We start from the raw sequence: 54810 nt of genomic DNA, 5'->3' as shown, positions 1-54810 counted from the left end.
TCGAGGTTGCCGTCGTAGGAGAAGACGGTGATGTTGACGCCGCCCGTCGCGTCGGTGATGACCGAGGCCGGGTAGTAGGCGAGGACGCGGGCGCCGCGGGCGTACAGCGGCTGCTGCGGGCCCGGGACGTTGGAGATGAGCAGGTTGACCGGGTTCAGCGCCGGGGCCGCCTGCATCACCAGTTTCGTGCCGAGGCCGAGGAGCGCGGGCGGCAGGAGGCTGCTGAACTCCTCGAACCAGGTGCCGGAGGAGACGGCGAACCGGCGCTTGACGCCGCGCATCGCGCCGCGCACCGCGTAGAAGCGGTCCTCGGCGTCGGCGATGTGGACGGGCAGCGGGGCGAACATCGCCGACAGCGCGTTGCCCTCGTCGCGGCCGTGCTTGCGGCGCAGCGAGACCGGGACGACGGAGATGAGCGGCTGGTCGGGCAGCGCGTCGTGGTCGAGCAGCCACTGGCGGAGCGCGCCGGTGCACATGGCCATGACGACGTCGTTCACCGAGCAGCCCAGCGCGCGGCGGACCTGCTTGACGTCCTCCAGCGGCAGCGACCCGAACGCGAACGTCCGGTGCTGGGAGATGGGCGCGTTGAACGGGGTGCGCGGGGCCGCGCCGAAGTCGGCGGGCTGCGGGTTCTCCTTGCCGAGCGCCTTGCGCAGCGCGCTGGAGACCTCCCGGACGCCCGGCAGGTGGCCGACGAGCGGGAACTGGTCGAGGTAGGGCACCGTGCGGGCGAGCGCCTCGGCGGTGCGGACGGGGTGCAGCGCGACGCGTCGGGCGCCCCTGGTGAGCATCGGGACGAGGCCGGGCGGCATCAGCGGCTCGCCGACGAACGGGGGCGGGTCGTTGCCCTCGGGCGACAGGTCGAGGAGCGCGGCGAGGGTCTCGGCGGCGAGGACGCCGTCGACGCAGGCGTGGTGCACCTTGCAGTAGATGGCGGCGCGCCCGCCTTCGAGGCCCTGGATGAGGTACAGCTCCCACAGCGGGCGGCGGCGGTCGAGGGGGCGCTCGTGGATGCGGGCGACCTCCATGCCGAGCTGGCGGTCGTCTCCCGGGTAGGGCAGGGCGACTTCGTGGACGTGGCGTTCGGGGTCGAATCCGGGGTCGTCCTCCCAGTACGGGTGGTCGAGGCCGAACGGGACCTGCACGAGCCTGCTGCGCAGCGGGCGGGCGAGGTGGGCCCGTTCCCGCACCAGCTCGACCATGTCCGCCCGGGTGAGCTTGCCCCCCGGGCACAGTGTGGTGTCGATGACCCCGAGGCCACCGATGTGCGCCCGGGTCCGGTCTCCTTCGATGTTGAGAAAACCGGCGTCCACCGCGGTCAGCTGGCTCATTCCGTCACGTCCCCGTCTTCGTCGCCTGAGCGCCTTTCCTTAGAGCTATGCCGTCCGGGCACGTCCGGTCAACCGAGGTCACAGATTAATAACCAGGTCTTAACTTGAGGACGCAATCACAAATTGGCAACAATCGGCCATGGCCGTGCGCAACGGGCGTTCCCCCTTCAGGGTGCCGACCTTCGAGGCGCCGGCCTCCAGGGTGCCCGCCCGCGCGCACGGTCACGGCCGGAGCCGTCCGTCAGCGCACGCAGGCGTCGAACCCTCGGCGGAACAACTCCAGCGATCGCCGGGTGGCCTCCTTGACCGCGGCGCGGTCGTCGTCGTCGCGGACGGTGAGCTTGATGAGCTCCAGCGCCTCACGGGGGTGGGCGTCGTCGTACTCGGCGTGTTCGGCGAGCCACATGAGGCCGTACCTGTCCTCGCCGAGCCGCTCCCGAAACGCGGGCATGACGACCCGGGTCCACTCGCCGGTCGTGCCCTCGATGGCGAAGTTGACGGCGCCGAACGCCTCGGCGATCGAGCCCCGGTAGGCCACCGACCAGAGGAACTCGTACAGCGAGGCCACCTCCGGCCCCGGCCTGTGCGCGATGATCTCCTCTTCGGTGAGGCCGAGCGACACGCCCCAGTCGATGAACCACTGCGCGTGCAGGGCCTCGGTGCGGATGTTGCCGATGAGCCAGTCCCGGGCGAGCAGGTCGCCGTCGCGCTTGCCGTACGTGGTGCGGCCGAGGTGGACCCCCATGTACTTGGGGAACGCCTCGACGACGCAGAAGAACTCCTTCACGATCGTCCGCCACGTCTCGTCGGAGACGCCGTGGGCCGCGGTCTCGGTGAAGACGGGCGAGGCGAGGACGCCGTCCCAGTCGGGCTTCAGTTCGGCGATCATCTCCGCGACCCACGCGGGGTGCGGCGTCTCGGAGAGTTCCTTCTTGACGGTGCGGTGGTGCTGGGTGCGCGAGGGCGGTCGGGTGCGGCCCTCGGCCTCCGTCGTGGCGGTCATGGTGACTCCCTCCATGCCGTGGATCATGGCTCCATCCCACTATTCCCTTGTGTACTGACAACTGTAAATACGAGACTTTTGTCACTTTATTTCTGGTTTGTCCTAAATGGCGAAACAAGACGGGCATTCCGGTGGCGGGAGCGGCACAGAGCGTCGAAAATCGCGACATGGAGTCACGAGAACACGCCATCGTCGTGGGCGGAAGCATGGCGGGCCTGCTCGCCGCCCGCGTCCTCACCGACCACTACGCACAGGTCACCCTTCTGGAACGCGACACCTACCCTGACGGCCCCGCGGACCGCCCGGGCGTCGCGCAGGGCCGCCACTTGCACGTCCTGTGGAACCACGGGCTCGGCCTCCTCGAGGGGCTGTTCCCCGGGCTGGAGCGCGAGTTCGTCGAGAAGGGCGTGCCCGACCTCCGGCTGCCGGCCGACCTCCTGTGGCTGACGTCCCAGGGCTGGCGCAAGCGGTTCCCCGACGTCAGCCGCCTGCTCACCTTCAGCCGCGGCATGCTCGACCACGTGGTGCGGACCCGGCTGTTCGAGCGGGCGAACCTCACCGTCCGGACCGGCGTCGAGGTCACCGAGCTGACCGCGTCGCGCGGAAACCGGGCCGTCACCGGGGTCCGGTGGCGCGAGCGCGGCGCCCACGCCATCGCCCAGCCCATGGACGCCGACCTGGTCGTCGACGCCACCGGACGCTCCTCCCGGGCGCCCGAGTGGCTGGCGAAACTCGGCAGGCCCTTCCCCGGCGAGACCCGCATCGACCCCCTGCTCGGTTACGCCTCGCGCCGCTTCGCGATCCCCGAAGGCTTCGACGCCGACTGGAAGGCCCTCTACATCCAGGCGGGCGCCCCCACGCACAAGCGCACGGGCGGCCTCTTCCCGCAGGAGGACGGGACCTGGATCTGCAGCCTCAGCGGCGCCGGCCGCGACTACCCCGCCACCACCGACGACGGGTTCCTCGGCTTCGCCCGCGGGCTGCGCCACCCCGTCCTGTACGACGCGATCAAGAACGCCGAGCCGCTGACCCCGATCGTCTCCTACCGGCACACCGCAGGACACCGCAGGCACTATGAGCGGATGAAGGACTGGCCCGCGGGCTTCGCCGCCATCGGCGACTCCGTGTGCGCCTTCAACCCCATCTACGGACAGGGCATGACCGTCGCCGCGCGCAGCGCCCTGCAACTCGGGCTGATGGTCGAGGAGGACCGCTCCACCCGCTGGTTCCAGCAGCGCGCCCACCGCGCCGGGTCCGGCGCGTGGCTGATCTCCACCGGAGAGGACCGCCGCTACACCGACACCCAGGGGCCGCCCGTCCGGATGCACACCCGCGCGCTCAACGCGGCGGTGGACCGCGCCGTGCGGGCCGCGAACGTCGATCCCGTCGTGTGCGGCCGACTCATCGACGCGCTCGGGCTGGGCGTCGAGCCCACGGCGCTGTTCCGGCCGGGGATGCTCCGCCGGATCCTCGCCTCCGGAAACGTCCCGCTGCCGGACGGCCCGCCCGCGATCGCCACCCGTCGCACGGTCGACGCGGAGGGCCGCTGACGCCGTCCCCCTTCGGCGGCAAAGGAGCCGCCGCAAGGCGGGAGCCCGCAAAAGTCCGGACAGGGTTTTGTGGCCTGCTCCATTTCGATGGTTACGGCGACGTAGGTTAGGTTTCTCCGTATGAGCGAGATCGTGTACCCGCCGGTCATCCGTGCCGCCAAGATCATGTTCAAGGTGCTCGGCCTGAAGATCAAGGTCGTGGGACACGAGAACATCCCGGCGACGGGCGGGGCTGTCCTGTGCAGCAACCACATCTCCTACCTCGACTTCATCTTCGCCGGACTGGGCGCGAACCCCGCGGGGCGCCTGGTCCGCTTCATGGCGAAGAAGGAGGTCTTCGACAACAAGATCGCCGGTCCGCTCATGCGCGGGATGCACCACATCCCCGTCGACCGGGAGAACGGCGCGTCCTCCTACATCGCGGCGCTGAAGGCCCTCAAGGAGGGCGAGGTCGTCGGCGTGTTCGCCGAGGCGACCATCAGCCAGTCGTTCACCGTCAAGGAGATCAAGAACGGCGCGGTGCGGATGGCCGTCGCGGGCAAGGTCCCGCTGGTCCCCGTGGCGCTGTGGGGCACCCAGATCCTGTGGACCAAGGGACGCAAGCGCAAGCTGTGGCAGCGCGGCACCCACATCACGATCCTCGTCGGCGAGCCCATGCACCCCAAGCGCGGCGACGACTACGACCAGGTCACCAAGGAGCTCCGCCAGCGGATGCAGGAGCTGGTCGACAAGGCGATGAGCACCTACCCCGTCGACGGCACCGGCCAGTGGTGGCAGCCCGCGCACCGCGGCGGCACCGCCCCCACCCCGGAGGAGGCCGCCGCCCGCGACGAGGCCGAGGCCGCCGAGCGCGCCGCCCGGCGGGCCGCCCGCGAAGCCGCCGAGGGCACCTCCGGCGCCTGACGGGCCGGGCCGCGGTGCCGCAGACGTCACAAGCGAAATAGGCCACTTCTTCGGGATTGGCGCTGTTTGCCCTGTTCAACCGGGGTCACACTTGAGGGCATGAGCGACCTTCGTCCGGAGACCCGTGCCGTCCACACCCCGATCATCCAGCCGCAGGGCAGCACCCCCCTCGGCATGCCGATCTACCAAGGACACCTCTTCTCCTTCGACAGCGCCGAAGGAATGGCCGCCGCCTTCGACGGCCCGGCGCAGCCGCCGTTCTACAGCCGGCTCGGCAACCCGACCGTCCGCTCCTTCGAAGCCGCGCTCGCCGACCTCGAAGGCGGCGCCGGAGCCGTCGCCACCGCCTCCGGCATGGCCGCCGTCAACGCCGTGCTGAAGGCCTTCCTGCGCTCCGGCGACCACGTCATCGCCCAGAGCTGCCTGTACGGCGGCACCTACGGCACCCTGGAGACCCTCAAAGACAAGTGGGGGGTAGAGGTCACGTACGTGTCCGGCGAGGACGCCGCCGAGGTGGCCGCGGCCGTCCGGCCCAACACCAAGGTCCTCTACCTGGAGACCATCGCCAACCCCACCACCCGGGTGCCCGACTTCCGGCCGCTCTTCGACGCGGTGCCGTCCGGCGTCAAGAAGATCGTCGACAACACCTTCGCGACTCCGCTGCTGTGCCGCCCCCTCGACTTCGGCGCCGACGCCGTCCTGCACTCGGCCACCAAGTACCTCTGCGGCCACGGCGACGCCATCGCGGGCGTCGTCGTCCTCGCCTCGGAGGCCGACGTGCGCGAGGTGTGGGAGGAGGTCGTCGAGACCGGCCCGACCCTCGACCCCTTCGCCGCCTACCTCCTGCTCCGCGGCCTGTCCACCCTCGGCCTGCGCGTCGCCCGCCACAGCTCCAACGCCCAGTACCTCGCCGAACGCCTCCTGTCCCACCCGAAGGTCGCCTCGGTCTCCTACCCGGGCCTGCCCACCCACCCCGACCACAAGATCGCCGCCCACCAGCTCACCGGTGGCGCCGGCGGCGTCCTCGCCTTCGACCTGAGGGGCGGCCGAGACGCGGGCCGCCGCTTCATCGAGTCGACGAAGCTCATCGCCCTCACGGCCTCCCTCGGCGAGGCGAAGACCCTCGCCATCCACCCGGCCAGCACCTCCCACCGCATGTACTCGGCCGAAGCCCTGGAGGCGGCGGGCTTCTCGGAGGGCACCATCCGCCTGGCCGTGGGCATCGAACACCCGGAAGACCTCTGGAACGACCTGTACACGACCCTCGAATCCCTCTGACGCCTTCCGCCCGGGGAGGAGACCTTCGACGCGCTGTGCGCGGCCGGGCGGCCGTGGAGGTTCGCCGCCCGGCGGGTCCCGATCGGCCGCCCCCGGACTTCCGGCTCGCCGAGTTCCCCGTGACCGCCGACCGCCCCTCCCACGAGGCACCGGCGCAGGAGGCTCCCCCGGTTCCCCACCCGTCCGGGCTGGCTCATCACGAATCTGCGCGTCCGCAACCGACGTCCCGACCGCGGCGACCTCGGTGCGGAACTCCAAGTCCGGCGCTCGGATGGAGGGGGCGAAGTGCCGGAAAGGCCGATCACGTAGGGGTTTTGGGCGGAGTCGGATGATCCGACCGCCGGTGACGATGCGTTGAAGTGATCTTGGGGAGAGGGAGGACAACGGGGTGATCTTGGGTGGGTAGATGAGGCCCCGAGGGGTCGCGGGGGCGGCCCGACGACGAGGGGAAACGCATGGATGCTCGGCTGAAGGCGATGCTCGCTGGTGGCGGTCTGGCCATGGCGGTGGCGGTGGGGGGCGTGGCGTCGGCCGGGGAGGCGGCGGCGGACGTCAGGGGCGTCAAGGTCGCGTGCGGGGGCGGTGGGGCCGAGCTGAACCTGCACCCGGGGGCACGGGACGGGAAGCTGCGCAAGACGCACATCAACGGCGACCTGGACCTCGGGTCGTGCATCACGCACCAGCGCCCGTCGGTGACGAGCGGGACGTTCCACCTGAAGGCGAGCGCGCTCACGTCGTGCGACTCGCGGACGACGTCCAGCGGGACGATCGGCCGCGGCCACGCGGGCGGCTACATCGAGTGGGACAACGGCGGCCACTCGAAGGTCAACCACGGCAAGCTGTTCGGGACGCTCGCGAACATGACCCTGCGGAAGGCCCGGATCATCAGCGGCCGCTTCAAGGGCGCCGAGGTCAACGCGACGCTGCTGTTCAGCGAGAACGTCATCATCCGCGCCGACGACTGCACCCACGGCCGCAAGCGGGAGATCGACGGCCGCGTGATGTCGTTCCGCATCGAGAAGAACTAGATCAAGACCGCGCGCGAGCGCGGAGACGGCCGGGGAAGTGCCCTCTCCGCGCGCGCCACGCGGAGTCGGGGATCACCTCGCGAAGCAGAGACGACGAAGCCGCCCTCACCGCGCCGGAGGGCGGCTTCGCCGCGTCGAGGGGGTGTTCAGGCGGCGCTGCCCCGCGCGTAGCCGAACATCTTGCGGTAGGCGCAGCGCAGCCCGCCCAGGTCGCGGACGGGTGCGGGGAAGTCGAAGCGCAGGTCGAAGGGGGCGGGGCCGCCGGACGACGGCGGGGAGCAGCGGACGCGCAGGCCGAACCTGTCGAGTCCGACGGCCCGGACGACGGGTTCGGGGACGACCCGCCCGTACCGGGCCCGGAACAGCCCGACGAGCTCCTCGCGGTGCTCGGCGTCGAGGTGGGCGACCATGCCGGCCTCGACGGCGACGAACGGGTCGGGCAGCGCCTCGGCGTAGTCCTCGGGCTCGATGTTCTCCTCGCCCCACAGGTCGTCGACCTCGGCTTCGGCGACGTCGAGGGTGAGCACGGTCCATTCCTGCTCGGCGGGGATGCGGGCGCCGATGTCGAGAAGGTCGGCGCGGGGGTGCAGCCGGGAGATGCGGATGGCGGCCTCGCGGCGCCCTTCGAGCGGCACCTCGCTGAGCCAGCCGTGCAGCCACGCGGTGCCGCGGACGCGGTCGGCGAGGGGGACGGGGGCGACGTCGTTCAGGCAAAGGGTCGCGGGAAGATCCGGCTCCTGCCTCAGCGTCCGCACCAGGGGTGTCGCCGTGGGCATGAGCAGCAGGGGTGCGCCGTCATCGCCGGTGGCGTGTGCCGCGACGGTGATCTCCTCGTCGAGGCCGAGGACCGCCAGCGTGGCGCCGGCCACGCCATAGGCAAGAGTGCGCGCCCGTTCTGCCGCGCTGGGACCCTTGGTCACTGTGACTCCATTAGGTTAGGCTAGCCTTAGTAAGGCTAACCTAATCACGAAGGAGGAAAGGTGAACAACCCCCGCCCCAAGGCGAAGCTCTCCCGGGCCCTCGGCGTCCCCCTGACGCCGAAGTGCGTCAAGTATTTCGAAGCCCGTCCCTACCCGCCTGGTGTGCACGGACGCAGCCGCAAGAAGGATTCGCCCTACAAGGACCAGCTGTTGGAGAAGCAGCGGCTGCGCGCGCAGTACAACATCCGCGAGGCGCAGCTGCGCCTGGCGTTCGAGCGGGCCCGGAAGGTCGAGGGCAAGACGGGCGAGGCCCTCGTCGTCGACCTCGAACGCCGGCTCGACGCGCTCGTGCTGCGCGCGGGCTTCGCCCGAACCATCTACCAGGCGCGCCAGTTCGTGGTGCACCGCCACATCCTGGTGAACGGCAAGCGGGTCGACCGCCCGTCCTACCGCCTGCGCCCGGGCGACTGGATCTCCGTCCACGAGCGCAGCAAGCCCATGCTCCCGTTCCAGACCGCGGCCCAGGGCGGCTACGCCCCCGCGGTCTCGGCCCCCTACTTGGACGTCCGCCAGGACGCCCTGGTCGCCAAACTGGAGCGCCTCCCCGAACGCCGCGAGATTCCCATCGTGTGCGACGAGCAGCAGGTGGTGGAGTTCTACAGCCGATAACCGACACACACGCGTCCCGGACGCGATACGCCACACACCGCCGGCCGGGGCCCCAAGGGACCCCGGCCGTCGCACGCCCAGCCCTCGCCGCAGACGATCAGACCGGCTCGGGGCTGCGGGCCGAACGGGCTGGGCCACCACGCCCGATAAGGGAAGGATGGAGCCCATGGCACGTGTGGAGTCTTTCGATGACCCGAACGCGCCAGCGCCTAACAGCCTCGTCGTGGCGGCTTCGGCGGCGGTCGTGGACGGGGAGGTGCGGCAGCAGTTCGATGTCCGCGTCACCGCTCGGGTCGTCGGCGGAGTGCTGCGCATCTCGGCCGAGTCCACCGATCTGCGGTTCGTTTCGCGGAGATCGACGGGCTGCCGACGTCCCGCAAAAAGTGCCTAGGTGGGGTCGTCTGTGAGGTCGGGGGGCGGACGGTGACGCGTTCGGTGATGCGGGTCTGCGCGTGGCCGAGGTCGGCGAGACGACTGAGCATGCCCCCGCGGCCCTGATCGGGTTCTTCGAGGATCGTGCCGGCCGCGATGTCGAGGGGCAGGTAGGACGGGGCGAGTTGCACCGGGGTCTCGTCGGCGAACATCAGGCGGTGGCGGACGACGACTTCTTCCCCCTCGGGGATACCGAGGATTTCGGCGATCTCAGGTGGGGGCGTCTCCCGGGTGATGGTGAGCTGGGAGCGCGGGGTCATGCCGAGGGATCGGATCTCGGTGTCGAAGGCGCCGAGGCCCTACTCCCGAACGGGCCTCTGGTAGCGCGCCATGGTGGTGCGGCGGATCTTCGGGGTCGCGGTCACATGGCCTCCTTGGGACGGCTGGAAACCCTTGAGTCCATGGTGGGCCGGGGGTGGGCCGGAAGGCAGTGGCCGCGGAGGCAGGCGGATGTCGCGGAGACTCGGAGGCCCCGGGCATCGGGGATGCGCGGGGCCGTTAAGGGTGTCGGTCAGGCGAGGTCGCCGGTGCGGATGCGGGAGACCAGGCGGCCGAGCTCGTGGCGGGTGACCTTCAGGGGGGCGGCGTCGGGGTGCTTGGAGTCGCGGATTCCGACGTGGGCGCGGAGGTCGGCGAGTTCGACGCAGTCGTCGCCTGACGGCGCGCTGTAGGACGACTTCCGCCACGAAGTGGTGATCATTGGCCTGGCTCCTTGATGAGATCGGCGATGAGCGCGGCCGAGTCGTCCTCCGAGAGGGCGGTGTCGGCCATCCGCCCGAACAGGAGCCTACAGCGCTGGACCTGGGTCACTTCCTCCAAATAGTGCCCGCCCGCAATGGTTTCCAGGTAGACGACGCCCAACTCGACGGGGCCGCCGAAGCCGAAGATCACGGAAGTGCCGCCGTGTCGGCCGGGGTGGATGCGGACGTGGCCGACCTGCTCGATGACGCGCAGCTCGATGTGCGGGCGCTTGGCGATGGCGAGGAGCGCTTCCAGTTGCTTCTCCATCGCTGCCCGGTCTCCGATGTCGAGCCGCAATGCGGTCTCCTCCAGCAGCACGCGCATGCGCGGCGGCTCTTCGCGGGCCAGGAGGACCTGCCGGGTCATGCGTGTCTGCACACGACGTTCGAGAAGCTCGCCGGAATACCCGTCCGCGCGCATGATCGCCCGCGCGTACTCGGGCGTCTGGAAGAGGCCCGGGACGTAGGCGGGCTGATAGCTGAGGATCTCCTCGGCGACGTTCTCGCATTCGGCGTACGAGCCGTTCAGGACGTCTCCGAACGGGGCCCACCACCCGCGCAGGCCGGCGCGGATTTCTTCGGCCAGTTTGAGGATGGCGAGGCGGAGGGCCTGGTCCGTGCCGCCGTAGGCGCTGAGGATCGCCTGGACGTCGACCACAGAGGGCCGCCTTTTGCCCCTTTCGTGTTGATTGAGCTTGGCCCTACTCCAGCCCAGTTTCACGGCTGCCTGATCTGGAGAGAGGCCGGACCTTTCGCGCATTTTGCGCAGTTCTGCACAAAGTCGAAGCTGCCGAACGGTCATGTCCTGATCATCCATAGTGGAATATTCCCAGCTCTCGGAGGGTCCGTGCGCAGCGTTGGCCGGATCGTGCCAATCAATTGTGGCGATTCACTGGCGCATGTGGCTTGTCACGTGAACGATGGGGGCCGGTCGGCTTCAATGCTGAGAGTAGCGACACGGGGACTGTCAGGAGCGTGAACGGGTGAGGAGATGCGGGCTCGGGGTTGTGGGGTTCGCTCGGCTGAAAGCCGAGCCGCAGATGCCGGCTCGGGCTCGGTCCTGGGTGGCACTGCTCGCCGGGTCGTATGTGGCCGACGAGGTCGTCGACACGATTCGGCTGCTCACCAGCGAGGTGGCCACGAATGCGCTGCAGCACGGGTGTGCGGCGGGTGTCGTGCGGGTCAGCCTGCTGGTGGGCGAGGGGAAGCGGGTGCGGGTCGAGGTCCGCGACGAAGGGGGCGGGGTGCCGGAGCGGCGGGTCGCCTCCGATGAGGACGAGGACGGGCGGGGGTTGTTCCTGCTCGATGCGCTTGCCTGCGCGTGGGGGCACGCACCCGGGGCCGACGGGCGGGGAACCGTCGTCTGGTTCGAGGTCGATGGGGGCACGTAGCGGGCGGGCCCGGGGCGCATGCCTCCCGTCCTTCGGCACGGAGACGGAACAGCCCCGGATCGCTGGGCCAACAGCTGATGATCCGGGGCTTCGGCCAGGAAATGGAGTCCTGACACTCATGCACGATCGTACTGACGGGGTGCCCGCTTCAGGGGACGGTTCTGGCGGAGGCTCGGGGCGATCCTGTGCGCCCAGCGCGTTCTGGGTGGACCGGGCGGTGGCGAGCGGGGCCGGGAACGCGGGCGTTCGGGGCGGGCGGGTCGGCGACGCCGGGCAGGCCCGCGGCAAGGGGGCCGGCGGTGAGCGTCGATGTTCTGCTCACCTCCTTTCCCGAAGTGCCGACGATCTTCTGGGGGAAGGCGACCGGGGTGTGGCGGGCGCTCGTTCACGTCGATGGGCGGGACGGGTGGGTGACGGGGAGAGACCTCGAAGGACTCGGGCACGCCCTGTGGAGGGTGCTGCGCGCGCGGCGGCCCGTGGCGGCGGGGCCCGCCGCGCCGCGGGGGCGCCCGGCGCCGCTCGTCGCCCGCGCCGCACCGGTTCCGACCGCCGCGGCCGTGGACCCCGACTTCCGGGCCCGGTATCGGGCCGCCCCGGAGGGGCCCCCGGACTCGGCGGTCCGGGGTGTTCGCGCGGGTCGGTGAGCGTTTGCGGGGGTGGAGGGCCGCGTGAGACCGGAGCCCGGGGAAATCGGGGGTGGGCAAGAAAATGTGTGCGCGGTACATTTAACCAAGCAAGTGCTTGTGTCTGATCGTTCAGGGAGAGGGCCCGCCATGGTCGAGTTTCGGAAGGTCACGAAGAACATCGGGGCCGAGGTTTCGGGGGTGGATCTGCGGGAGGCGCTGCAGCCCGAGGAGGTGCAGGCGATCCGGACGGGGCTGCTCGACCACGGGGTGCTGTTCTTCCGGGACCAGCACATCACCGACGAGCAGCACGTCGCCTTCGCCAAGCAGTTCGGGACGGCGAACCTGCCGCCGATGGACACCAGCGGGTCGGCCGTGCACGTGCTGGACCAGACCGACCCGAAGGGGGAGGGCGGCGACCAGTGGCACAGCGACAACACGTTCATGCGGACGCCGCCGATGGGGTCGATGCTGCGGGCGGTGATCCTGCCCGAGGTCGGCGGCGACACGCTGTGGGCCAACATGTACCTCGTCTACGAGTCGCTCGCGCCGTGGCTGCGCCGCCTCGTCGACGAGCTGTACGCCGAGCACGACCTGACGATGTCGGTCTCCAAGGCGATCGACAAGGGCCACCGCATGGACCTGCGGGACCTCCAGGACAAGAACCCGCCGGTGATCCACCCGGTCGTGCGGGTGCACCCGGAGACGGGGCGCAAGGCGCTGTACGTGAACCGCAGCTCCGTCACCCGGCTCATCGGCCTGTCGCGGCGCGAGAACGAGGCGATCCTGCCGCTGCTGTTCGACGCGGTCCGCGACCCTCAGTTCCAGGTCAGGCTCAACTGGCGGGTCGGCACGATGGCGTTCTGGGACAACCGCCCCACCCAGCACTACGCCGTCGCCGACTACACCCAGCGCCGCAAGATGCACCGCGTCACCATCAACGCCCCCGAGGCGATCGACGACGGCGTGCCCAAGGGCCCGAACGGCGTCACCGGCGACGACTCCCCCGCCGAGGCGAACGCCGCGCGTTACCTGTGAAATGGCGCCGCCTCCGGCGGCGCGGTGATCGGGCGCTGAGAATCCCGGCACTGCCCCTCCGGCCCTAGGGGCCTACGGGGCAGCGCAGGGGCGCCCGATCACAGGATTCAGTGGCTCCCAGTACGGGACCTCAACCGAGGGACGGGAGTTCCGCCCGTCCCTTGGCCTCCAGGCGTTCCAGGGCCGCACGCAGGACGGCGCGCTCGGCGTCGGCGAGGGGGCCCGCATAGAACTCGCGCAGGGTCTGGGTGTGGACGGCGCGGGCGCGGGCCAGCGTCTCGCGGCCCTTCGGGGTGAGGGACGCCTTCTGGACGCGCCGGTCGGTCTCGGACGTGTGCCGGGTGAGCAGCCCCGCGCGTTCCATCCGGTCGATCAGCCGGGTCATGCCGCCGCTGGTGAGGATCATCTCCTGGGCCATGTGGCTCATCGACACGCAGCCCTGCTCCAGCCGGAGCAGCACCTCCAGCATGACGTGGGAGATCCCCGCCCGCCTCTCCAGCGCCCGGCCCGCGATCCGCTCCAAACGCGAACTCACGCTCAAGAGCAGCCCGAACTCGCCGATCAGCGCGTTTTCCTCGGTCTCCACGCGGCCATTGTCATCCACGGCAAGCCCCGTTGACAGCCGCCGGACAGCCGATATCCCGGGCCTGCCCTGACCCAAAACCGCGTCCGCCCTAGTCACCGGCCTTCGGTGACGGAGACGTCCGGTCCGTCGGTGTCGCGCCAGGGGTCGCGCCAGGGGTCGCGCCAGTGGACGCGTCTGGGGTCGCGGATCCCTCGACGCCCGGGACCGCGGTGGTGGTGTCGCTCTCGCTGCCGGCCGGGACCATCGAGCTGATCATCCAGGTGCCGCCGACCTTGATGAGGCCGAGGGTGAGGTGGCTGCGCGAGATCGTCTGGGACTGGCTCAGCGCGGGCGCCTCGATGGACAGGTCGAACACGAGGACGGCGGTGGCCATCATCCCGTCGACGCTGCCGACGTAGACGGCGTAGGTCTGCGACTTCAGGTCGGCCTGCTGCGCGGTGAGGCGGTCGCCGAACTCCTTGAGGTCGAGCTTCTCGCGCTCGGCCTTGGCGTCCCCGGTGAGGTAGGTGAGCGTCTTCGTGTTCGCGGTCGCGACGTCCTGGTAGGAGAATGTCGCCATGGTGTCGCCGAACGCGGCGATCCGCTTGACGAGTTCGGCCCGCTCGGCGTCCTCGGCGGCGGCGGAGCGCCACTGGTAGATCCCGACGGCCGCGAGCACCGCGAGGACGGCGACGGCGGCGGCGAGGAGCGGCACGAGCTTCCCGGACGCCTTGGCGAGCCCGGAGCCCTCGACGGAGACCTTCTTCCCAGCAGTGTTCTTCTCGGCGGCCTTCTCGGTGGCGGCCTTCTCAGTGGAAAGAGCCTCCTCGTCCGCATCCGCCGCGGCGTCCTCGGCGGCGGCCCCGTCCGCCCCGTCCTCGCCCGCGTCATCGGCCTGCGCGGCCTCTGCGGCGGCCTCTGCGGCGGCCTCCTCCGCCTCTTCGGCGTCCGCCGCCGCGAGGACCGCCCGCACCGTCGCCTCGTCGAGTTCGGCTCCGGTGTCGTCCTCCTCGACGATCTCGATGACGCGGACCCGCCGCACGGGCTTCTTTCCGTTGGTCGTGCTCATGGGTCCTCCTCGGGGGTTCACCGGCTCCGGCGCCGGATCAGGGCGGGCAGGGACTTGGCCGCGACCCGCGTCAGCACGGCGAGGGCCAGGACCGGCGGGAGCCACACGAGCCAGCCGGGAGGACCGCCGGCCGACGTGTCGGCGACGGGCCTGGCGACGGCCGTGCTCGTGGTGGCGGGGATGGTGGGGGTGGGCGCCGCCGCCACAGTCTGCCCCTTTTCCCCGGATTTCTCACTAGTGGCCGGGGCCTTGAACGGGTCCGCGCCGCCCGCGCAGGTCGGCACCTCCGGCACTTCGGGCTGGGCCAGCGGCTCCCGGTACTCCAGCGGCGCCTCGCCCTTGGTCGAGAGGACGGCGGCGAGGTTGATGGCGCTGCCGGAGGAGGTCGGCCGGATGATGTCGTTGAGCGCGCTGATGAGCTGCCCGGCCATGCCGAGGGTGTCGCGCACGTCCTTCATCTTCGCCGGGGTGGCGACGGTGCCGAGCGCGTCGCCCAGGGCGTCGACGGTGCAGCCGAAGTAGGGGTCGGTCGCGGTGGTGAGGTCGGCGAGGCGGGTGGTCAGGGCGGGCGAGCGCTCCAGCACCTCGCGCAGTTCGCCGCGCAGGTCCGAGAGCGGGCCGAGGAGTTCCGCCGAGTTGTCGATGCTCGTGCCGAGCGCGTCGGAGTGGCCGGCGAGCGAGCGGGTGAGCTCGGACAGGTCGCCGGTGAGGCCTTCGATCAGCTCGGTGCGCCCGGCGAACGCCTCGGTGAGGGCGGCGCTGCCGTCGATGATCTGGCGCAGCGAGTCCTCGCGGCCCTCCCAGCCTGCGGCGAGCTCCCGGAAGAGGATCTCGGTGGATTCCGGGTCGATCGCCTTGAGCCCGTCGATGACCTGCGCGAACAGGTCGCCGTAGGCGACGGGCACTGAGGTGTGCTCCTTGCCGATGCGCCCGCCCGGCTCCATCCTGTCGTCGAGGTCGGCGCCCGGCAGCGGCGCGAGGTCGACGTACGGCTCGCCGACGGCGGACTTGCGCCCGGCGGCGGCGCTGAGCGCCGCGGGGATCTCCACGCCCCGGTCGATCGCGAGTTCGGCGACGACCATGTGGCCGCCCGCGTCGAGGGTCAGCGACCGGATCTTGCCGACCCGCACGCCCAGGTAGGCGACCTCGAAGTCCTCGTGCAGCCCCGGCGAGGAGGCGAACTCGGCGCTGATGACGTACGGCCGCTCGACGAAGTCGAACTTGACGACGCTGGACAGCGCCCAGCCCGTCAGCACGACGGACAGCAGCGCGAAGACCGCGACGTTGAGCAGGATGCGCCGCCCGTTCACCGGCCGCCTCCCTGGATGATCTGGTCGAGCAGCGGCAGCACGTCGTTCGCGCTCTCCGCCGCGTTGTTGTAGAGGCCGAGCTTGAGCGCCCCGTAGACCATGAGCTGGCCGTCCCAGACGACCTCGGGCAGCACGTCCTGGAAGCCGACGAGGCTCTTGACCAGGGCGGAGATCTCCTTCTGGCTGCCGCCCAGGGTGGCCAGGGTCGGATCGAGCCTCTTGATGAGCAGCCGCATCTTCTCGGCCCGTCCGGCGAAGACCTTGTCGCCCAGGCGGCGCGCGGTCGTGGTGAGGTCCTCGACGGTGCCGAGGATCTCGGTCTTGTTCTTCTCGATGAGCCCGATGGTCTCGTCGATGCGGGTGGTCTCCAGGGTGCCGTTGTGGGCTTCGAGGGTCTCGCCGAGGTCGGCGAGGCGCTCGATCGCGGTGCCGAGGTCGTCGCGCTGCTCGGCGAACGCGGTGACGAGGTCGGCGGACTGGGAGACCATCTTGTTCAGGGCGGGGCCCTGCCCGTCGAGCGCGGTGGCCGTCTCGCCCACGAGCGTCGCGAGGTCGTCGCCGCTGATGGCCTCCAGGATGCGCCCGGCGTCCCCGGCGACCTGCTCGAACTGCGGCGCGACGCTCGTGGCGGTGATCCGGGCCCCGTCGCGCAGGAACGGTCCCGTGGTCATGTCCGCGCCGTCGGGGAGGGTCAGCTCGACGTAGTTCTCGCCCAGCAGGGACGTCTGGGCGATCTCCGCCGCGGTCCCTTCGGGGATCTTGTACTCGTCCTCGATGGAGAACCGCACCTCGGCCTGGTAGCCGACCCGCTTGACGCCGACGACGCTCCCGATGGGGATGTCGCTCATCTGCACGCTGTGCCCGGCGACGAGGTTCTGCACGTCGGGGAAGGTCGCGACGAGCGTGACGTCGCCGGTGGGGGCGCCGAGGGTCGAGGGCGAGCACCCCGCGAGGGGCAGGGCCACAGCGAGGGGAAGGGACACGGTGAGAGCCGCGGCCTTCAGCAGCGGGGAGAGCCGGCTCACTGGTCCTCCCAGGGGCAGTTCGAGTAGGTCGGCGAAGGCAGCAGGCACTCTTCGGGCATGCCGAGCTGTTTCATCAGCGCGCGCAGGGTCGGATCCACGGCGAACTGCAACTCGGCGACGTGGCTCTTCTTGTTCCAGGACTTCAGGAACGCCTTCGCGACGCCGGGCAGCGCCTCGATGAGCTGTGCGAGCTGCTCGCTGTTGCCCTTGACGACCAGGGACACCTGGGTGAGGACCCGGATGTCGTCGGCGAGGGTGCCTTCGTACTTCTCCAGCAGCACGTCGCCGCTGCGCACGAGCCGCACCAGGCCCTCGACGAGCTGCTTGATCGCGTCGCGCTCCGCGGCGAAGACCGAGGTGGCCGAGGAGACCTGCTCGATCATCGTGCCGAGCGCGTCCTCCTTGCCCTCGACGACGTCGGCGACCTGCGCGAGGTTGTCGGCGAGATCGGCGAGCGCGTCGGCCTGGCCGCCGAGCGTCTCGGTGAGCTGGCCGGTCTGCTGGAGCGCGGAGTTGAACGCCTGCCCGTTGCCCTCGAACGCGTCCGCCGCGTTCCGGGTGGCGCGCCGGGCCTGGAGCGGGTCGATCGCTTCGAGGACCTCGGTGAAAGCGGCGAGCGCCTCGTCGGTCTCGATCGGCAGGGTGGTGTCCTTCTGCTCGATGACGTGCCCGTCCGACGCCTTCGGCTTGCCTGGCGTGTACGCGGGGTACAGGACGAGGTTGCGTTCGCCGACGAGGTTGAGCGGCATGATCGAGGCCTTGACGTCGGCGGGGATCGGCACGCCGTCCTCGACCGTCGCGCTGACCCTGATCCGGTCGCCCTGGATCTCCACCTCGTCGACGGTCCCGACGTCGACGCCCATGACCAGGACGTGCGAGCCCTCGTAGAAGCTCGTCGCGCGGTCGAAGTACACGGTGATCGAGGTGCCGCCGCCGGGGAGCGCGGAGCAGCCTCCGGACAGGAGCAGCGGGAGGGCGGCGGCGAGCGCCGCGAGGCGGGTCTTCACGGCCGGGCCTCCGGGGGCAGGATCGTCTCGGGGCCCTGGAGGACGCCGAGACCGGTGATCATCGCCGCGAGCCCCTCGCCGGTGCTGCCCGCGTTCGCCAGGCCCTCGAAGGTCGGGCCGAGCAGGGCCAGGTCGGTGTTCAGGTCGGCCATGCGGGGCTCCAGCCGCTGGGTCAGGGTGTGCAGGTTCGCCAGGAGGTCGTCGAGTTCCTTGCCGCGCTTGCCGACGACGTCCGCGAGGGTGTCGACGACGCGGGCGTTGCCGCCGAGCGAGGCGGCGAGCTCGGTCCGGTGCTCGGTGAGCGTCTCCAGGAGGGTCTGGGAGGCGTCGAGGAGGCGGGCGAGGTCCTCGTTCTTGGTGGCGAGGACTCCGGTCAGCCTGTTGGCGTCCGCGACGAGCTGCTGGAACTGCGGGCTCTTGGCGTTGAGCGCGGCGTTCAGCGTGCTCACGTTGGTGAGCAGCTTGTTCAGGTTCGCCTGGGTCGGCAGGTCGATCTTCTCGGTCTCCTCAAGGATCTTGGTGATCGACTTCATGTCGAGCTTCCCGAGGTCGCCCGTCGTCTTGTTGAGGGCGGCGACGACCGTGTAGGGGGTGCCGGTCCTGTCCTCGGGGATCCGCCGGTCGTCCTCGTCGAGGTCGGCCAGGTAGGGCTCCTGGACGGGTCCGGTGAGCTTCAGGTACCGGCCGCCGAGCAGGTTGGCGAGCTGGACGTCGGCGCGGGTCTGCGGGCCGAGGTCGACGCCGGAGTCGACGCGGAACGTGATCCGCACCTTGCCGTGGTCGAAGTCGGGGTCGATCGCGGTGACCTTGCCGACCTTCACCCCGGCCAGCCGCACGTCGTCGCCCTCCTTGAGGCCGCCGGTCTCGGTGAAGACGCCGGTGACGTGGTAGCCGTCCTGGAACAGGCCGACCTGCCCGTACAGGAAGGCGAACCCGATGCAGGAGGTGAGCAGGGCCAGGGAGACGAGCGCGACGATCCGCTTGTTCAGGTCGCGCAGCGAGGGGAGCGCCATCAGCCGTTCCCCTTCTTCGCGTCCTTCTGGTCCTTCGAGCCCTTCGAGTCCTTCGCATCCTTCGGGGGGGCCGAGCCGGTGAGCCGGGCGACGAGGTCGGCGAGCTCCTCCTGGCCGTCGAGCATCTGCTGCCGGCTGGTCCGGTTTCCGGGGCCGGACAGCTTCATCTCGGTCGGGCACTCGCCCAGGACGATGTTCAGGCACATGGCGTTGATCCGGACGTAGTGGCCGCCGTTGGTGACGGCGAACAGGGAGCGCAGCGCGGGCGGCAGGCCGGTCACGATCTGCGCCAGCTCGTCGATGTCCCCGGCGGCCGTCTTCACGACGGTGTCCAGGTTGGCGACGGTCCTGTCGAGTTCGCGCTGGTTGCCGCTGATGACCTGGTCGAGGACCTCGCTGACCTGGGCGAGTTCCCCGCTGGCCGAGGCGAGCACGTCGGTGTTCCCGGCGAACGCCTCGCTGATCGCCACGAGGTCGTCGATGACGCCGGAGATCTGCTCGTCGCGGCGGACCGCGGTCTCGGTCAGCGTCGAGTAGCTGTCGAGAATCGAGGCGAGGTCGTCCTTGCGGGTGGCGAGGGAGCCGACGATGTTCTGCAGGCCGGTGGTCATGAGGCCGATGTCGTCGCCGTTGCCGTCGAGCATCGCCGCGGTGGCCTGGAGGATCTTGTTGAGCTGGTCGGGGTCGAGGCTGCCGGTGAGGGGCCCGAGCGAGTTGACGATCTCGCCGAGGTCCACGACGGCCTTGGTCGCCGCGAGGGCGTCCCCTTCCTTCAGGTACCTGCCGTTCTGGGCGCCGGGCACGAGGTAGACGAGCCGCTGGCCGATGAGGTTGCGCCAGCGGATCTCGGCGGTGCTGTCGGCGGGCAGCCGCAGCTCCTTCTCGACCTCCAGGGTGACGACGGCGCGGCCCGCGGCGACCTCGACGGAGGTCACCTTGCCGACGGGCGCGCCCGCGACCTTCACCAGGTCGCCCTCGATGAGTCCGCCGACGTCCTCGAACGACGCCTTCAGCTCGTAGGTGTCGCCGTAGCCCGCGCCGGTGATCTGCGCCCCGATGACGTAGGTGAGCAGCGACGTCACCACGGCGAAGACGGTGAACTTGACCAGGACGCCCAGGGCCGGGCCCCCGCCGCCTCCGCGCGGCTTGCGGGCCCTCACTTCTTGTCCTTGCCGGCCGAGGGGCTGCCGCCGTACATGGAGTCGGCCGGGCACTCCTCGGTGAAGATGTCGCACAGGTTGAGCGAGACGTAGAGGTTGACCGCGCCCATCTTGGTGCCCTCCGGGCCGGGGACCTGGAGGATCCCGGCGAGGCCGCCGAAGAACCCGTTGAGCCCTCCGATGAGTTCGCCGAGTTCGTCCTGGCGGGGGTACAGGGTGTTGTTGACGAGGCTCCCCCGGTCGATGAGGGCGCCGAGCGCGTCGCCGTCACGTTCCAGAGTGCGCGAGAGCGTGCCGGCGAGGGTGCGCGCGTTGGCGAGGGTGGCCTCGAAGTCCTCGGGGTGCTCGGCGAGGGTGTCGCTGAGCGCGTCGGCGTCCTCGACGAGCTGCCCGATCTTGCCGGACCGGCTGCCGAGCACGTCGCCGATGACGGAGAGGTCCTTGAGGGTGCGGCGGGTCCGGTCGAGGTCGCCGTGCGCGGCGTCGAGGAGCTTCGCGGCGTCGGTGGTGGTCTGGTGCAGGGTCGCGCCGTTGCCCCGGAGGGCTGCGGCGAGGGTGTGCAGGACCGTGGCGACGTCGTCCGGGTTGATCGCGTCGGCGAGCGCGGCGAGCGGCTCGCCGGTCTCGGCGAGTTCGGCGGGGTCGGTCGTCCTGGTGATCGCGGCACCGTCGGGGAGGTAGGGGCCGGCGCCTTCGCCGGAGCCGAGGTCGAGGGAGATGTCCTTCGGCCCGAACACCGACAGCGGCTCCACCTTGGCGGTGACGGTGTCGGGCACCCGGATGCCGTTCTCGACCCGGATCCGCACGACGGCGCGGCCCTGGGCGTCGAGGGCGACCGAGGAGACCGAGCCGACGGTCATGCCGCGGACCTTGACCCGCGACTTGGCGTCGAGGCCCTGGCCGGCCCGGTGGAACACCGCGGTGTACTCGCGCGACGGCGGCTCCGACGGCATCGCCCCGGCGACCGCGGCGCAGGCCGCGGCGGCGAGGACCGCGGTCCCGCCGAGCGCGAAGCGGACGCGCGAGGCGCGTGACAGGTTGAGGTCTGATCCGCTCATCCGGTCAGGCTCACCGTCCCTCCGTCGCCCCAGAAGATGTAGGACAGCAGCAGGTTCACCAGGACGATCGAGACGCTGGACTCGCGGATCGCCCGCCCCGCCGCGACGCCGACGCCGACCGGCCCGCCCGAGGCGTAGTAGCCGCGGTAGCAGTGGATGAACATGATGATGAAGGCGAAGACGACGACCTTGCAGACGCTGTAGAGCACGTCCTGCGGCGGCAGGTAGAGGTCGAAGTAGTAGTCGTAGACGCCGGCGGACATGCCGAAGAACTGCACGGTGATGAAGCGGGTGGCGAAGAAGCTCGCGAACAGCGCCAGCAGGTACAGCGGCACGAGCGCGACGACGGTCGCGGCGATCCGGGTGCACACGAGGTAGGCGATGGAGTTGATGCCCATCACCTCCAGCGCGTCGATCTCCTCGGAGATGCGCATGGCGCCGATCTCGGCGGTGCAGGCGCTGCCGACCTGGGAGATGAGCGCGATGCCGGTGATGACGGGGCCGAGTTCGCGGATGTTGGAGAAGCTGGAGACGAGCCCGGTGAAGGACTCGACGCCGAGGCGTTCCAGGGAGGGGTAGCCCTGGACGCCGACGATCGCGCCGGTGAAGAACGACATCGCGAAGATGACGAACACCATGCCGCCGCCGACGAACAGCGCGTTCACGCCGATCGTCATGTCGCTCATGTGGCGCACGACGGTCTTGCCGTACTTGCGGCGGAGGACGAGGTCGGCGAAGAGGTGGTAGAAGACGCGGCCGAGGAAGATCGGCAGGCTGGCGAGCTCGGGCAACCGGCTCACCCGATCCTGGACGACCGCGCCCAGTTTGCGCCCGGGGAGGATGGCGGCCAAGGGGGTTCCTCGCTAGATCTTGGGTGGGACGAGGACGAGGTAGAGCGTTTCGAGTACGTAGTTGAGGAAGAACACGAGCAGTGACGTCGCGACCGTCGCGCGGGTGACGGCTCGGCCGACCCCGGCGGGCCCGTAGTCGCAGGTCATGCCCATGTGGCAGGCGACGGCGGCCGCCACGAGCCCGAAGACGAAGGCCTTGAACAGGGTGATGCCGAGGTCGGAGAGCTGGAGCAGGGAGGCCGCGCCGTCGAAGTAGGCGCCGGGGGTGACCCCCTGCTGGATGACGTTGAAGTAGAAGCCGCCCGCGGTGCCCGACAGGATGACCAGGGAGCACAGCAGGACGCTGACGACGGCGGCCGCCCACAGCCGCGGGGTGACGAGGCGGTGGGTGGGGTTGATGCCCATGACCTCCAGCGCCGACAGCTCGTCGCGGATGCGCCGCGCGCCCATGTCGGAGGTGATGGCGCTGCCTCCCGCGCCCGAGATGAGCAGCGCGGAGGCGAGCGGCGCGATCTGCCGGACCATCCCGGCGACGACGAGCGCGCCGGTGCTGGACTGCGCGCCGATCTGGCGGGCGACGTCGCCCACCTGCAGTGAGATGGTCGCGCCGAGCGGGATCGCGATGAGCAGCAGCGGGATGCTGGTGACCCGGATGATGAACCAGGCCTGCTCGATGAACTCGCCCCACCAGGTCTTGAGATCCCAGGTGCGGCGCAGTCCTTCGAGGAGGGTGACGAACAGTTCTCCGGCCTCGTCCAGGAGGGCGAGGCCGCGTTTGGCGAGGAGCGCGGGCCCCTGCCGCACCAGCACGGCCATAGGTCGAGACCCCTTTCCACCTGGTGTGCGTCGCGCCCCGCAGGGCGACTTGCGTCACATCAGGCGGGGCCGCCGCGACTCTACTGGCAGGTAGTCCAAATGGGGAATAGGTGTTTCCAGATTGGTGCCATCGCCCGATCGGGACGGCAGTACCTCGTGTTCTCCCACCAGAGAAAGTGAATGATCCTCACATCTACTGGAGCGTTGCCTACCGCGCCGAGGCAGGGTTGGATCGGTCTGTGACAGTGACGCTCACCGCCGCGGCGGCCCTCCAAGACGACCTCGTGGACCTGCGGCGGGCGATCCACGCCGAACCCGAGACCGGCCTCGACCTGCCCGCGACCCAGGACAAGGTCCTCGACGCCCTCGGCGACCTCCCCCTGGAGATCACCAAGGGCCGGGCGCTCAGCTCGGTCACCGCGGTCCTGCACGGCTCCCGTCCCGGCCCGACCGTCCTGCTGCGGGCCGACATGGACGCGCTGCCGCTCGACGAGCACACCGACGTGGGCTACCGCTCGCGCACCCCCGGCGCCATGCACGCCTGCGGCCACGACCTGCACACCGCGATGCTCGCCGGCGCGGCCCGGCTGCTGTCCGCCGAGGACTTCGCCGGCAGCGTCATCCTCATGTTCCAGCCCGGCGAGGAGGGATACGCCGGAGCCAAACTCATGATCGACGAAGGAGTGCTGGAGGCGACCTGGCAGAAACCCGTCGCCGCCTACGCGCTGCACGTGTCCTCCTCGATGCTCCCGGCCGGGTTCGTCATCGGCAAGGGCGGCCCGATCATGGCCGCGGCCGACACCGTCACCGTCACCGTCCGGGGCACGGGCGGGCACGCGTCGATGCCGCACCACGCGCGCGACCCGATCCCGGCCGCCTGCGAGATGGTGCTCGCCGCCCAGACCTTCGTCACCCGCGCCTTCGACGTGATGGACCCGGTCGTGGTGACCGTCGGCAGCATCCACGCGGGCGCTGCCGCCAACGTCATCCCCGACGACGCCGTCTTCTCCGCGACCGTCCGCTCCTTCTCCGCCGCGTCCCAGGGCCGCGTCCGCGAAGGGCTGCACCGGGTGTTCCAGGGCATCGCCGCCGCCCACGGCCTGGACGTCGAGATCGACTACCGGATCGATTACCCCGTCACCGTCAACGACTTCGCCGAGGCCGCCCACCTGGCCGCCTCGACCCGCGCGCTGCTGGGCGAAGGCGCCTACTTCGACGTCCCCCAGCCGCTTCCGGCGTCCGAGGACTTCTCCTTCATCCTCGCCGACGTCCCCGGCGCCCTCGCCATGCTCGGCGCCACCCCGCCCGACCGGGACCCCGCGACGGCCCCCGGCAACCACTCCGCCGAAGCCGAGTTCGACGATTCGGTCCTCGCCCAGGGCAGCGCCCTGTACGCCGCGCTGGCCCTTGATCGACTGTCCCGGGCCTGAGGGAAATCTCTGGTTCGTGGTTACGGCATCCGTCAAGAGCGGGCATTCTCTTTGTCCATGAGCCAGTCCATTGTGCGCCGGGTCCTCACGAGCAACATCACCATCGGGGCGCTCGTGATGGGGCTGCTCGCGTGGGCCATGTTCGAGGTGGAGTTCGGCGAGGCCGAACCGCCCAAGATCGCGGCCGACGGGGAGCTGTCGGCCAACGAGGCGCTGCTCCTCGTGCGGTCCAACGACATGAACCCCCTCGTCGCCGACGCCGTCGCCGCGGCCAAGAAGCGGGCCTACATCAAGGAGCAGAAGGCCAAGGAGGCGGCGCGCAAGAAGAAGGAGTGGTACCGCAAGCACAAGGCGGAGATCGACGCGAAGCTCGCCAAGGAGAAGCTCGCGCAGATGCCGAACCCGAGCTCCGAGCAGAACATGGCCGCGGGCGAGAAGCTCAACGCCGCCAAGGGATGGGCGGCGTGCTGGCCCGCGCTGAAGATCATGTGGACCAAGGAGAGCAACTGGAACGAGCGGGCCGACAACCCGTGGAGCGACGCCTACGGCATCCCGCAGGCGCTGCCCGGTTCCAAGATGTCCACCGCGGGCCCGAACTGGGAGTCCAACGCGGCGACGCAGATCGTCTGGGGCCTGTCCTACATCCAGGCCCGCTACAAGGACCCGTGCGGCGCCTGGACCTTCTGGCAGAACAACCACTGGTACTGAGCCGGGCCGCTCAGTCCGCGGGCTGTGCCGCCTTCTCCTCGGCCGCCTTCTCCTCGGCCGCCTTCTCTTCAGCCGCCTGTGCTCCGGCCGCCAGTGCTTCCGCCTCGGCCTTGGCGACCGCCTCGGGGAAGACGTTGCGGGCGATCGACTTGTCGGCGAACAGCACCCAGTCGGGCGCGAGGTTCTTCGAGTAGCGCTCGAAGTAGAGCAGCTGCTTGCTGATGAGGACGAGCTCGCGCGGCGACTCCGCGTCGTACTGCTTGGCCATGTCCAGGAGCATCGTGATCGTCTTGCCGATGCTGATCCCCGCCATGCCCGACTTCAGCAGCGGCCCGAACACGAGCTGGAGCCGCATCGCGATCTCCGCGTCGGTGCCGATGCCCTCCGGGATGATCCCGAGGCTGCGGTAGTGCGGGACCATCCTGCCGAAGTCGGCGTCGAACATGCCCGTGTAGAACATGTCCCTCATCAGCTCCTGCCACGGGCCGTGCAGCTCGCCCATGATCCCGAAGTCGAGGTAGCAGATGCGGCCGTCGTCCAGGAGCCACAGGTTCCCGGCGTGGACGTCGCCGTGGAAGACGCCGTGCGCGAGCGCGGCCTCCACCCAGGCCTTGACCCCCCGGGCCAGCAGTTCGGGGCCGTCGATGTCGCCGGAGCCGTCGATCGCGTCGAACGGGGTGCCGTACATGCGCTCCATGCAGATGACGCGCGGACCGCAGTAGTCCCAGTAGACCTCCGGCGCGGTGACTCCCTCGTTGTCGCCGAAGGCGTGCAGCCGCTCGCGGAAGTCGTGCTGGCGCTGCGCCTCAAGCGCGCTGTTCAGCTCCTGGAAGGTGACCGAGTGCAGATCCTCGATCATCGCCGACGGCCTGGCCGCCCGCATCACCTTGGACAGGCGCTCCAGCCTGCGGGCGAAGAAGTAGGCGACGCGCAGGTCGGTCGCCATCAGCGCGGCGATCCCGGGCCGCTGGACCTTGACGACCGCGTCCCGCCCGTCGGGCAGCCGGCAGGCGTGGACCTGGCCGATCGACGCGGCCGACAGCGGGGCGTCGTCGAAGGCGGCGAAGAGGTCTTCGGGGCGGGCGCCGAGGTCCTCGGCGATGATCCGGCGCACCGCTCGCCCCGGGATCGGCGGCACCTCGTCGAGGCAGCGCAGCGCGGCGTCGGCGAGCGCCTGCGGGAACAGGCCGGGCGAGGAGGCGATCACCTGGCCGAGCTTCACGTAGGTCGGGCCGAGCGCCTCGAACGCGTCGACGACGCCGTGCGCGGCGCCGTCCCGCCAGTCCTTCTCCCCCCGGCGGGCCGCCCAGCGCGCGAGCCGCCGCGTGACGTGCCCGAACAGGGAGAAGAAGACGACGAGGAGGCGGGCGGGGTCCGTCCAGACGAGCGCGTCCAGTCGTGGCGAGACGATCTCCAGATCGGCCGGACTCGGGCCGTCGGCGTAAGGGCCACGAAAGGTCATGCGTCGCCTCCTGGGGGTGGGAAGTACCGCCCAAGCTAGCTCACTGCGACAAAAGCGTCGATATGTTGCATCTCACTCGGACCCTGGTCTAGGGTCCGCCCATGGACGCCGAAATCCCGTCCGACGGACGGCTCCGGGACGCCGACCTCGAAGCACGCGCCCGGATCTGGGCCTCCCCGGGCGCCCCCTCCCTCGGCAGACTCGCCCGCCACGCCGTCGCGCTCCCCGCCGGCCAGATCCGCTGGGCGCTCGGCAGGCTCCCGGCCACCGCGCTCGACGGCCTGTCCGGCGAAGGCGCGCTCGACCCCGCCGACGCCCTCGACGCCGTCAAGAGCACCGTCCGCGAGGCCTCCGCCGGATGGGCGCGCGACCAGCTCGCCGCCCTCGGCCCCGCCGGAGCCGAACTCGCCGCGCTGCTGCGCGACGCCGCGGGCCTCACCCCGCGCGGCCTCGCCGACCTCCTCGACGCCGAACCCGTCGTGCCCGACCCCGTCCCGCCCCACGCCGTCCGGCGCGCGTTGGAGCGGCACCTGCCCGGGGCCGTCACCGAATTCGACCCCGCACCCCTCGCGGTGTCGGCGCTACACCAGGCCCACCGCGGCGTCCTGCGCGACGGGCGGGCCGTCTACCTGCGCGTGGTGCGGCCCGGCGCCCGGTCCGGTCTGCGCGACGACCTGCGGCTCGCCGCCAACCTCGTCGCGCCGCTCACGCTGCTCCCGCAGGCCCGGACCGTCCAGCCGACGGCGCTGCTGCGCTCGGCGGCCCGCCGCGCCGCCGAACAGACCGACCTGCGGCACGACGCCCGCAACACCGCCGAACTCGCCGAACTCCTCACCGGGCCCGCGCTGCGGCTCGCCGAACCCGTCCTGGAATCGCGCGGCGCCGTCGCCTACGCGCTCCCCGACGGCGCGGTGCCGCTCGCCGAAGCCGACGCGAACGTCCGCGCCGCCCTCCCCTCGTTCCTCGCCCTCGTCGTCGAGTCCGCGCTCGCCGACGGCGTCTTCCACGGCGACCTGCGCCCCGACCACCTGTTCGCGCTGCCCGACGGCACCCTCCTGCTCGCCGGATGCACCACCGCGGGCCGGCTCGCCCCGCCCGTCCGGCGGGCCTTCCTCGACTACGTGACCGCCCTGTTCGGCGGCGACCACGCGGGCCAGGTCGACGCGCTCGCCAGGCTCGGCGCCGTCCCGGACACGACCGACAGGGCCGCCCTCGAAGCCGACCTGAGGGCCGCGCCCGAGCTGTCCCCGCTGCGGCTGCTGCGCGGCGGAGGCGATGCGGCCAAGGTGCTCGGCGACCTCGCGGGCAAGCACGGCCTGCGCGTTCCCAGTCCGCTGATCGGCTGGGCGCGCGCCCTCTTGACCTACCGCGCGCTGACTCGGCATCTTGTCCCCGAGATGCCCTTCGTCCAGGCGCTGCTGCCACTGGTGCCCCGCCTGGGCGAGATCAACCGACGCCTCACCGCAGCCGAATCCGGCTGAGCCCGATCCCCCGGAGGAGATCCCCCCATGGCCAAGCACGCCTTCCTTTCCGAAGCATGGCTGGACGCCGTCGAGGCCCTGCGGCCCGAATGGCCCGAGCCGCCGGCCGAACTCGCCGGGCTGCTCATCAACCTCATCGTCAAGGGCGGCCCGGACGGCGACGTCCAGGTCCACACCAACTCCGGAGTGGTCGCCCGCGGCCTCGACGCCTCCGCCGCGACCACCGTCACCGTGCCGTTCGAGGTGGCCGAGCGGCTGTACGTGAAGAACGACCCGTCGCTGGTGATGACCGCGATCATGTCGGGCGAACTGACCATCGAGGGCGACTCCGCCCAGGTGATGGCGCTGATCGGCGTCCAGGGCGAGCCGACCGCCGAGCAGGTGGCCTTCCAGCAGAAGATCCAGGACCTGACGGCCTGACCCCACCCTGCTAGGCGGGGCGCAGCGCGGGCACGAGCAGTTCGGCGAGGAACCGGCGCAGCGGCCCGCGCGGCTCGGCCACCACGACGGTGACCGCGATCCGGGTCAGCCACTCGGCGACGACCACCGGATCGCGGTCGGCGATCGCCCCGCGGCCGACGAGCAGCCCCACGAGCGGGGCCATCCGATCGGTGATCTCGGTGAACAGCCGCGGGATCTCCCCCGCCAGCAGCGCGCCGACCATGTCCCGCTCGTCGGTGAGCATCTTGCGCAGCACCGGATGGGCGAGGCTGTCCTCGATGACGGTGGCGAGCAGCTCCACCACGGCCTCGGGGCCGGTCAGTCCGGCGATCCGGGAGGGCAGCGCGGCGAGGATCCGGTCGATCTCCCGGGAGACCAGCAGCAGCGCCGTCGCCCTGACGTTGCCGACCTGCCGGTAGACGGTCGTGCGGTTGACGCCCAGCTCGCGGGCGATGTCCTGGACGGAGGTGCGGGCCACCCCGAACCGGGTGAAGCAGCGCGCCGCCGCGTCCAGATAGGGATCGAGAGCGGGCCCCGGCGCAGGGGGCAGGGCACCCGCTCGCTGCTCTGTCTCGGCCTGCACGCAACAATGCTACTGGTTTGTCGCAGAATCGAGCGTAGTACGGTGTAAGGGTCGGAAGGGGACGCTCCGTGAACGCCGTCGCCAGACTCGCCGCGTCACCGCACTGGACGCACGCCGATCCGCCCAAGATCGAACCGGGCGGCCTCTTGGCGCTCGGACCGCGGACCTGGCTGTACGTCAAAGCCGTCGCCCCCCTCTTCGGGACCCGCGGCATCCGCTTCGCCGACCTCACCGGACGCGACCGTGCCGTCTTCCGCGCCTACCTGCCGTACTCGGCCGCCGTCGTCACCTCAGGGCTCGGCAGGGCCACCACCGAACTCCTCACCCTGCGGACCGCGTGGAACTGCGGCGCCTGGTACGAGTTCTCCCACCACCTGCACCTCGCGCGCCTCGGCGGGCTGTCCATCGACACCGTCGAACGGATCGCGGCCGGACCCGACGCGCCAGGGCTGCACCCGCACCAGCGCGCCCTCCTGCGCGCGGCCGACGAACTGCACGCCTCCCGGGCCGTCTCCGCCGCCACCCTCGCCGACCTGCGCGGATTCCTCGACGAGTCCCGCGTCGCGGAACTGTGCCTGCTCGTCGGGCACTACGAGATGCTCGCGATGTTCCTCAAGAGCGCCGGAGCCGTCCCGGAGGAGGGCGCGTTCGAGCGGGGCCCGCTGCGCTGGCTGCGCCGCGCCGACGACTCCGACAGGCTCACCCCCGCCTCGCTGCCCGCTCTGAACCGGCGCCTGTTCAACCGCGTCCAGATCAACTACGCGCCTTTCATCCCGCCTTACGCCGTCATCGTGCACAAGGGCCGTAAGTCGGGAAAGGTGTACCGCACTCCCGTCATGGCGCTCCGGAACGGCCGCCACCTGGTCGTCGCCCTCCCGTACGGCGACCGCTCCGACTGGGTCCGCAACCTCCTGCACACCGGCCGCGGCGGCGTGGAGCGCCTGGGCCGCCTCCACCGCATCACGGCCGTCCGCGTCACCGACGTCCCGAGCGCCGGCGACCTCGTCCCCGCCGCGGCCCGCCCCCTGCTGAAGCTGACGAAGATCCTGGTCGCCGAGATCGAAGAGCCCCGATGACCGTTCCGCGCCGCCTCCTCCGCCGCTGGCACCACTTCGACGCCGCCCTCCGCCGCGCCCTCCCCTCCGCGGACCTCGACCTCGCCCTCCGCCGCACCGCCTCGAACATCGAGGCCACCCCCTGGCCGCACCCCGCCCCTTCAGACCCCCGAACCCGCCTCCTCCTGGAGGCCGTCGACCAACTCTGCGCCGACCGCATGATCCACCCGGCCACCTGGGACGCCCTCCTCCCCCACTACTCCCCCAAGGAACTGACGACCCTCTGCCTAGCCGTAGGCGACCGCGCCACCACGGCCATGCTCACCCGAACCACCGACTTCCCCACCTGAACGCCATTCCCGAAAACACAGAGATTTCCACTCTTGGGGCTTTAGCATTGGCCTGTCCTCTGGATCACCGTGCTCAGCCCGCCCAAGACAGGAACCTCACGCCCTCCATCTCGGTGACGGTCCTCGGCGCCTCGGGCTCCGGCAAGACCGTTTACCTGTCGAGTCTCCACAAGCGGCTCAGCATCGAACGTCCGGACACCGGATTCTTCGTGGAGCTGCCGCCCCAGCAACAGACGAGGCTCAGCAAGATCTACCGGGAAGTGTCCACCGGTAGGGACTGGCCGCGCGGCACCGGCAAGGGCGACGGGCAGACCTGGAACTTCACCTGCGCGGTGAAGACCACCTCCGCGAAGACCTTCCACCCTTTCTCCATCGACTACCTCGACTACGCGGGCGAACTGATCACCGAACCCCAGGAAGACGGGGAGACGACGGACGCCGCGGTCGAACTCTTCGAGAAGATCAGAACGTCGGACTTCCTTCTCGTCCTGCTCGACGGCGAGAAGGTCATCGACTTCCTGGACGGCGGAGGGGAACTGCGCGCCGACCTGGCGGAGATCCTCCCGCTGGCCGGGAGAAGCAACGCGGTCGTCCACTTCGTGCTCACCAAGTGGGACCTGTTCGATGGCCTCCCCTTCACCCTCGGCGACGTCGTCTCCCGGCTGCGCGCCGAGGACGACGTCGCCGATTTTCTGGCGACCCGTCAGGAGAACCCGAAACTGAGCGGCACCGTCCGGTTGATCCCGGTCTCCGCCGTCGGCAGCGGCTTCACCCGCCCAGGAGAGCTCGGGTTCCCGGTCAAGACCGGGCAGCAACCCAGGCCCCTGAACGTCGAGATCCCGTTCATGGCCGTCGTCGGCGACCTCATCGAACAGGCCCTGGCCGACGCGGCGGACGCCGTCGAGACCGATCCGGCCGACAGGCCGACCCAGCGGCGCGAGCGCCTGCGCGGCGTGGTCAAGCTGATCCGGACGGGCCTGCCTCTCATCGAGGTGGCGATCAAAGTGGCGTCCCGCTACGCGAAGGTCCCCGAATCCGTCACGAAGGTCTGCGTCACCCTGGCGGGGGAAGCGCTCAAGCACGGGGAAGAGTGGCTGAACCGGAGCGTCGCCGACCTGCGCAAGGACGCCAAGAACTCCCTGACCGAGCAGGAGGCGCTGGAGAGACTCTTCGACCTGTTCGGGGCCACCCTGCGCGACTTCGAGAAGAACCACCCGGAGTCCCGGCTCACCGAGAGCTTCCTGCCGTGAGCGGCGCCGCCTGGCCGTTCGCGGTGACGCGCAGCCGCAGGCACGGCTACCGGACGGTGATGGCGCCGCCCGGGATCGCGGCGTCGGTGCTCTCCGAGGGGACCGTGGACGACATCGGCCCGCGCCCCCACGTCCGCGAGGTCACCGACGCGGACGGCGGCAGACTGTGGCTCGTCTACCGGGTCTCGGCGCTGTCGGAGGACGAGGTCGGCGCTGAGGGGACCCCGGTCCTCGACCGCTACGGGCGGCCGGTCCGCTTGACCGAAGGCGTGGTCGTCCACGCCGAGCCCGCCGCGCGCCTCGGCGGTGCCCTGTTCGACGAGCTCCGGAAGCAGACCGTCCCCGCGCTCAGCGCGTTCTGGCAGGCCGACGACCCGAACCACCCGGTGCAGCGCTCCGAGGCCCTCCCCGCTGCCGTCTTCCCTGGGGAACTCGATCCGATCACCGACCCGCCCTATGTCACGAGGAGGTCAGCGGCCGCTCCTCCGAGCGGCCCGTTTCCAGCAGGACCCCGGCCGCCCGCCGATCCGCTGACTCCCGCCGGACGTCCCGCACGCGCCGCCCTGACGACTCCCGCCGCCGTCGTCGCCGGCCTGCTCCTGGCCGTCCTGCTGCTGACCCTGCTGATCCTCTAGGAGCCACCGAATCCTGCACCCGCGGCCTTGGCCCGGATCTCCCGGTCGTCCCGGCCGACGGCTTGTGCGGTGGGTGGTCAGGGGTGTCTTGCCTCGAAGATGGGGGCGAGGGTGGCGACGAAGGATCTGATGATGGGGTACTGGGTCTCGGGGGTCTTGCCGCGCAGGCCCAGGACGGGGTCGAGGCCGTCGTAGTAGGGGGCGAGGGCGAGGTGGGGGAGGACCAGCATGAGGAGGGCGAGGGCCGCCTCGTCGTCGAGGTCGGCGCGGATCTCGCCGCGCTCGCGCCAGCGGGCGAGCAGCGGGTGGATCGCCTCGCGGTAGTACTGGTTGGACGGCTCGCGCACCAGGGTCCGGACGGTGTTGTCGATCTCCAGGTTCATCGCGGCGGTCACCGCGCGCTCCAGCGGGTGGGCGGCGAAGTAGTCGGCCCACAGGCAGCACATGTCGCCGAGCCAGGCGGTGAACGGCTGGTCGAAGTCGCTCTCCGCGATGCCCTTGACGATCTCGTCGCGGATCCGCCGCGCGGTCTCCTCGGCGACATAGGTGAAGAATTCGAGTTTGTCGTCGAAGTACTGGAAGAGGGAGCCCTTGGCGATGTCGGCTTCGCGGGCGATCGTGTTGAGGCTCCCGGTGGAGTAGCCGTGCTCGCCGAACTCCCGCTGCGCGGCCTGGAGCACCCGCTCCCGCTTGGCAGGATTCAACCGGAACCACGTCGAAGTAGGCATCGCGGTAATCCTAGTGGCCGCGTACGCGTACGGCCGGTAACCGTTTAGAGTCGGCCCATGAGCGAGAACCGGGTGCGGACCGGCACCCAGTGGGCGCGCGCCGACGCCACCCGCCGGGCGCTGCTGGACGCCGCCCGCGAGGTGTTCGCCGACCGCGGCTACGAGGCGGCCGGGATCGCCGAGATCGTGGAAAGGTCCGGCATCTCCGTCGGCAGCCTCTACCACCACTACGGCGGCAAGTCCGGCCTGTTCCTCGCCCTCTGGGAGGAGCACACCGCCGAGCAGGAGAACAAGGCGACGAACGCCGTGAAGTCGGCCCGCGCGGCGGGCGAACGCGACTCGATCGCCCTGTTCATCAAGGGCACCGAGGCCTTCCTTGAGGTCTGCTGGACCGACCGCCGCACCAGCCGCCTCTTCGTCGCCGGCGAGGGCCCCTCCGGCTTCGGCCTCATGCGCCGCTCCCGCCTCCGCCAGTGGCTCGCCCAGAACACCCGCCTTCTGGCCGACCAGAACAAGATGCTCGCCCTCATCCTGACGACCGCCATCGGCGAGGCCGGCCGCGAGGTCTCGATCGCCGACTCCCCCGAAGAGGCCCGAGCCCTCATCCACCAGACGACGGAGATCCTCACCCGCCTGGCCCGCTGACGCGGCGCGACCCGGCCTCCTCAATGGACCCGCCGCACGAACCGGGCCTCGAAGTACAGCGCCCGGACTCCGGCCGCCAGCACCGGCAGAACGGTCGCGAGCCCGACCACCGCGGCGCTCACGCGTCCTCCCCGAGCGCCGCCCGCACCGCCTTGAACCCGGTGTGCAGACACATCGCCCCCGAATCGACGGCACAGGCCCGAATGATCCCGAGCCCCCCCTCCCGCACTCGGAGTCCTCGGCCACCTCCCCAAGCCCCGGCGCCCCCTCGATCCCCGCGAGGCAGTCCCCCGCGCACAGGGGCGTAGGACACGGATCTACGACGTAGACGACGGGCGCGGCCACCGAAGACCGCACCGCACCACGCTGAATGCGATCTGATGCGTCCCCTCCCCGCCGATCTCCGCCGAACGGCCCATTTCCGCGCTTCCCGCACGCTCACCGACTCCAGGGCGAATCCGCGCGCGATCTGCGAAATGTGCCGGATGCCGATCCCGACCATGAGCATCACTCCTCCTCGCATTCTCCTTGCCTGACCTGCTTGGACGTTCTGGGATGCAGTCTGACAATTTCGAGTCAGCCTTGAGGACTTCCATGGAAATCCTGGAAATCGAACGCCTCGGAGAGTGGACCCATGCACATCAAGAAGAGCCCGGACCCGCGCCACAACCTCTGGCACTCCATGGCCTTATACCTGCGGTTCTACCGAGACAAGGCGGGCGAGTCCGGGGACACTTTCGCGCGGATCCTTAAATGCTCGCGCCCATCGATTTCGAGACTGGAGATGGCCGAGCAAGCCCTCAAGGATCACGAGGCAGAACTCCTGGACAAACGCTGGCAAACTGGTGGGTTGCTGGGCAACCTGCTCTGGTATGCCCGCATGGGCCACGACCCCGACTGGTCGAAGCACTACACCGAGTGGGAGCTGAAATCCGAGGTGATCCGCACCTTCGACGGCAGCCTCACACCTCTCCACCTCCAGACCCCCGGCTACGCCCGCTCTCTACTTCTCGCAGGGGGAGTTCACAACCCGGACCAAGCTGTCGAAAAGCGCATGAGACGCACTGCCATTCTCGACCGAGCACCCACCCCTCCCGAACTCTGGGCACTGGTGGCCGAGACCGCGCTCCTTCCCGTCGTCGGGGGCAGCGACGTCATGCGAGAACAACTTGCACACCTCATCGCGATGTCCACCCGCCGGAACGTCATCCTGCGCGTGGTCCCCAATCGGACGGGCGCACATGTGGGCCTGGACGGGGCGTTCAAGATCATCAGCATCAGGGAAGGGACCATCGGGTTCTTGGAGGCCGCCGTCAGCGGACGGCTAGAACTCGACGTGGACAAAGGTAGGAGAACTCCTCCGCCGATTTGAGCGGATAGGGGCTCGGGCCCTCCCCGCAGACTCGTCACGAGACCTCATCAGGACCGTCATGGAGAGCATGTGACCCAGGAAGTCATCTGGCGCAAGTCGAGCAAGTCCCTCGGCGGAACCTCTGAGGAATGCGTCGAACTCGCCGCGATGGCGGAAGGCGTGGGCCTTCGGGACTCGAAGAACGTGCGGCGGGGTTATCCGGTCGTCGGGCGTGGCCCGTTCGCCCGCCTCGTCGGCCGCCTCAAGACTTGAGTCCGTCACGCGGCCAGAGCGCTCAGGAGGGCAGTTCCGGAACCTACCTGACCGCCAGGCGGGTGTCGGCCGGGCTCTCCGGCGCGGAGTCGGCGCCCGCGTCTCTCAGCGCCTGCGCGGCGTCCGCGCCGGACGCCACCGCGGACCTTCGCGCCGCCCTCTGCACCGGCCCTGACGTCGTTGGGGCTCCGCGCCTGGCGAGTTCATCCCGCGACCTGGGCGCCTTGCATGCCGTCGCCGCTCAGGTTCCGAGTTTCGGCTCCGCCGGCGCAGGACTGGTCGTGGCCGCCTTGGGCGGCGTCTGTCTGGACGAACCGCCCCGGCTGCGTCGGCGTCGCGTGGGCCCCGGCGACGTCGTGGACGCCTGGGGCCGCTGCCTCAGGGAAGGGTGCGCTCCCGTGGGTGCGGGGCCGGGGGGAGGGTCACAGGGTGCGGCACTGGCCGGTTTTGTCGCCTTCGACGGTGTTGTTGCCACCCTTGGGCTTGTGGCGGTTGTTACCGCATTCGAGGTCGCCGTCGATCGAGTTGGACTGGAGGGTGACGCGGGACCTGTTGCCGTAGGCCTCCAGGTCTCCGTCGATGAGGGCGCGGTGGACGCGGGCGGTGGCGCCGCGGACGAGCTCGACGTCGCCGTCGATGGCGGGCCGCTCGCCGCTGCGGGTGGTGACGTCGACCTTCGTGAAGCCGTAGGCCTCGATGTTCCCGTCGATCCGGACGCCCTTGGCGAGGAGGGTCGCGTTCTTGCGGACCTTCACGTCGCCGTCGACGCGGGTGCCGTTGAGCCGGCAGGTCGCGCCCTTGGGGACGACGACGTCGGCGTCGAGGGAGCGGGCGCCGATGGTGCCGCGGCAGAAGACTGTGTCGTCGTCATCGTCGTCGGCGAACGCCGGGGGCGCGACGAACAGGGTGGCGGCGAAGGCGAGCGGGATCATGGCGAGAAGCTTCTTGTTCATGCCGTTGATCCTGGCCAGAGGGGGTGAGCCGGAAATGAGCCGATCATGAGGGACCTCTCATGCGCCCGGACGCCTCAGGGCGTCGGGGCGAGATGGGTCTCCAAGAAGGTGAAGATGCGGGTCCAGGCGTCGGAGGCGGCTTCGGGGGCGTGGTGCATGCCGCCGACTCGGATCATCGCCTTGTAGGGCTGGCCGTGGGACTGGATGAAGCCGTGGGGGGCGTCTTCGTAGACCTTGATGTCGTGCGGGACGGACGCCGCGGTGAGGGTCGCCTTGAGGCGCTCCACGTCGGCGACGGGGACGATGGTGTCCTTCGCGCCGAAGCTGCCCACGACCGGGCAGGGGTCGGAGAGAAGAGGGGCGAGGTCCTTGGGGACGAGGCCGTAGTTGACGGCGGCGGCGTCGAAGAGGCCGCGGCCGCCGGCGATGAGGGCGAACTGGCCGCCCAGGCAGAAGCCCGCGACGGCGACGCGGCCGGTGCAGTCGGAGCGGCCCGCGAGGATGTCGCGGGCCTCGGCGATCCGGTCGAAGACGGGGCCGGTGCCTTTCAGCGCGCCCTGGAAGACCTGTTTGACGCAGCGCGGGTTGCCGCCCTCGTAGAGCGCGGGCGCATAGGCGAGGTAGCCGTTCGCGGCGAGGTGCGCGCACTGCCGGGCGACGTCGCCCGTCATCCCGAACGCGTCGTGCAGCACGACCACCCCGGGGAACGGGCCCGTGCCGGACGGTACGGACAGATGGCCCTTGCCCATCGTTCCTCCTCAGGGGGAGCGGGGGCGCCGCGGCCGGCGGGCCGCGGCGCGGAAGCGATCACCGCAGAATGTAGTCCTCGCGGCGGGCCTTGCGGGAGGCCGCCCAGAACTCGAAGGTGAAGCCCGGCCAGATCGTCCGGTTGACGCCGTCCTTGTCGAGGTACCAGGAGTCGCAGCCGCCCTCGTTCCAGACGGCCCGGCGCAGCCGCTTGTGGAGCTTGTCGTTGTAGGCGCGCAGGGCCTCCGGCTTGGGTTCGACGGAGGTCGCGCCGGTCTCGGCGAGCAGTTCCAGCAGGCTGAGGATGTGCGCGACCTGCGTCTCGATCATGAAGACGACGGAGTTGTGGCCGAGGCCGGTGTTGGGGCCGAGCAGCATGAAGAAGTTGGGGAAGCCGGGGAGGGTCGTACCGTGGTGGGCCTCGACGCCGTTCTCCCACGCCTGCTGGATCTTCTGCCCGTTGCGTCCGGTGATGACCCAGCTGTCCATGGCGTCGACGACCTTGAAGCCGGTGCCGAAGACGATCGCGTCGACCTCGATCTCGCGGCCGTCCTTGGTGACGACGGAGTTCGCCCTCACCTCGGCGATGCCCTCAGTGACGAGGTCGACGTCGTCGCGCGCCATCGCCGGGTAGTAGTCGTTGGACAGCAGCACCCGCTTGCAGCCGATGGTGTAGTCCGGCGTGAGCTTGCGGCGCAGCTCGGGGTCCTTGACCTGGCGCTTGAGGTGGCTGGTGGCCATCCACTTCATCGGCCCGGACAGCCGCGGGTCGAGCGCGAAGCCGACGGCGCGCGCCTCCAGCACCCAGTAGACGATGTTCCGGACGGCCCGCGGCACGCCCGGCAGCTTGAAGGCGGCGGGGAGCTTGATGTTCGGCTTGGACTGGATCCACGCGGGCGTCCGCTGGAAGACCGTCGTGCGGGCGGCCTTCTCGGCGACCTGCGGGACGAACTGGATCGCCGACGCCCCCGTGCCGATGACGGCGACCCGCTTGCCTTCGAAGTCGTAGGAGTGGTCCCACTGCGCGGAGTGGAAGGCCTTGCCCTGGAAGGTCTCCAGGCCGGGAACCTCGGGGAAGCTGGGCACGTGCAGGGCGCCGACGCCGGAGACGACGGCGCGCGGCCGGAGCACCTCGCCGTCGCCGAGGGAGACGTTCCACCGGGCCGCCGCGTCGTCGTACTCGACGGCGTCGACGTGGGAGCCGAAGCGGATGTGCCTGCGCACGTCGTACTTCTCGGCGCAGTGGGCGAGGTAGCGCTGGATCTCCGGCTGGGGCGCGAAGAACTCGCTCCAGTTCCGGTTCAGCTCGAAGGAGAACGAGTACATCGGGGACGGGACGTCGCAGGCGCATCCCGGGTAGGTGTTCTCCCACCAGGTGCCGCCGAGGTCCGAGGCCTTCTCGAGGATGACGAAGTCGTGGTACCCGGCCTCTTTCAGCTTGACGCCCATGCCGATGCCGGCGAAGCCCGCGCCGATGATCACGATCTGGCTCATCGAACCTGCCTTATTAGTCGAACCGTCTACTACTGCCGGTAAGTTAACCGAAGTAACTTACCGATGGTAGAGTACATCGACGTGACACAGACCACAGACCCGCAGGCTCCCCGGCGCAAGCGGATGCCGCGCGCCGACCGGGAGCGGCAGATGCTCGCGGTCGCCGAGGAGGTCTTCGCCGAGCGCGGGTTCCGCGAGGCGACGATGGAGGAGATCGCCGAGCGCTGCGGTGTCTCCAAGCCGATGCTGTACGAGTACTTCGGCTCCAAGGACGGCCTCCTGCTCGCCTGCCTTACCCGTGCCCGCACCGAACTGCACGAGGTCACCGCCGCCGCGATGGCCGACGGCACCGATCCGCTCGACACCCTGCACCGCGGCCTCGTCGCCTACTACGGCTTCACCGAGAGCCACCGGGATTCGTTCGCGATCCTGAAGAACGAGGCGGTCGGCCTGCCGCACGCCGCGGCCGAGGCCGTCGAGGCGACCCGCCGCCAGCAGCACACCCTCATCGCGCCGATCATGGCCCAGTGGGCGCCGGATCTGCCGGAGACCGCGATCGAGGCCTACACCGAGATCATCATCGGCGCCTGCGAGCGGATCTCGCTGTGGTGCACGACCCGCCCGGACGTCACGCCGGAGCAGGCCGCGCGGCACACGCTCGACTTCTGCTGGTTCGGCCTCCAGGGCCTGTACGAGAGGTCGGCCCCGGAGCCACCGGCGGACCCGGCGGACCCGGCTAAGGGCGGATGAAGGCCAGCGCGCCCGCGTAGCCCGGCGCCGGGTCGAGATCCACCAAAACGGTGCGGTCCGGGAGATCCGGTCTTCCGCGCCACTTCAGCAGCGCGGGCGGCTCGGACGCGCCGGAGACCACCAGATCGGTCATCGGCACCTTGAGGCCGTCTCCCGTGGCCTTCAGCAGGGCCTCCTTGCGCGTCCAGTAGACGTGCAGATCCCCCGGCGGCTCCGCCTCGATGACGGCCTCGGCGATGTCGTCCAGCGATCTGCCGCGCTCCTCCACGTCGAGCCCGACGGGCACCTCCGCGACCGCGAGCCCGACGAGCCCGCCCGAATGGCTCACCGAAAGATGCCATCCCGGGTAGGTCGGCCGCCCGTGCGACGCGCCGCATCCCGGGCACGTCCGGTCGAGAACGATGCCGGAAGGGTCCAGCCCGGTGCGCGTCGCGAGTTCCCGTTTCGCCATGACGACGCCGAGGGTGAACCTCCGCTTGTCGTCCTCCCGCAGGTAGCGGGCGCGCCGCTCGCGTTCGACGGCGTCCAGGAGCGCCAGGTCTTCGGCTTCGGGATCGGCGGTGCGGCGCCACAGGACACGGCCGGCGAACTCTGGGTGGGGCACGGCCATCAAATTACGTCATCCACCGGTTATTCGGCATGCCGTCGGCCGGTTATCCGGCGTTACTAGGTTGGAGCCCGTGGCCATGGATCAGCCTTTGCCCGGCGGCGCGAAGCCGCTGGGACCACACGACCCCCGCACGCTGGGGGCGCACACGGTGCTCGGCAAGCTCGGCCAGGGCGGCATGGGCGCCGTCTACCTGGGCCGGGGACCGCGCGGCACCGTCGCCATCAAGGTCATCCGCGACGAACTGGGCGCCGACCCGGGGTTCCGGCAGCGGTTCGCGCAAGAGGTCGCCGCAGGGAGGCGGGTCGCCTCGTTCTGCACCGCGGCGATGCTCGACCACGGCGAGGACGCGGCGGGCCACCCCTATCTGGTGACCGAGTTCATCGAGGGCCCGACGCTGCACGAGCACGTGTTCCGGCACGGCGCGCTCACCGAGGGCACCCTCCAGGGCTTCGCCGTCGGGGTCGCCGCCGCGCTGACCGCCATCCACGGCGCGGGCCTGGTGCACCGCGACCTCAAGCCGTCCAACGTCATCCTGTCGGTGTCCGGTCCGCGCGTGATCGACTTCGGCATCGCCCGCGCGCTGGACGCGACGAGCGACGTCACCCGGACGGGCCAGCTCATCGGCACGCCGGGCTGGATCGCGCCCGAGCAGCTCCTGGCCGACCGGGCGACGACGGCCGTGGACATCTACACCTGGGGCTGCCTCGTCGCGTTCGCGGCCCAGGCCAGGCATCCGTTCGGGGGCGGGGCGCCGATCGCGATGGCCTCGCGCGTCCTGCACGGCGAACCCGATCTCGCGGGCGTCCCGGAGCCGCTGCTCGGGCACGTCAGGGCGGCGATGGCCAAGGACCCGGCACTGCGGCCGACCGCCCAGCAGCTCCTGCTCGCCCTCGTCGGCGGCGGCGCGCCGCAGCAGCTCGACGCGAAGGCGACGGCGCTGGTCGAGGAGAGCGTCCACGGCGGCTGGGTCCCGGCCGGGATGCGCACGCCGCCGCCCGGCGTGCCCGCGACGCCGCCGCCGTTCCCCGGCGCGCCGACCGCGCCGGGCGAGCGGGCGGCCCCCGTCGTCGGGCCGCCCGGCCCGCACGGCCTCTTCCCACCGCCGGGCCCGCCGCCGGTGACCGCCGCACCGCGCACCCGGCGCCTGGGACGGCACCGGGCCTGGACCGCGACGGGCGGCAGCGTGCTCGCCGCGGCGGTCGCCGGCGCCGCGCTGCTCTACGTGTTCAGCCACGGCGACGACAACAGCAGCTCCGGCGCACCGGCCGCCGCCAACGTGATGGAGAAGGACGGCTACCGGCTCCTGCAGCTCACCCGCGACACCGGCATCGGACAGACGTACGTGGACGCGGGCGTCGAACTGACCGTAGGCAAGCCGCGCTGCGGCGGGACCACCTATGCGGGGCAGACCGCGCAGGGAGAGTACTTCTGCCTGGTGCCGCTCATCGTCCGCAACCCGCAGGGCGACGACTCCGACCGGGTGCCGCGCGACGAGCAGGCGGCCCTCGACCAGAGCGGCCAGGAGATCCCCGCCACGGAGTACGCCGGCGGCTTCCTCAACGACAACCCCACCCTCGCGCCGGGCGACCGGATCTCCGGGTGGCTCGTCTTCGACATGCCGAAGGGGACGTCCCTGAAGTCCTTGCGGGTGCACGGCTCGAACGGCTCCCAGGGTGTGGAGGTGACGGTATGAAGCGCGTCCTCGGCGCGGCGGCCGGCGGAGTGATCGCGGCCGCCGCCCTCGTCCTGGTGAACCTCCCCGGCGGCCAGGCGGCGATGGCCGCGGGCTGCTCCACCTCGGCGCTCACCGACTTCAACGGCGACGGCGAGGCCGACTTCGCGATCGGTGACCCCGGCGCGGGCGTCGGCTACGCGGTGGGCGCGGGCCAGGTCACCGTCGTCTACGGCGACGGCGACCTCGGCGAGGGCGAGCGCCGTTACCTGACGGCGCGCAAGCCGCAGGACGGCGCGGGCTTCGGCCACGCCCTCGCGACGGGGGACATCGACGGGGACGGGTGCGACGACCTCGTCGTCGGCGCCCCGTGGACCGATGACGGCCAAGGGTGCGCCCAGATCTTCTACGGCTCCCCCGAGGGCCTGGAAGCGGGCGGGCTGCTGGAGCCGGAAGGCACGTCCCGGACCTTCGGCACCTCGGTCGCGGTCCGCGCCGCCGAGGGGGACGGCCCCGCCGTCGTCGCCGTCGGGGCGCCCTACGAGGAGGTCAACGGCCTCGCGTCGGCGGGCGCGGTCCACGTGTACTCGCTCGAAGGCCGGGACACCTCCCCGAAGGTCAGGCTCGTCACGCAGGACGACGAGCAGGCCGAAGGCGTGGCGGAGGCGGGCGACCTGTTCGGCTGGGCGGTGGCGCTCGGCCGGATCATGGGCGATCCCGCGCGGCCCGACCTCGTCGTCAGCGAGCCGGGCGAGGACGTCGACGGCCAGGCCGTGGACGCGGGCTCGTTCAGCGTCGTGGAGGACGTCACCGTGCCCGGGCAGGGCAAGGGGCAGCACTGGCATTACGGGAACCTCGGCATCGGCGACCCGTCTGAGGGCGGCCGCATCGGGTGGAGCCTCGCCTACGCCGAGGACGGCGCCACGTCCTACGTCGCGGCGGGCGTGCCGGGCCAGACGGTCGAGGGCAGGGCGCGGGTCGGCGTCGTGGCCCTGCTGAGCTCGACGGGCGGCGGGCTGGCGGCCCTGGAGCCCGCCGCCCAGCTCGTGGGCGGGAAGCCCGCGGCCGAGGCGGAGGACCGGTACGGCTGGTCGGTGGCGCTCGCGGGAGGCGAGGTCACCGGCGGCGGCGTCCAGCTCGCGGTGGGCGTCCCGTTCGACGGCTCCGAGCAGACCCGGCCCGAGAACGGCTGGGTGCACCTGGTGCCGCTGGCCGACCGCAAGTCCGCCAAGCTCATCGACGCCCTCAACACCAAGGAGTTCATGCCGGGCGACGCCGATCCCTACGACAGGTTCGGCCGGGCCGTCGCCTTCACCAAGGGCGCCCTGCTCATCGGCGTGCCCGACGACCGGGAGAACCCCGGCGGCGCCGTCATGGTCAAGCCGCTGGACGGCGGGGAGTCCGTGGAGCTGCTGCCGGATCCGCCCGCCGACGAGGCCGACTTCGGCGGCGCGTTCGGCTGAACCCTGGCGGGGGCCCGCGGCGGCGGGGACGATGGAGGGCATGCGTGTACGGATCTGGTTCTCCTCCGCTCTGACGTGCCTGTTCGCCGCGGGATGCGCGGCCGACACCTCCCCGACCGAAGCCGCCCCGTCTCCCCCCGCCTCCGCGCCCGGGACCGCCTCCGAGCCCGGCTCCGGGTCGGCGGCCCCGCAGAAGGTGAAGCTGGTCGACGTCGCCGAGGCGGCCCAGCCCGTCGGGACCGCGGTCCGCAAGGGCGACGACGCCCTGTACGTGATCGAGCAGGAGGGGCGGGTGCTGGCCGTCCGGGACGGCGCGGCCGAGCCGGTGCTCGACCTCGTCTCCCTGACGGGGTCGGGCGGGGAGCGCGGCCTGCTGGGCATCGCCTTCTCTCCCGACGGCAAGCGCCTGTACCTGTACCACACCGCCAAGGACGGCAAGATCACGCTGGCGGAGTACCCCGTCGGCTCGGACGGCGCGATCGACGCGGCAGGCCGCCGGGTCGTCCTGGAGCAGCCGCATCCGCGCACCAACCACAACGGCGGCCAGCTCGCGTTCGGCCCCGACGGCTACCTGTACCTGGGGCTCGGCGACGGCGGCGGCGCGGGCGACCCGGACCGGACGGGCCAGGACCGCGGCACCTGGCTCGGCAAGATCCTGCGCATCGACCCGGCGGCCTCAGGCGGCAAGCCGTACACGGTGCCGAAGGACAACCCGTTCGTCGGCGAGAGCGGCGCCAAGCCGGAGATCTGGGCCTACGGGCTGCGCAATCCCTGGCGTTTCTCCTTCGACGCCGAGACCGGGGACCTGTGGATCGGCGACGTGGGGCAGGACGCATGGGAAGAGGTGAATTTCCAGTCCGGCACTTCTCAAGGCGGTGAGAACTACGGCTGGAGCGCGCGCGAGGGCAGGCACGCCTTCCACTCCGAGAAGCCCGTCGGCATCGAACCCCTGCACGAGTACGCGCTGCGCGAGAACGGCCAGTGCTCGGTCATCGGCGGCCAGGTCTACCGGGGCAATGCGCTCCCGAGCCTGCGCGGCAGATACGTCTTCGCCGACTTCTGCGCGGGCTGGGTGAAGGCCATGTCCCGGGACGACCCGAATCCGGTGACGCTGCTGGAGAACGTCAACAGCGTCTCGGCGTTCGGCACGGACGCCTCGGGTGAGCTGTACGTCCTCAGCCTGAACGGCACGGTGCAGCGGCTCGCGCCGGCCTGATCGACCCCTGACGGAAACGACGGAGACTCCGAAGACCACGGAGAGACGACGGAGGCCGGCCCCCGCAAAGGGCGCCGGCCTTTCTTCACGCGTACCTGGCTATGTCCAGGACACCCCGGCGCCTTCGGCGGCCATGTCCTTCGCCTCCTCGTACAGACTGGTCATGTCGTACTAACCAGCAACTTATGTAGCCAAACCAATGCATTACGTGGCCAATACCCCCCGGCCCCGTAATACCAGGCATAACAGTAGAAGCGGGCAGCCGAGAAAGCTAACCGGAGCGGAATATTCCACCAGATCTTCGACGGATAATCTCATACCAGCCGGTAGTCAGATTTGCTCGGTGTCAGAACATGGTCGGATGCACATCGTCAGGTGTACATCTTCAGCGCTTCCCGCGCGACGGTCTCGGCTCCGTCCAGGCACGCATCCACCTGGTCGGCGGGCTTGCCCTCGTAAGGCCGGGAGTACGAGACGGTGATGATGACGTTCTGCACCCGCAGCACGACGCGGGCGGTGGCGGCCTTCGCGGTGCCCGGTTCCACGAAGACGCGGCGGTAGGCCTCCTCGCCCAGGCTCGGCACCTTCTCCAGCAGAAGGGTCGAGGCGGTCTTGTCCTCGCTGTCGCTCGCGAACTCCTGGTCGTAGGACCACTTCGTCGCGGCCGCCGGGTCGAAGTCGCCGACGGCGTCGCCCAGCCGGGTCTCCAGCCGCAGGTAGGGCACCGCGTTCTTGCCCCCGTAGCCGCAGGATCCCGCCCGCGGGCCGCCGTGGGACTCCGGCGCACCACCCGGGACGAACCGGACGAACGTCTCGTCCGAGACGCTGTCGCAGACCTCCGCGGGCAGCTCCGGGAAGAACTGCGACGCGGGCGCCACCGACTCAGGCGGTGAGGACTCCGGTGCCGGGGAGCCCGACGTGGGCTCCGAGGACGGTGACTCCGAAGACGGCTCCGAGGCCGCCGTCCCCGACGGCCTCGAGGACCCCGCAGGCCCCGCCGCCGACGGGACGACGGTTTCGCCGTCGTCCATGACGAGCGGGGCGACCAGGAAGACGGCGCCCGCGCCGATCGTCACGAACACCGCGGCGACCTGCCAGCCGCGGGGACGCGGCATCCGCCGGCCCCCGGACGGAGGTTCCGGCGGTGAATAGACCCTGTCGAAATCTGCGCGCACGCCCACGAAACTACGGACCCGAGGGGCATCTGTCAGTACCCGGTGGGGATATCACCGCGTCCCTTGCTCTCTTTCCGGATTGTCCCGCCGCTCCTGGGAAAGGAGGGAAGTGTGCGGCCCAGTGATCCGACTCTCACCCCGGCGGGAGGCCCGCCCATCACCGTCGCGGACCTCGCCGCGACCTGGCGCGCGGTGGCCGGGACCTCCGCGCGCGGCCAGAAGACCGCGCTGATCGCCGCCGCCCTGCGCAAGGCGGGGCCGGGAGCGGCCTCCGTCGTCGTGCACTGGCTGGCCGGGGAACTGCCGCAGCGCCAGATCGGGGTCGGCTACGCGGCCCTGCGCGCGTCGCCGCCGCCCGCGTCCGCGCCGAGCCTGACGGTCGCCGAGGTGGACGCGGCCTTCACCCGGATCAAGCAGGTCTCCGGCCCCGGCTCGGTCGCCACCCGCAGGGAACTGCTGCACGGCGTCTTCGGCAGGGCGACGTCGGAGGAGCAGGGCTTCCTCGTGCACCTGCTGGCCGGAGAGCTGCGCCAGGGCGCGTTGGAAGGCGTCATGGTCGACGCGATCGCCAAAGCCGCCGAGGTGCCTTTGGCGGCCGTGCGCCGGGCCGTCATGCTGCGCGGCGCGCTCGGCCCCGTCGCCGAGGCCGCGCTCGCGGGCGGCGCCGCCGCCCTCTCCGGGTTCACGCTGGAGGTGGGCCGCCCGGTCCGGCCGATGCTCGCCTCGTCCGCGCCGGACGTCGCGGCGGGCCTGGCCGGCGAGATGGGCGTCGAGTGGAAGATGGACGGGATCCGCGCCCAGGTGCACGTCCGCGGCGACGACGTCCGGATCTTCACCCGCACCCTCGACGACATCACCGTCCGCGTCCCCGAGGTCGCCGACGCCGCCCGCGCGCTGAACCTCGACGCCGCCGTCCTCGACGCCGAGGTGATCGCGCTGCGCCCCGACGGCTCCCCCGAGACGTTCCAGGTGACCGCGTCGAACACCTCGCAGGGGTCGCTGCGCCCCTTCTTCTTCGACGTCCTGCACCTGGCCGGATCCGACCTCCTCGACGAGCCCGCGGGCGTCCGGCACGAGGCGCTGTCCGAGGCGGTCCCGGAGGCGGCCCGGATGCCCCGGCTGGTGACCGCCTCACCCGACGAGGCGTCCGCGTTCTTCGCCGACGCGGTCGCGCGCGGCCACGAGGGCGTCGTGCTGAAGTCCCTGACCGCGCCCTACGCGGCAGGGCGGCGCGGCGCGGGCTGGGTGAAGGTCAAACCGCGGCACACCCTCGACCTCGTCGTCCTGGCCGTCGAATGGGGGCACGGGAGGCGCGCGGGCAAGCTCTCGAACCTGCACCTCGGGGCGCGCGACGCCGGGTCGGGCGAGTTCGTCATGCTCGGCAAGACGTTCAAAGGGCTCACCGACGCCCTTCTGGACTGGCAGACCGAGCGGTTCCTCTCCCTGAAGCTGTCAGACGACGGATTCGTCGTGAAGGTCGAACCCGTCCAGGTCGTCGAGGTGGCGTTCGACGGGCTCCAGCGCAGCACCCGGTACCCGGGCGGACTCGCGCTGCGGTTCGCGCGGGTGCTGCGGTACCGGGCCGACAAGAGCGCCGCCGAGGCCGACACCTTCCAGACGGTCCGGGCGCTCGCCGGCGCGCCGCCCCCGGTCGGCTGAGCCGTCCGGGGGATCAGCCGCGCAGCCGGATCGGGTTCACCAGGTCGGCGTAGACCAACAGCAGGCCCATGAACACCAGGACCACGCCGACGACGTAGGTGAGCGGCAGCGCCTTGGCCACGTCGACGGGGGCGGGGGCGGGCCGGCCCGTCACCGACGCGAACGCCCGCTTGACGCCCTCCCACAGCGCGCCCGCGATGTTGCCGCCGTCCAGGGGCAGCAGCGGGACCAGGTTGAAGGCGGCGATGCCGAAGTTGAGCGAGCCGAGGACCATGAGGAACAGCGCCGCCTTGCCGAGCGCCTCGTCGTGCGAGGCGAGGACCTCCCCGCCGATCCGGCTCGCGCCCACGATCCCGACGGGGCCCTCCAGGTCGCGCTCGGCGTGGTTGAAGGAGGCGTTCCAGACGCCGACCATCTTCTCCGGCAGCCGGGCGAACGCGCCCAGCGTGGCGGACGCCATCGTGCCGAACTGGGCGAGCACGTCGCCCGGCCCCTGCCGGACGAAGACCCGCACGGGGGTGATGCCGAGGAAGCCCGCCGTGACGGTCTTCTCGGGGTGCGCGAGGTCGTTGACCTGGTTGGCGATGGGCGTCGCCGTGAGGTCGAGGTCCCTGCCGTCGCGGGCGACGCGCAGCGCCACCGGCCGGCCCGCCGACTCCCGGATCAGCCGCTGGAACTGCCGGTAGGACGTGACGGGCGTGCCGTCGAACGCCTTCACCTCGTCCCCCGGGCGCAGGCCCGCCGCGGCGGCCGGCGTCGGCGCGTCGCCCGCGGCGCACGCCCGCCCGGTCTCGGCCGCCGGGACGACGCACGCCGCGACCGTCCCGATCGTCGTGGACGGCTCGCGCACCCCGATGCCCATGAGTGCCGCGCCGAGGAACACCAGCGCCAGCACGAAGTTCATGAGCGGCCCGGCGAACGAGATCAGCGCCTTCTGCCACCACGGCTTGGCGTAGAACACCCTGTCCCCGTCGTCCGGCCCGACCTCCTCGAGCGCGCTCTCCCGCGCCGAGTCGATGAGCTGCGCGAACCGCCCCGTGGACGACCTGCGCAGCCTCCCCTCGGGATCACCCGCCCGCGGCGGCAGCATCCCGATCATCCGCACATATCCCCCGAACGGAATCCACTTGACCCCGTACTCGGTCTCCCCCCGCCGCCAGGACAGCACCGTGGGCCCGAACCCCACCATGTACTGCGGACACCGCACCCCGAACCACTTCGCGAAGATCAGATGCCCCAGCTCGTGCAGCGCGATCGACGCCATGAGCAGCGCGAAGAACAACAGGATCCCGAACACCGTCATCACACCCCGCGCCCTACCCGCGCCCCCGCCTCCACCACCCGAGCGCAGATGATCTTGACTGAGCCCTGACGGCTTCGGGACCAGCCGGAACCCGCTCCACCCGTGACCGGTTCCCCTGCTTTCGGATCTTCGAACCGGTAGGATCTCGGCTCCCCCGAACCACAAGTGAGCCCCCATGCGTCGCACGTTCCCGCGCGCGGCCGCCGCGCTCGCGCTGCTCACCGCCGCGCTGAGCCCGTCGGCCCCCGCCTCCGCCGCGCCGGAGGCGGCGACGGACCTCCGCGTCTTCCTCGACGCCCCGCCCTCGCCGGTGGATTTCGGCGAGTCGGTGATCGTCACCGGCCGGGTCCAGTTCCTCGTCGGCGGCGTATGGACCGCCGCGTTCTTTGAGGAAGCACGCATCAGGGTCCGCGCCGGAGCCAACGGGACCGCGGACAGCGCGATCAAGAACAACGGTGAGTTCACCGCGCAGTTCACCATGTACCAGCCGGCTTCCCTCGTCGTCACCGCGACCGCCGACGGCACCGCCGCGCACCCCGCGGACTTCAGCGCCACATCCCAGACGTATTCCGTCGCCCTCCGCCCGTCCGCGTACCTGGGCTTCGACGCCCTGACCTACGACGCCGACGCCAGGATCACCGCCGACTACTGCTTAGCCGCGCAGACGCCTCACAAGGCTCCCGCCGGGCCCGTCTACCTGCAGTTCTCCCCCGACGGCAGGACCCAATGGTCCACGAAACGCACGACCAAGGTGAACTGCGGGAGGCTGCGCAAGCGGTGGCCCACGTCCGGCTACTGGCGGCTGAAGTCCAAGGCGGACGCGCTCTACCCTTCCGTCGTCAGCGAGGTCCGCAAAGCGTGGCGGTGGAGGACCGAGATGAGCAGGATCAAGGTCGCGCCGCGCAAGGTCAGAGCGGGCAAGAAGGTCACCGTGCAGGGCCGTCTCACCCGCTACGAGGAGGGCGGCGCTGAGCCGTTCGGCTACGCGAACCGGCAGATCGACATCATCTTCCACTGCAAGGGCAAGCAGAAGCACTGGAGGAGCGCCAGGGGGCGCACCGACGCGGACGGCCGCTTCAAGATCAAGGCCAAGACCTACTGCGACTCGTCCTTCCTCGCCGTCTTTCGGGGCGGACCGGACACCTTCTCCGCCCGGTCCCCTGAGGCCAAGGTCGACACGACCGGGAAACCGCTCCTCTCCGGCCGTGCCTTCGCGGTCCTCGTCTCCGTGCCTCGGCCGCGCTGACCCGGGTCCTGCTCCCGTCGGCCCGGCGTGCTCAGGTCGGTGGGAGGAGGGAGCGGAGTTCTTCGAGGTACGGGGCGATGTCGATGCCCTGGGCGGCCAGCCAGTCGTCGGAGAGGTACGTGTGGGTGTAACGGTCGCCGGCGTCGCAGATGAGGGTGACGACGCTGCCCTGCTCGCCTCGAGCGCGCATGTCGGCGATGATCTGGAGCGCGCCCCAGACGTTGGTGCCGGTGGAGCCGCCCACGCTGCGGCCCGTCACCTCGGACGTCCAGCGCATGCAGGCCAGCGACGCGGCGTCGGGGACCCGGTACATGCGGTCGATGACCGTGGGGAGGAACGACGGCTCCACGCGGGGGCGGCCGATGCCCTCGATCCGCGAGCCCTTCGCCGTCAGGGACGGGTCGCCGGAGACCCAGGACTCGTAGAACGCCGAGCCTTCGGGGTCGACGACGGCGAGGCGGGTCTGGTGTCTGCGGTAGCGGACATAGCGCCCGATCGTGGCGGCGGTGCCGCCCGTGCCCGCGCTCACCACGATCCAGGCCGGCTCAGGATGCGGCTCCAAGGCGAGCTGCTCGAAGATCGACGCCGCGATGTTGTTGTTGGCCCGCCAGTCCGTCGCCCGCTCGGCGTAGGTGAACTGGTCCATGTAGTGGCCGCCGGTCTCCGCCGCCAGGCGCGCCGCCTCGGCGTAGATCGTCGCCGGGTCGTCGACGAAGTGGCAGCGGCCGCCGTGGAACTCGATGAGCGCGCACTTCTCCGGACTCGTCGTCCGCGGCATCACCGCGATGAACGGCAGCCCGAGCAGCCGCGCGAAATAGGCCTCGCTGACGGCCGTGGAGCCGCTGGACGCCTCGATCACCGGCGTCCCCTCGCGGATCCAGCCGTTGGACAGCGCATAAAGGAACAGCGACCGGGCCAGCCGGTGCTTCAGCGAACCCGTCGGATGGACCGACTCGTCCTTCAGGTACAGCTGCACACCCCACTCGGGCGGCAGCGGGAAGACGTGCAGATGGGTGTCCGCGCTCCGGTTCGCGTCCGCCTCGACCTTGCGGATCGCCTCGGCGATCCACGCCCGCCGGGACGGCTCGCAGCGGTCCACCGCGTGCGCCGGCCGCGCGTCGCCCTTCTCGCCGTCCTGCTCGACGCCCATCGAACCTCTCCTCACGCCGGGATCCCGCCATAAGACTATTCGTGCACGTCAGCGCACCCCGCCCGAGCAAAAGACCGGCGGTCACCGAGCGTGTCCGACCCGGCGCACGGGGGAAGGGAGGCTTGGATGGGCCCATGGTTGTCCGCTCGATCCTCTGCGCCCTGGCGGCCGTCGCGCTCGTGCTCCTGCTCGCCAAGCTGACGAACCGGCGCGCCTCCTGGGACTCCGACGGGGACTCCGCACCCGACGGGCCGACCGCCGGCCACTCCGGAGCCACCATCTCCGCCCTGTTCCTCCTGGTCTTCGCGATCGCCGTGATCGTCCCGTGGACCACCGCCGACGCCGCCCGCCAGAACACCCACGCCGAGGCCCAGTCCCTCGTCGAGGCCTACTGGGCGGCGAGCGTCCTGCCCCAGGGCGACCGCGAGGCCGTCCGGGACGGGCTGCGCTCCTACACCGGCTTCGTGATCGAAGACGAATGGCCGGTCATGCGCGAGGAGTCCCGCCTGTCGGCCGAAGGCTGGCACCGCCTCGACGACTTCCGCGGCCGCCTCGACGCGCTCTCCTTCACCGACGAGACCCGCAAGGACGCCCTGGACGACATCCGCGACCAGGTCCGCGACGTCTACGCCGCGCGCAGGCAGCGGGCCTCCGACGCCGAGTCCTCCCTGCCCGCCGGGGTCCTCCTGTTCACCGGGCTCACCGGCCTCGCCATGATCGTCCTGCCGTTCCTGCTCGGCGCCCGCCCCCAGGGCCGCGCCCTGCTCCCCCTCGGCGTCATGGCCGCGATGCTCGGCGTCGGCGTCTACCTGGCCTTCGACATCGACCACGTCTTCTCCGGCGCCCTCGCCGTCACGCCCAGCGCGTTCCAGACCGCCCTGGCCGAGTTCGACAGGGTCCCATGGGCAGGCTGACCGCAGCGGCCCTGGCCCTCCTCGCCGCACTGACCACCACGGCCTTCCACACCGAACCACCCCCCTCCCCCACCTACTGGCTCGACATAGACCTCTTCCCCCACCGAACCTCGCCGACCGCACCCGGGCCGCCCGGGTCTTCGGACCCTGAGCCGTCGCCACGGCCCGCGCCCGTTCATGTGCCTCCCCTGGAGCCTGTGGCCCCGCCCGTCATCGGAGGGTTGGAGGCCGCCTTTCCCTCCTCCCCCGCGCCTTCGCCCGGGTCGGCCGCCTCGCCGCGGATTTCGAGGGGTCCGGGCGGCCCGGGGGCTTCGCCCAGAGCGGACACCGCGCGGCGCGAAGCGGCCTCTCGGGAGCGGGGGCGGACCGCGCGGATCGGGGTGCCGGGCTTCCGGCCTCTGCAGACCCGGCCGGAACCCCTGAAGTCCGTCCTCGTCGTGGTCATGGTGCTCATGGTGCTCACCGCGCTCGCCGGGGCGGTCCTGCCCGCACTCCGCTAGGAACCATTCCCTCGGGCCGGTACGTTTGTCTGGGAATCCTGGGGATCCGGGACCCGCAGGGAGTTGGGAACCCGGTGAAGTGGCCGCCTTGTCCGGCCGCTCACGGCTCGTGGAGTGGGGACGGGGAATGGAAACACTGATCGTGCTGGGCGGGGCGCTGCTGTTCCTGGTGCTGCTCATGGCCTCGATCGCGTTCCACGAGTTGGGGCACCTGTCGTTCGCGAAGCTGTTCAAGGTCCGGGTACCGCAGTACATGGTCGGCTTCGGGCCCACCCTCAAGTCGTGGCGGCGGGGCGAGACCGAGTACGGCATCAAGTGGATCCCGCTCGGCGGCTACATCCGCATGATCGGCATGCTGCCTCCCCGCAAGGACGACCCCGAAGGCATGCTGCGCAACGCGTCCACCGGACGGTTCCAGATGCTCATCGACTCCGCGCGCGAAGGCTCCCTGGAGGAGGTCGGCCCGGACGACCGCGACCGCGTCTTCTACTCCAAGAAGTGGTGGCAGAAGCTGCTGATCATGTTCGCGGGCCCCGCCGCGAACCTGCTGCTCGCGTTCGTCTTCTTCGCGGTGCTGATCATGGGCTTCGGCACCATGCAGGCCACCCCGACCGTCTCCTCGGTCGCCAAGTGCACCATCCCGGCCGCCGAGGCCTACCAAGCCGACGGCACCCCGCGCGAGTGCACCGCCGAGGAGACCGCCCGCTCCACCCCAGCCGCGCTGGCCGGGTTGCAGGCAGGCGACAGGTTCGTCTCCTTCGACGGCGAGAAGATCGACGACTACCCCGAGCTCCAGGGCCTGATCCGGGAGTCGGCGAACAAGTCGGTCCAGGCCGTCGTCGTGCGGGACGGCAAGGAGGTGCCGGTCACCCTGGCGGTCACCGCCAACCAGCTCCCCGACCTCGACGAACCCGACAAGACCGTCACCGTCGGATTCGTCGGGATCACCCCGCTCACCGACCGGGTCCAGGGCAGCCCGCTGGACGTCGCCACCCAGATGGGCGACATGACCACCCGCACCCTTGAGGCGTTCGTCAACCTGCCCGAGAAGATGGTCGGCGTCTGGCAGGCGGCCTTCGGCGGCGAGGAACGCGACCCCGAGGGGCCGATCGGCGTCGTCGGCGCGTCCCGGCTCGGCGGCGAGATCCTCGCCTCGGAGAACCCCGGCATCGAGAAGCTCACCTGGTTCATCGGGCTGCTCGCGTCGCTGAACTTCGCGGTCGGCATGTTCAACCTCATCCCGCTGCTGCCCCTGGACGGCGGCCACATCGCCGGCTCCCTGTGGGAGGGGATCAAGCGCGGCGCGGCCCGGGTGCTGCGGCGGCCCGACCCCGGCTACGTCGACGTGGCCAAGCTCCTGCCGCTCACCTACGCGATGAGCCTCGTCCTGCTCGTCATGGGGGCCCTGCTCGTCTACGCCGACCTGATCAACCCCATTCGCTTCACCTAGCACCGGCTCACCTGGCACCGGCTCACCTGGTACCGGCGACCCGCCTCACCTGAGCGAAACTGTTCGATCACTTTGCGTGTCACCGACTCTACGCAGGGGTTAGCGTTGGCTACCTGAAGTCAGCACCCTGCTCCGGGAGTCGGCCATGTTCAAGCTTCCCTCGCCCCGACGCCGAGACGGCGGGCAGGACGAAGGCCATCGCACCCGCCGGGACGACGCACCCCTGGACGACGCCCCGGACGGACCCACCGCCGGCTTCGCGGGCGCGATGCTCTCCGCACTGTTCCTCGTCGTCTTCGCGATCGCGGTGATCGTCCCGTGGACCGTCGCGGACTCCGCCCGGCAGAACACCTACGCCGAGGCGCAGGCGCTCACCGAGGCGTTCTGGGCGGCGGGCGACCTCCCGGACACCGACGCGCTCATGGTCCGCGAGGCGCTGCGCGACTACACGGCCTTCGTGGCCGACTCCGAGTGGGAGCCCATGGCCGACGGGCACCTGGACGACGCGGGCTGGGCCAGGCTCGACACGCTCCGGCACGACCTCGGCGAGCTCAAGCTGACCGGCCGCGACCAGACCGACGCCCGCGACACCGTCGACGAGCAGCTCACCACGGTCTTCGCCGCGCGCAGGCAACGGGCCGTCGACGCCGGGGCGCCGCTCCCGTTCGGCGTCCTCGTGCTGACCGTGATCACCGCGGCCCTCGTGCTGGCCTTCCCGCTCCTGTCGGGCGCGCGCCCGCGCGGCAAGGTCCGGTTGTCCTACCTGCTCATGGCCGTGTCCATGGCCGTCAGCGTCTACCTGGTCTTCTCGATCAACCACACCTTCACCGGGCCGCTGGGCGTCGGCGACGACGCCTTCCGGACCGCCCAGCAGGAATTCGCGCGGGTCCCATGAGGCGCCGACCCGCAGCGGCCCTGGCCGCGGCCGGGTTCGGCGCCGCCCTGCTCGGCGGGATGGCGCTCGCGCCCGAGCCCGCCCGCGCGGCCGACCCCGGAATCGTCATCTGCCTGGGCGCCGACCTCGTCCTGATCAAGCTCGACATCGTCATCATCATCGGCCCCGGCCAGTGCGCCGACCCCGAGCCGGAACCTCCCGCGCCCGAGCCCGAGCCGCCCGCGCCCGAGCCGCAGCCACCGGCCCCGGAACCCGAGCCACCGGCGCCCGAGCCCGAGGCCCCCGCGCCCGCGCCGCAGCCGCCCGCCCCGGAACCGGAGGCGCCCGCCCCCGCGCCCCAGCCGCCCGCGCCCGCCCCAGGGGCACCGGCCCCGGCTCCCGCGCCGCAGGCTCCCGCGCCCGCGCAGCCCAGCTACGCGACGCCGGTTCCGGAGCAGAGCT

54 protein-coding genes and 1 pseudogene (1 of these 55 only partly in view) are annotated in these 54810 nt (G+C 71.0%); 29 read left to right on the top strand and 26 right to left on the bottom strand.

The genetic code is table 11. The features are described from left to right. Both ACYVOM_RS18150 and ACYVOM_RS18145 read right to left on the bottom strand, forming a co-directional pair. Positions 1–1331, bottom strand: partial view of a WS/DGAT/MGAT family O-acyltransferase gene (locus ACYVOM_RS18150; RefSeq protein ID WP_460304583.1) — the 5' portion only. It extends 115 nt beyond the left edge of the window; only the first 1331 of its 1446 coding nucleotides appear in the window; it begins with the start codon at positions 1329–1331; its stop codon lies beyond the left edge, outside the window. A gap of 241 nt (positions 1332–1572) precedes the next feature. Further along, positions 1573–2334 (bottom strand): TenA family transcriptional regulator, encoded by a 762-nt coding sequence (locus ACYVOM_RS18145; protein ID WP_460304582.1) that lies wholly within the window; start codon positions 2332–2334, stop codon positions 1573–1575. Positions 2335–2501: 167 nt separating this feature from the next. On the opposite strand from ACYVOM_RS18145, the gene ACYVOM_RS18140 reads away from it, so the two are divergent. The 4 genes from ACYVOM_RS18140 (at position 2502) to ACYVOM_RS18125 (ending at position 7093) form a co-directional block, all read left to right on the top strand. Continuing rightward, positions 2502–3884 carry an NAD(P)/FAD-dependent oxidoreductase gene (locus ACYVOM_RS18140; protein WP_460304581.1) on the top strand — a complete coding sequence of 461 codons (1383 nt, stop codon included), beginning with the start codon at positions 2502–2504 and terminating at the stop codon, positions 3882–3884. A 120-nt stretch (positions 3885–4004) separates the two neighbouring features. Next, positions 4005–4787, top strand: coding sequence for a lysophospholipid acyltransferase family protein (locus ACYVOM_RS18135; RefSeq protein ID WP_460304580.1), 783 nt, complete (start codon positions 4005–4007; stop codon positions 4785–4787). Between the two features lie 99 nt (positions 4788–4886). Further along, complete coding sequence (locus ACYVOM_RS18130) at positions 4887–6065, top strand: trans-sulfuration enzyme family protein (RefSeq protein ID WP_460304579.1); 1179 nt, start codon at positions 4887–4889, stop codon at positions 6063–6065. 455 nt (positions 6066–6520) lie between these two features. Continuing rightward, on the top strand, positions 6521–7093 hold the full coding sequence (locus ACYVOM_RS18125; RefSeq protein ID WP_460304578.1) for a hypothetical protein: 573 nt from the start codon (positions 6521–6523) through the stop codon (positions 7091–7093). Positions 7094–7239: 146 nt separating this feature from the next. Here ACYVOM_RS18125 and ACYVOM_RS18120 read toward each other — a convergent pair whose 3' ends face one another. Next, a complete protein-coding gene (locus ACYVOM_RS18120; protein WP_460304577.1) occupies positions 7240–8013 on the bottom strand; it encodes a DUF2470 domain-containing protein in 774 nt (257 codons plus the stop codon). 60 nt (positions 8014–8073) lie between these two features. Between ACYVOM_RS18120 and rpsD the strand changes: the two genes are divergently transcribed. Beyond that, positions 8074–8682: a 30S ribosomal protein S4 gene (gene rpsD, locus ACYVOM_RS18115; protein WP_460304576.1), complete on the top strand. Its 609-nt coding sequence runs from the start codon at positions 8074–8076 to the stop codon at positions 8680–8682. 281 nt (positions 8683–8963) lie between these two features. Here the strand turns inward: rpsD and ACYVOM_RS18110 are convergent, their stop codons facing one another. From ACYVOM_RS18110 to ACYVOM_RS18100, 3 genes are all read right to left on the bottom strand, one after another. After that, a complete protein-coding gene (locus ACYVOM_RS18110; protein ID WP_460304575.1) occupies positions 8964–9374 on the bottom strand; it encodes a UTRA domain-containing protein in 411 nt (136 codons plus the stop codon). 251 nt (positions 9375–9625) lie between these two features. After that, positions 9626–9814, bottom strand: a complete 189-nt coding sequence (locus tag ACYVOM_RS18105) for a DUF397 domain-containing protein (RefSeq protein WP_460304574.1) — start codon at positions 9812–9814, stop codon at positions 9626–9628. Beyond that, positions 9811–10671 (bottom strand): helix-turn-helix domain-containing protein, encoded by an 861-nt coding sequence (locus ACYVOM_RS18100; protein WP_460304573.1) that lies wholly within the window; start codon positions 10669–10671, stop codon positions 9811–9813. Before ACYVOM_RS18100 ends, ACYVOM_RS18105 begins: the two co-directional genes overlap by 4 nt. A gap of 223 nt (positions 10672–10894) precedes the next feature. Between ACYVOM_RS18100 and ACYVOM_RS18095 the strand changes: the two genes are divergently transcribed. The 3 genes from ACYVOM_RS18095 (at position 10895) to ACYVOM_RS18085 (ending at position 12906) form a co-directional block, all read left to right on the top strand. Beyond that, complete coding sequence (locus ACYVOM_RS18095; protein WP_460304572.1) at positions 10895–11245, top strand: ATP-binding protein; 351 nt, start codon at positions 10895–10897, stop codon at positions 11243–11245. A gap of 299 nt (positions 11246–11544) precedes the next feature. Continuing rightward, on the top strand, positions 11545–11889 hold the full coding sequence (locus ACYVOM_RS18090; protein WP_460304571.1) for a hypothetical protein: 345 nt from the start codon (positions 11545–11547) through the stop codon (positions 11887–11889). 129 nt (positions 11890–12018) lie between these two features. Then, the gene (locus ACYVOM_RS18085) at positions 12019–12906 is read left to right on the top strand and encodes a TauD/TfdA dioxygenase family protein (RefSeq protein WP_460304570.1); all 888 of its coding nucleotides are present in this window, start codon (positions 12019–12021) and stop codon (positions 12904–12906) included. A gap of 130 nt (positions 12907–13036) precedes the next feature. On the opposite strand, the gene ACYVOM_RS18080 is transcribed toward ACYVOM_RS18085, so the two are convergent. From ACYVOM_RS18080 to ACYVOM_RS18035, 10 genes are all read right to left on the bottom strand, one after another. Then, positions 13037–13492: a MarR family winged helix-turn-helix transcriptional regulator gene (locus tag ACYVOM_RS18080; RefSeq protein WP_460304569.1), complete on the bottom strand. Its 456-nt coding sequence runs from the start codon at positions 13490–13492 to the stop codon at positions 13037–13039. Positions 13493–13580: 88 nt separating this feature from the next. Further along, positions 13581–14540: a hypothetical protein gene (locus ACYVOM_RS18075; RefSeq protein ID WP_460304568.1), complete on the bottom strand. Its 960-nt coding sequence runs from the start codon at positions 14538–14540 to the stop codon at positions 13581–13583. A gap of 17 nt (positions 14541–14557) precedes the next feature. Beyond that, complete coding sequence (locus ACYVOM_RS18070; RefSeq protein WP_460304567.1) at positions 14558–15850, bottom strand: MCE family protein; 1293 nt, start codon at positions 15848–15850, stop codon at positions 14558–14560. Next, the gene (locus ACYVOM_RS18065; RefSeq protein ID WP_460304566.1) at positions 15847–16875 is read right to left on the bottom strand and encodes an MlaD family protein; all 1029 of its coding nucleotides are present in this window, start codon (positions 16873–16875) and stop codon (positions 15847–15849) included. The genes ACYVOM_RS18070 and ACYVOM_RS18065 overlap by 4 nt, the downstream gene beginning before the upstream one ends. After that, the gene (locus ACYVOM_RS18060) at positions 16872–17882 is read right to left on the bottom strand and encodes an MCE family protein (protein ID WP_460304565.1); all 1011 of its coding nucleotides are present in this window, start codon (positions 17880–17882) and stop codon (positions 16872–16874) included. Before ACYVOM_RS18060 ends, ACYVOM_RS18065 begins: the two co-directional genes overlap by 4 nt. After that, complete coding sequence (locus ACYVOM_RS18055) at positions 17879–18895, bottom strand: MCE family protein (protein ID WP_460304564.1); 1017 nt, start codon at positions 18893–18895, stop codon at positions 17879–17881. The genes ACYVOM_RS18060 and ACYVOM_RS18055 overlap by 4 nt, the downstream gene beginning before the upstream one ends. Next, positions 18895–20055: an MCE family protein gene (locus tag ACYVOM_RS18050; RefSeq protein WP_460304563.1), complete on the bottom strand. Its 1161-nt coding sequence runs from the start codon at positions 20053–20055 to the stop codon at positions 18895–18897. Before ACYVOM_RS18050 ends, ACYVOM_RS18055 begins: the two co-directional genes overlap by 1 nt. Further along, positions 20052–21113 (bottom strand): MCE family protein, encoded by a 1062-nt coding sequence (locus ACYVOM_RS18045; protein WP_460304562.1) that lies wholly within the window; start codon positions 21111–21113, stop codon positions 20052–20054. The genes ACYVOM_RS18050 and ACYVOM_RS18045 overlap by 4 nt, the downstream gene beginning before the upstream one ends. Beyond that, on the bottom strand, positions 21110–21964 hold the full coding sequence (locus tag ACYVOM_RS18040; protein ID WP_460304561.1) for an MlaE family ABC transporter permease: 855 nt from the start codon (positions 21962–21964) through the stop codon (positions 21110–21112). Before ACYVOM_RS18040 ends, ACYVOM_RS18045 begins: the two co-directional genes overlap by 4 nt. A gap of 12 nt (positions 21965–21976) precedes the next feature. After that, complete coding sequence (locus tag ACYVOM_RS18035) at positions 21977–22780, bottom strand: MlaE family ABC transporter permease (protein WP_460304560.1); 804 nt, start codon at positions 22778–22780, stop codon at positions 21977–21979. Positions 22781–23019: 239 nt separating this feature from the next. Here ACYVOM_RS18035 and ACYVOM_RS18030 point away from each other — a divergent pair, with 239 nt between their 5' ends. Together ACYVOM_RS18030 and ACYVOM_RS18025 are read left to right on the top strand one after the other, a co-directional pair. Continuing rightward, positions 23020–24210 carry a M20 metallopeptidase family protein gene (locus tag ACYVOM_RS18030; protein ID WP_460304559.1) on the top strand — a complete coding sequence of 397 codons (1191 nt, stop codon included), beginning with the start codon at positions 23020–23022 and terminating at the stop codon, positions 24208–24210. 57 nt (positions 24211–24267) lie between these two features. Beyond that, positions 24268–24918: an aggregation-promoting factor C-terminal-like domain-containing protein gene (locus ACYVOM_RS18025; RefSeq protein ID WP_460304558.1), complete on the top strand. Its 651-nt coding sequence runs from the start codon at positions 24268–24270 to the stop codon at positions 24916–24918. Between the two features lie 10 nt (positions 24919–24928). Here the strand turns inward: ACYVOM_RS18025 and ACYVOM_RS18020 are convergent, their stop codons facing one another. Next, positions 24929–26380 carry an ABC1 kinase family protein gene (locus tag ACYVOM_RS18020; protein ID WP_460304557.1) on the bottom strand — a complete coding sequence of 484 codons (1452 nt, stop codon included), beginning with the start codon at positions 26378–26380 and terminating at the stop codon, positions 24929–24931. A gap of 101 nt (positions 26381–26481) precedes the next feature. Here ACYVOM_RS18020 and ACYVOM_RS18015 point away from each other — a divergent pair, with 101 nt between their 5' ends. Beyond that, positions 26482–27861 carry an AarF/UbiB family protein gene (locus tag ACYVOM_RS18015; RefSeq protein WP_460304556.1) on the top strand — a complete coding sequence of 460 codons (1380 nt, stop codon included), beginning with the start codon at positions 26482–26484 and terminating at the stop codon, positions 27859–27861. Between the two features lie 27 nt (positions 27862–27888). Then, the gene (locus ACYVOM_RS18010; protein ID WP_460304555.1) at positions 27889–28281 is read left to right on the top strand and encodes an SCP2 sterol-binding domain-containing protein; all 393 of its coding nucleotides are present in this window, start codon (positions 27889–27891) and stop codon (positions 28279–28281) included. Positions 28282–28291: 10 nt separating this feature from the next. Here the strand turns inward: ACYVOM_RS18010 and ACYVOM_RS18005 are convergent, their stop codons facing one another. Then, a complete protein-coding gene (locus tag ACYVOM_RS18005; protein WP_460304554.1) occupies positions 28292–28885 on the bottom strand; it encodes a TetR/AcrR family transcriptional regulator in 594 nt (197 codons plus the stop codon). Positions 28886–28953: 68 nt separating this feature from the next. Between ACYVOM_RS18005 and ACYVOM_RS18000 the strand changes: the two genes are divergently transcribed. The 4 genes from ACYVOM_RS18000 (at position 28954) to ACYVOM_RS17985 (ending at position 32175) form a co-directional block, all read left to right on the top strand. Beyond that, entirely contained in the window at positions 28954–29961 is a 1008-nt protein-coding gene (locus ACYVOM_RS18000; protein WP_460304553.1) for a nitroreductase family deazaflavin-dependent oxidoreductase, read from the top strand. Further along, positions 29958–30290 carry a carboxymuconolactone decarboxylase family protein gene (locus tag ACYVOM_RS17995; RefSeq protein ID WP_460304552.1) on the top strand — a complete coding sequence of 111 codons (333 nt, stop codon included), beginning with the start codon at positions 29958–29960 and terminating at the stop codon, positions 30288–30290. The genes ACYVOM_RS18000 and ACYVOM_RS17995 overlap by 4 nt, the downstream gene beginning before the upstream one ends. A 113-nt stretch (positions 30291–30403) precedes the next feature. Continuing rightward, positions 30404–31540: a TRAFAC clade GTPase domain-containing protein gene (locus ACYVOM_RS17990; RefSeq protein ID WP_460304551.1), complete on the top strand. Its 1137-nt coding sequence runs from the start codon at positions 30404–30406 to the stop codon at positions 31538–31540. After that, positions 31537–32175 carry a hypothetical protein gene (locus ACYVOM_RS17985; RefSeq protein ID WP_460304550.1) on the top strand — a complete coding sequence of 213 codons (639 nt, stop codon included), beginning with the start codon at positions 31537–31539 and terminating at the stop codon, positions 32173–32175. The genes ACYVOM_RS17990 and ACYVOM_RS17985 overlap by 4 nt, the downstream gene beginning before the upstream one ends. Positions 32176–32252: 77 nt before the next feature. On the opposite strand, the gene ACYVOM_RS17980 is transcribed toward ACYVOM_RS17985, so the two are convergent. After that, positions 32253–32903, bottom strand: a complete 651-nt coding sequence (locus ACYVOM_RS17980) for a TetR/AcrR family transcriptional regulator (RefSeq protein ID WP_460304549.1) — start codon at positions 32901–32903, stop codon at positions 32253–32255. Between the two features lie 57 nt (positions 32904–32960). Between ACYVOM_RS17980 and ACYVOM_RS17975 the strand changes: the two genes are divergently transcribed. From ACYVOM_RS17975 to ACYVOM_RS17965, 3 genes are all read left to right on the top strand, one after another. After that, complete coding sequence (locus ACYVOM_RS17975; protein WP_460304548.1) at positions 32961–33548, top strand: TetR/AcrR family transcriptional regulator; 588 nt, start codon at positions 32961–32963, stop codon at positions 33546–33548. Between the two features lie 634 nt (positions 33549–34182). Next, complete coding sequence (locus ACYVOM_RS17970) at positions 34183–34920, top strand: DUF5753 domain-containing protein (RefSeq protein WP_460304547.1); 738 nt, start codon at positions 34183–34185, stop codon at positions 34918–34920. Positions 34921–34989: 69 nt separating this feature from the next. Next, entirely contained in the window at positions 34990–35172 is a 183-nt protein-coding gene (locus ACYVOM_RS17965; RefSeq protein WP_460304546.1) for a DUF397 domain-containing protein, read from the top strand. Between the two features lie 422 nt (positions 35173–35594). Here ACYVOM_RS17965 and ACYVOM_RS17960 read toward each other — a convergent pair whose 3' ends face one another. The 3 genes from ACYVOM_RS17960 to ACYVOM_RS17950 form a co-directional block, all read right to left on the bottom strand. Then, positions 35595–36125 carry a bactofilin family protein gene (locus tag ACYVOM_RS17960; RefSeq protein ID WP_460304545.1) on the bottom strand — a complete coding sequence of 177 codons (531 nt, stop codon included), beginning with the start codon at positions 36123–36125 and terminating at the stop codon, positions 35595–35597. A gap of 74 nt (positions 36126–36199) precedes the next feature. Further along, positions 36200–36874: a dienelactone hydrolase family protein gene (locus tag ACYVOM_RS17955; protein ID WP_460304544.1), complete on the bottom strand. Its 675-nt coding sequence runs from the start codon at positions 36872–36874 to the stop codon at positions 36200–36202. 58 nt (positions 36875–36932) lie between these two features. Continuing rightward, complete coding sequence (locus ACYVOM_RS17950) at positions 36933–38366, bottom strand: flavin-containing monooxygenase (protein ID WP_460304543.1); 1434 nt, start codon at positions 38364–38366, stop codon at positions 36933–36935. An 81-nt stretch (positions 38367–38447) separates the two neighbouring features. On the opposite strand from ACYVOM_RS17950, the gene ACYVOM_RS17945 reads away from it, so the two are divergent. Continuing rightward, positions 38448–39116 (top strand): TetR/AcrR family transcriptional regulator, encoded by a 669-nt coding sequence (locus ACYVOM_RS17945; protein ID WP_460304542.1) that lies wholly within the window; start codon positions 38448–38450, stop codon positions 39114–39116. On the opposite strand, the gene ACYVOM_RS17940 is transcribed toward ACYVOM_RS17945, so the two are convergent. Beyond that, the gene (locus ACYVOM_RS17940; protein ID WP_460304541.1) at positions 39103–39720 is read right to left on the bottom strand and encodes a 4'-phosphopantetheinyl transferase family protein; all 618 of its coding nucleotides are present in this window, start codon (positions 39718–39720) and stop codon (positions 39103–39105) included. The two genes, ACYVOM_RS17945 and ACYVOM_RS17940, sit on opposite strands and share 14 nt — an antisense overlap. An 82-nt stretch (positions 39721–39802) precedes the next feature. On the opposite strand from ACYVOM_RS17940, the gene ACYVOM_RS17935 reads away from it, so the two are divergent. The 3 genes from ACYVOM_RS17935 to ACYVOM_RS17925 are packed head-to-tail and all read left to right on the top strand — an operon-like array spanning position 39803 to position 44077. Next, a complete protein-coding gene (locus ACYVOM_RS17935) occupies positions 39803–41419 on the top strand; it encodes a serine/threonine-protein kinase (RefSeq protein WP_460304864.1) in 1617 nt (538 codons plus the stop codon). Beyond that, a complete protein-coding gene (locus tag ACYVOM_RS17930) occupies positions 41416–42861 on the top strand; it encodes a hypothetical protein (protein WP_460304540.1) in 1446 nt (481 codons plus the stop codon). The genes ACYVOM_RS17935 and ACYVOM_RS17930 overlap by 4 nt, the downstream gene beginning before the upstream one ends. Positions 42862–42901: 40 nt before the next feature. Then, positions 42902–44077 carry a PQQ-dependent sugar dehydrogenase gene (locus ACYVOM_RS17925; RefSeq protein WP_460304539.1) on the top strand — a complete coding sequence of 392 codons (1176 nt, stop codon included), beginning with the start codon at positions 42902–42904 and terminating at the stop codon, positions 44075–44077. A 371-nt stretch (positions 44078–44448) separates the two neighbouring features. Here the strand turns inward: ACYVOM_RS17925 and ACYVOM_RS17920 are convergent, their stop codons facing one another. After that, complete coding sequence (locus ACYVOM_RS17920) at positions 44449–45192, bottom strand: hypothetical protein (protein ID WP_460304538.1); 744 nt, start codon at positions 45190–45192, stop codon at positions 44449–44451. Between the two features lie 171 nt (positions 45193–45363). Here ACYVOM_RS17920 and ACYVOM_RS17915 point away from each other — a divergent pair, with 171 nt between their 5' ends. After that, positions 45364–46911: an ATP-dependent DNA ligase gene (locus ACYVOM_RS17915; protein WP_460304537.1), complete on the top strand. Its 1548-nt coding sequence runs from the start codon at positions 45364–45366 to the stop codon at positions 46909–46911. 13 nt (positions 46912–46924) lie between these two features. On the opposite strand, the gene ACYVOM_RS17910 is transcribed toward ACYVOM_RS17915, so the two are convergent. Next, positions 46925–48214: a M50 family metallopeptidase gene (locus ACYVOM_RS17910; protein ID WP_460304536.1), complete on the bottom strand. Its 1290-nt coding sequence runs from the start codon at positions 48212–48214 to the stop codon at positions 46925–46927. Positions 48215–48389: 175 nt separating this feature from the next. Here ACYVOM_RS17910 and ACYVOM_RS17905 point away from each other — a divergent pair, with 175 nt between their 5' ends. Beyond that, a complete protein-coding gene (locus ACYVOM_RS17905) occupies positions 48390–49460 on the top strand; it encodes a hypothetical protein (RefSeq protein WP_460304535.1) in 1071 nt (356 codons plus the stop codon). A gap of 31 nt (positions 49461–49491) precedes the next feature. Here ACYVOM_RS17905 and cds1 read toward each other — a convergent pair whose 3' ends face one another. Next, positions 49492–50610, bottom strand: coding sequence for an L-cysteine desulfhydrase Cds1 (gene cds1, locus ACYVOM_RS17900; RefSeq protein ID WP_460304534.1), 1119 nt, complete (start codon positions 50608–50610; stop codon positions 49492–49494). Between the two features lie 134 nt (positions 50611–50744). Here cds1 and ACYVOM_RS17895 point away from each other — a divergent pair, with 134 nt between their 5' ends. The 4 genes and pseudogenes from ACYVOM_RS17895 to ACYVOM_RS17880 form a co-directional block, all read left to right on the top strand. Next, the gene (locus tag ACYVOM_RS17895; protein WP_460304533.1) at positions 50745–51524 is read left to right on the top strand and encodes a bestrophin-like domain; all 780 of its coding nucleotides are present in this window, start codon (positions 50745–50747) and stop codon (positions 51522–51524) included. A gap of 627 nt (positions 51525–52151) precedes the next feature. Beyond that, positions 52152–53474, top strand: a complete 1323-nt coding sequence (locus tag ACYVOM_RS17890; RefSeq protein WP_460304532.1) for a M50 family metallopeptidase — start codon at positions 52152–52154, stop codon at positions 53472–53474. Positions 53475–53619: 145 nt separating this feature from the next. Further along, positions 53620–54369, top strand: a complete 750-nt coding sequence (locus tag ACYVOM_RS17885) for a bestrophin-like domain (RefSeq protein ID WP_460304531.1) — start codon at positions 53620–53622, stop codon at positions 54367–54369. Next, positions 54366–54810, top strand: a pseudogene (locus ACYVOM_RS17880) (hypothetical protein); the annotation flags it as partial. The gene ACYVOM_RS17885 and the pseudogene ACYVOM_RS17880, both read left to right, overlap by 4 nt.

It is taken from the genome of Actinocorallia aurea, from assembly GCF_054783995.1.
The sequence above is the reverse complement of the archived record's forward strand: the minus strand, read 5'-3'. Positions and strand labels throughout refer to the sequence as shown.

What these genes read in the sequence shown, in the direction of transcription:
- ACYVOM_RS18145 (WP_460304582.1), bottom strand. Translation starts at nt 2,334, where the DNA reads ATGACCGCCACGACGGAGGCCGAGGGCCGCACCCGACCGCCCTCGCGC.
- ACYVOM_RS18140 (WP_460304581.1), top strand. Translation starts at nt 2,502, where the DNA reads ATGGAGTCACGAGAACACGCCATCGTCGTGGGCGGAAGCATGGCGGGC.
- ACYVOM_RS18135 (WP_460304580.1), top strand. Translation starts at nt 4,005, where the DNA reads ATGAGCGAGATCGTGTACCCGCCGGTCATCCGTGCCGCCAAGATCATG.
- ACYVOM_RS18130 (WP_460304579.1), top strand. Translation starts at nt 4,887, where the DNA reads ATGAGCGACCTTCGTCCGGAGACCCGTGCCGTCCACACCCCGATCATC.
- ACYVOM_RS18125 (WP_460304578.1), top strand. Translation starts at nt 6,521, where the DNA reads ATGGATGCTCGGCTGAAGGCGATGCTCGCTGGTGGCGGTCTGGCCATG.
- ACYVOM_RS18110 (WP_460304575.1), bottom strand. Translation starts at nt 9,374, where the DNA reads ATGACCCCGCGCTCCCAGCTCACCATCACCCGGGAGACGCCCCCACCT.
- ACYVOM_RS18105 (WP_460304574.1), bottom strand. Translation starts at nt 9,814, where the DNA reads ATGATCACCACTTCGTGGCGGAAGTCGTCCTACAGCGCGCCGTCAGGC.
- ACYVOM_RS18100 (WP_460304573.1), bottom strand. Translation starts at nt 10,671, where the DNA reads ATGGATGATCAGGACATGACCGTTCGGCAGCTTCGACTTTGTGCAGAA.
- ACYVOM_RS18095 (WP_460304572.1), top strand. Translation starts at nt 10,895, where the DNA reads ATGCCGGCTCGGGCTCGGTCCTGGGTGGCACTGCTCGCCGGGTCGTAT.
- ACYVOM_RS18085 (WP_460304570.1), top strand. Translation starts at nt 12,019, where the DNA reads ATGGTCGAGTTTCGGAAGGTCACGAAGAACATCGGGGCCGAGGTTTCG.
- ACYVOM_RS18075 (WP_460304568.1), bottom strand. Translation starts at nt 14,540, where the DNA reads ATGAGCACGACCAACGGAAAGAAGCCCGTGCGGCGGGTCCGCGTCATC.
- ACYVOM_RS18055 (WP_460304564.1), bottom strand. Translation starts at nt 18,895, where the DNA reads ATGGCGCTCCCCTCGCTGCGCGACCTGAACAAGCGGATCGTCGCGCTC.
- ACYVOM_RS18045 (WP_460304562.1), bottom strand. Translation starts at nt 21,113, where the DNA reads ATGAGCGGATCAGACCTCAACCTGTCACGCGCCTCGCGCGTCCGCTTC.
- ACYVOM_RS18035 (WP_460304560.1), bottom strand. Translation starts at nt 22,780, where the DNA reads ATGGCCGTGCTGGTGCGGCAGGGGCCCGCGCTCCTCGCCAAACGCGGC.
- ACYVOM_RS18025 (WP_460304558.1), top strand. Translation starts at nt 24,268, where the DNA reads ATGAGCCAGTCCATTGTGCGCCGGGTCCTCACGAGCAACATCACCATC.
- ACYVOM_RS18020 (WP_460304557.1), bottom strand. Translation starts at nt 26,380, where the DNA reads ATGACCTTTCGTGGCCCTTACGCCGACGGCCCGAGTCCGGCCGATCTG.
- ACYVOM_RS18015 (WP_460304556.1), top strand. Translation starts at nt 26,482, where the DNA reads ATGGACGCCGAAATCCCGTCCGACGGACGGCTCCGGGACGCCGACCTC.
- ACYVOM_RS18010 (WP_460304555.1), top strand. Translation starts at nt 27,889, where the DNA reads ATGGCCAAGCACGCCTTCCTTTCCGAAGCATGGCTGGACGCCGTCGAG.
- ACYVOM_RS17995 (WP_460304552.1), top strand. Translation starts at nt 29,958, where the DNA reads ATGACCGTTCCGCGCCGCCTCCTCCGCCGCTGGCACCACTTCGACGCC.
- ACYVOM_RS17980 (WP_460304549.1), bottom strand. Translation starts at nt 32,903, where the DNA reads ATGCCTACTTCGACGTGGTTCCGGTTGAATCCTGCCAAGCGGGAGCGG.
- ACYVOM_RS17975 (WP_460304548.1), top strand. Translation starts at nt 32,961, where the DNA reads ATGAGCGAGAACCGGGTGCGGACCGGCACCCAGTGGGCGCGCGCCGAC.
- ACYVOM_RS17970 (WP_460304547.1), top strand. Translation starts at nt 34,183, where the DNA reads ATGCACATCAAGAAGAGCCCGGACCCGCGCCACAACCTCTGGCACTCC.
- ACYVOM_RS17960 (WP_460304545.1), bottom strand. Translation starts at nt 36,125, where the DNA reads ATGAACAAGAAGCTTCTCGCCATGATCCCGCTCGCCTTCGCCGCCACC.
- ACYVOM_RS17955 (WP_460304544.1), bottom strand. Translation starts at nt 36,874, where the DNA reads ATGGGCAAGGGCCATCTGTCCGTACCGTCCGGCACGGGCCCGTTCCCC.
- ACYVOM_RS17950 (WP_460304543.1), bottom strand. Translation starts at nt 38,366, where the DNA reads ATGAGCCAGATCGTGATCATCGGCGCGGGCTTCGCCGGCATCGGCATG.
- ACYVOM_RS17935 (WP_460304864.1), top strand. Translation starts at nt 39,803, where the DNA reads ATGGATCAGCCTTTGCCCGGCGGCGCGAAGCCGCTGGGACCACACGAC.
- ACYVOM_RS17930 (WP_460304540.1), top strand. Translation starts at nt 41,416, where the DNA reads ATGAAGCGCGTCCTCGGCGCGGCGGCCGGCGGAGTGATCGCGGCCGCC.
- ACYVOM_RS17925 (WP_460304539.1), top strand. Translation starts at nt 42,902, where the DNA reads ATGCGTGTACGGATCTGGTTCTCCTCCGCTCTGACGTGCCTGTTCGCC.
- ACYVOM_RS17920 (WP_460304538.1), bottom strand. Translation starts at nt 45,192, where the DNA reads ATGCCGCGTCCCCGCGGCTGGCAGGTCGCCGCGGTGTTCGTGACGATC.
- ACYVOM_RS17910 (WP_460304536.1), bottom strand. Translation starts at nt 48,214, where the DNA reads ATGACGGTGTTCGGGATCCTGTTGTTCTTCGCGCTGCTCATGGCGTCG.
- ACYVOM_RS17905 (WP_460304535.1), top strand. Translation starts at nt 48,390, where the DNA reads ATGCGTCGCACGTTCCCGCGCGCGGCCGCCGCGCTCGCGCTGCTCACC.
- cds1 (WP_460304534.1), bottom strand. Translation starts at nt 50,610, where the DNA reads ATGGGCGTCGAGCAGGACGGCGAGAAGGGCGACGCGCGGCCGGCGCAC.
- ACYVOM_RS17895 (WP_460304533.1), top strand. Translation starts at nt 50,745, where the DNA reads ATGGTTGTCCGCTCGATCCTCTGCGCCCTGGCGGCCGTCGCGCTCGTG.
- ACYVOM_RS17890 (WP_460304532.1), top strand. Translation starts at nt 52,152, where the DNA reads ATGGAAACACTGATCGTGCTGGGCGGGGCGCTGCTGTTCCTGGTGCTG.
- ACYVOM_RS17885 (WP_460304531.1), top strand. Translation starts at nt 53,620, where the DNA reads ATGTTCAAGCTTCCCTCGCCCCGACGCCGAGACGGCGGGCAGGACGAA.